This is a genomic window from Paenibacillus wenxiniae, from assembly GCF_039822605.1.
Lineage (GTDB): Bacteria > Bacillota > Bacilli > Paenibacillales > Paenibacillaceae > Saccharibacillus > Saccharibacillus wenxiniae.
This window is the reverse complement of the sequence record NZ_JBCGUH010000006.1, coordinates 57,672-115,342: the sequence shown is the minus strand read 5'-3', so window position 1 is coordinate 115,342 and position 57,671 is coordinate 57,672. Positions and strand designations below refer to the sequence as shown.

Below are 57,671 nucleotides of genomic sequence, written 5' to 3'. Positions count from 1 at the left end.
GCTATGATTGGATAGGGTGTATATAGTAGTAGGTCACTGCTGCTAGAAATATACGGCGTATACTGCAATACAAGATACAAGATACAAGATACAAGGTATAAGGTATAAGGTATAAGGTGCAAGATACAAGATACAAGATACAAGATACAAGATACAAGATACAAGATACAAGATACAAGATACAAGATACAAGATACAAGATACAAGATACAAGATACAAGATACAAGGCGTATGATATATGGCAAAAAAGGAATGGTATACACATAATTTTGTAAGCATGTACTCGTATGGCAAGCAAATTTTATAAGTAAAAAAGCATCCTACCCCATTGGGCAGGATGCTTTTTCAATGCCAAGCGTATCACTTTAGCAGTTACGCGTGCTCATTCATCAAATACGTAGCGAAATTGCGCTAATTATATTCACGATTTACTGCCACACGTTATCACAATCACGCAGCCAACACTTAAAAGGCTGGGATGACAGCGCCTTTGTACTGCTCTTCGATGAATTTCTTCGTATCCGCCGAAGTCAGTGCTTTTGCCAGCTTCTGAATCGCTTCGGAATCTTTGTTGTCTTCACGAGTGACCAGATAGTTCGCATAAGGTGCGCTGCTATCTTCTACGATCAGTGCGGATTTTGGATCGATTTTGGCTTCCAGTACATAGTTCATGTTGATCATCGCCATGTCGACTTGATCCAGTTGACGTGTCAGCATTGCTGCATCCATCTCTTTGAATTGCAGGTTTTTCGGATTGGATGTGATGTCTTTCGTTGTCGACGTGATGTTTGTTTTGTCTTTCAGCTCGATCAAGCCGTTGTTCGCGAGCAAGATCAATGCGCGTGCGCCGTTGGATACTTCGTTCGGAATTGCGATTGTTGCGCCTTCAGGCAGCTGGTCAATCGACGTGTACTTTTTGGAATAACCGCCAAATGGCTCGATGTGTACGGCTTGAACCGTAACCAGATTCATGCCACGAGATTTATTTTGCTCATCCAGGTAAGGCTTTGTTTGGAAATAGTTAGCATCCAGCTTTTTGTCATTCAATTGAACGTTAGGTTGGATATAATCTGTGAACTCGACAACGTCCAGGTTTACGCCTTCTTTGGCAAGCTCAGGCTTCAGGTGGTTTAAGATTTCAGCATGAGGTACAGCTGTAGCGCCAACGCGCAGTGTGACGGCTCCGTTACTGTCTGTACCGGAAGCAGCATTGGAGTTATCCGCTTTGTTTCCGCAAGCAGCAACAACCGCTACGAGCATAATGCTAACGAGTGCAAGCAACCATTTTTTCATTGTAAGTTCCCCTTTTCGTTTCTATATTGTATATGGTTATAATGCCATAAACGCATTATTCCTACCTGATAACTATATTATCGGCGTGAAAAATGAATGACGAGACGATCGCCTAGCATTTGCAGCGCCTGCACGATGATGACCATCAGCACAACGGCAACGAGCATCACGCCCATATCATAACGATAGTAGCCATAGTTGATCGCGAGCGTACCCAGTCCGCCTGCACCGATCATTCCTGCCATCGCGGTATTGGATACAAGTGCAACAACGGTTACGGTTAGCCCTGCCAGCAAGCCTGGCATCGCTTCACGTAACAATACGCGACCAATCACCTGTCCGGTTGACGCTCCCATCGCATAAGCGGCTTCGATCACACCACGATCCACTTCGCGCAATGCGGTCTCGACCAGTCGTGCAAAAAATGGCGCAGCCGCGATCACAAGCGGCGGAATCGTTCCCAATACACCGATTGTTGTACCGACGAGCAAATCTGTCAGCGGTAGCAAAGCGACGATCAGAATAATAAACGGTACCGAACGTAAAATATTCACGATGACCGAAATGACCGAGTACAGCCCTTTTAACAGCGGCGAAGTGGAGCGAGATGTCATAAATAGCATCACGCCCAGTGGCAATCCGATCAGCAACGTAAACAGTCCGGATGCACCGATCATTTGCAGCGTCTCAATCGTTGCCGTACCAAATTCATTCCAATCAATCTGTGAAAAATCCAGTTCACCAAAATTACTCACGATTCCATCACCTCCACATTCAAGCCTTTTGCGGTCAGCTTGTCCAGCGTCTGCTGGATCGCCTCTGGCGTTCCGTCAAAACGGACGATCAATTGACCGTATGGCACACTTTTGAGTGTGGATATCGTTCCCTGCAAGATGGCAAAATCAACGCCAGTCTCACGTACGGTACGCGACATGATAGATTCATACGTTTTGTCGCCGAGGAAGGAAATTTTCACAGCCAGCGACGATTCACTATGTGGCACAGCGAGTACCGCACCGAGCAATTCACTTTGACTGGACTCACGCGTAATAAAATCACGGGTGATCGGATGCTGCGGCTTCAAGAACACTTCAGCTACAGGTCCCTGCTCTACAATTCCTCCCTGATGAATGACAGCCACACGATCGCAAATGCTTTGAATGACATTCATCTCGTGTGTGATCAGTACAATCGTCAGGTTGAAGCGCTGGTTAATATCCAGTAGCAACTTCAAAATCGAATCCGTCGTCTGCGGATCAAGCGCAGATGTCGCTTCATCACAGAGCAGCACATCCGGGTCGCTCGCCAGTGCACGGGCGATGCCCACACGCTGTTTCTGTCCGCCGGACAGTTGAGCTGGATATTTCTGAGCATGTACTTCCAGTCCGACTAGCTTTAGTAGCTCTTCCACTCTAGTACGGATGTTTTTCTCCGGCGTTTTGGCGAGACGTAATGGGAAAGCAATGTTATCGTAAACGGTCGCCGATGACAGCAGATTAAAATGCTGAAAGATCATGCCGATCTTGCGGCGGCGTGCTTGCAATGCTCCTTTACCCAGCCCGGTCAAATCTACACCATCGATCCAAATATGCCCTGATGTTGGACGTTCTAGCAGATTAATACAGCGAATGAGTGTACTTTTACCTGCTCCAGAGTGTCCAATCACCCCGAAAATCTCACCTTTTTCAATCGACAGATTCAGTTCACTAAGCGCTGATGTTGTATGTTTACCTTTGCCATATACTTTGGTTACATTTTCAAGACGAATCAAGCTTGAGGTCCTCCTCCCGGTTGTCGGTCCGTATGCGATTTCGTTCTAGCTATTTTCAACCGGTTCTTTTTTTATAGACAAAAAGAGCCCATTTTCTGCAGAAAGGGCTCTCTATCCGTAAGATATTGCCTTCTCATCTGCCAAAACCACAGACTGTTCCATTGCTGTACAGCCGTCATTTTGTAGGATTTAGCACCATGTCATTTTGAAAACAGGCAATCTGCCATATTTCAAAATCGGTTGCCGGGCTTCATCGGGCCAGTCCCTCCACCACTCTCGATAAGAAAATATGAAAACATCGAATGAAAATCTTTACTCAGTATATTGAACTTCACAATCTTTGTAAAGTGGAAAATTGGGATTTTTTCATTAATTTCAGCAAATATTCATTTTGGGATTAAGTTGGGATTGGACAGATGGAAGGGGAATATGTGCGGTGGGCAGCAACCACTTCAGGAAGGACTAGGGGGATGGACTCTAGTATCGCACAGGAATCTACATAGTACGAGTGTATTGTAGATTCGCGTGTTCGGAAGAGGAAAAATATTTGCTCTACAAAAATCACTTTCTTATGGAACCTCGTGTTAGGAAACCATTAACACTGTAAGTCGTCCTTTCCCCTTATTTTCTTCCCTACGTTCTGTGCGGTTTGCAACATATTTCGTATAATGCACGCAAAAATACGAACTTATTTTAGTTGGTAGGGTAAGCATGTAATTAATAAAAAAAGATGTACGCAGGCGCTACTTGGACGTCTGCGTACATCTTTCTCATATTTTAAGTTTGATTTGATTCATTGGACTCGTAACTTTTTGAATTAACGAGTTACAGGTATGCCAGGTTGATCTGATTGTTGCTTGTGTACGTTGGAGGCTACGTAGGATTCGCGGCTTAGTTGCCATGTACGTAGGCTCATGTAGCATAGGATACCGAATAAGAACTGAATCAATAATGTATGTGCCATCGTTGCGAAGAAGTATACTTCGGGTACATACATCGTGAAAATATTAACGGCACCACTTACAAATTGCAATACGATAAATAGGACGGCGATCATACCCATTTTACGAATGCTCGGATTGTTCGGGTGGTGACGATAGGCGTAGTGACCGAGAATAGCGATCACGATCACAAGTGCGAGCGCTGCTACACGGTGTAGGAATGCTACACCAACGCCGCCGGACAATTCAGGAATCACGGCACCGTTACAGAGCGGGAAGCCGGAACAGCCACCGCGGGAATCGGTATGTGTTACGAATGCACCTGTATATACGACAAGATAAGTAAAAATGGTTGAGAACCACGTCAGGTTACGGAAACGTTTGCTGACTGGTGGTTGATTCTCATACGTATGTGTACGCTGATATTTGTGCAATCTGCGTGCGGTGAACGCCATTAGCATCGAGCTGGAAAAGGCGATCATCGAGAAACCGAAGTGCAATGCCATAATTGGCGCAGACTGAGAAAATACTACGGCGAGTGCACCCATAATTGCTTGCAACACAACAAAGATCAGAGTCAATATTGCATACAAACGTAGTTCTTTATTTTTATTAAAAAAGATAAAGCCGATGAATGAAAACAATGCGGTCAAACCTGCAAAACCGCTGACCATTCGATGCGTATACTCGATTAAGGATGAAATGGTATATGCAGGGATGAATTGACCATGACAAAGCGGCCATTCTCGCCCACAGCCAAGTCCTGATCCGGTCTTGGTTACGACCAAGCCACCCATCGTTGCTAAAAACATAGCCAAACAGGTTATATAACTTAACCATTTCAAATGCTGAATCGTTATCCGTGGCATACGTGCCATAATTAAGATCACCCGCTATTAAATTAGTAGTGACGTTCATGTGAAGTCACTATTCATTATAGCGAATCCAGCGCCATTGCTACCATCTGGTTTGTGACAAATCGTTGATCTCTTTGTAATGGTTCAAGAAAGACGAATGTCGTCTGTATGTATGGATTGGCAAGTTGAAATATTCGCATTCGAGTAACAGTGCACATACTTATTGATTATAGCTAAATATACTCATCTTGAACGGGAATAAAGTTCAAAGTTCAAAGTTCAAAGTTCAAAGTTCAAAGTTCAAAGTTCAAAGTTCAAAGTTCAAAGTTCAAAGTTCAAAGTTCAAAGTTCAAAGTTCAAAGTTCAAATAAATTTTAAAGCAGATACATGCCCATGAAAAATAAATATTAAAAATAAACATAAAAAATGATCTCTGCGTTAATCAGAGATCATTTTTTATCTATATAATGTTGCGTTTTATTATTAGTACATCTTACTGATGCTGAGCATTACTAATATTACGCCTTACTGTATAATGTTGCGTTTTACTTTAAGATGTTACATCTGATTGTTGTCCTACTTTTCACTCTGCCGCTTGCGCGTTCAGCGCCCCATAAACCTCAACCGCACGATCCAGAAACTGTTCGATCTCCTGGCGCGATTTACGGGCTTTATTTACAAAACGGATCAGTTCCTTGCCATTTGCATATGCGACAAAGCTGGGAATGCCCATAATGTTCTGTTGTTGGCTCACATCGCCGACACCTTCCACATCGACTTCAACAAGACGCAGACGGTCGCTGTATTGCTGTTCTACTTCCGGCATAAAAGGATCGATAAATTTACAATCGACACACCAGTCGGCTTTAAAAACGGCAATCGTCAGTTCTGCGGATGCAATGGCTGCATGGAAGCTTTCACTTGTATTAATCGTTTGCATATCTGTTCCTCCTTAATAAGGGATATTAATCTTGAGTTGATCTTTATAGGATTGTTAATCTTTACAGAATAGGAATGTTACTGACACATATCGCTGTCCTATTTCAAACGTGCTATCTGCTAAGCGCGCTATTCTGCTCTATATCTATATTCAGATCGATATCAACAGAAATTCAAGCCATCCGATCAGGACGCTCTACCGCGTTGCAAGCGCATCAAAGGACCGAGCACTTTACGCAGTGGGCCTGGATAAGAGGACAGTTCTTCCGAACGCACGACACGTAACAGCACGAGCAAGACCGGATAGATCACCAGTGTTGCTAGTCCTACCATACAACAACCGATGAAAAATGCAACCCTGTGGTTCATCCACGCCGTAAGTGCAATACCTGCCTGATTACATAGCAGGCCAGCTACAGTCAGCACGACAATCGTAATCAGGAAACCGATCCAGCGGTTACCTAGTACGGAGAACGAAACGACCTGTCGCAGTGAACGCAGATTGAGCACAGTAATCAGTACGAAACATAGACCTGTCGCCGCAATAATACCATAAATGCCAAGCATGGGTGCCAGCAATACGCTGAGCAACAGCTTTACCGCAATCCCGCACAATACATGTACCATCGACAGATTGACTTTATTAATACCGATTAGCATCGAGTTAGTCGTCATCATCGTAATTTGGAAAATGGTGCCGAGCGTTAGCAGTGCAATGATGCCTGCCCCTTCGGTATTACTGAACAACAGACCATTGATCGAATAAGCAGCTGTCGTTAACATTAGCACAATTGGAATACCGGTCAACACCGAAATGCGCAGCGCAAGTGAGATCTGGCGTTTCAGATTGTCTTCTTCCTTACGCGCATAGGCTGCTGAGATGACCGGGATCAGCGAAGTGCTAAGTGCAATCGCCAGAATAGGCGGAATGCCTGCAATACTTTGCGCACGCGTACCGAGAATACCGAGTGCAGCGGTCGCTGCCGCATCGCCTACATTGTCGATGAGCAGTGGCTTGATCAGCGTTCCGTCGATAAAATTGACCGCTGGAATCGTCAGGGACGAGATGACGATCGGAATCGATAATTTGAAAATATCGCTGTAAATTTGACGCAGCGGAATGACGATTTCCGAGCCAGTACGCTCGATTTGAATCCGATTCGCCGCATCCTTTTTACGTAATTTGAGCGTATAATAGACCATCACCAGAAACGCACCGATACTCCCAAGCACACTACCAAACGATGCGCCTGCCGCTACTTCTGTATCACCGTATCCGATACGCAGCAGCACATACGCCAGCACAATCGCAGTGAATACACGGGCAAATTGCTCGATAATTTGCGAAATTCCGCCAGCTGACATCATATTGCGTCCCTGGAAATATCCGCGCATCATCGCAATCGCCGGGAACAGCAGCAAGGATGGGGCAATCGCCTGTAGTGACAATGCCGCAGCAGGTTCTTTTGCCAGTGCTGCATAATAAGGTGCCCCGATGTACATTAACAGCGTCATCACGATTCCTGCACCACCGGCAAACAATAGCGCTGCATAGTAAATACGCTGCGCTTCATGCGGACGTCCCAGCGCATAGCGCTCCGACACCATTTTGCTCAGTGTGCTTGGAATACCTGCGGTTGCTACCGCCAGCAGCATCAAATAAACATTGTTCGCCAGCGTAAATGACGCGTCGCCGGAAAAGCCGAGCATATGCTCCAGCGGCACCCGCTGGACAAGGCCAAGCACGCGCGCAACGAGCGCAGCGGCTGCCAGAATAATTGTACCTTTAATGAATGATTCGCCTTTGGACAAAATAGTTCCCCTTCTCTCACACATCATAGATCATCAAACGATAATCATCCTAATATTCGCATCGTACAGCCGGATCATGCCGTATGTACATTCCCCATTGTAAGCGGATCATGCCAAAAAACCGGAAGGCTGATTGGCCTTCCGGTCGTGTTTTTACGTCAGCATTTCTATTATAGACATGGATCGGCACGCTTCGCAATGCGGCATGTGAAATGGGCTATTTTACATCCTTAATGAACGCCAACCCATACGATCCAGATAATCCAGATTCCGATCATCGCAAGCTGTAAAATGATTTTAACGACTGCACTTGCAAACAAGCCCAGTACCGTTCCCCAGCCTACACGCAGCGCGCTGTTCACATCACGTCCTTGAATCAGCTCAGCGGCTACCGCACCGATCAATGGACCTAGAATCAGACCAAATGCTGGAATGACGAACGGCCCTACAATCAAACCGACCACCGATAAAATAACGGCTAAACGCGAGCCGCCAAACTTTTTCGTTCCATAGGCGCCGACCAGATAGTCGGCAACGACGAGCACGATCGCAATTAGCGTTTGAATGATCCAGAACCACACATCGTAGCGCTCAAACGAGAAAAACCATCCATATACGAAAAAGGCAAAATAGATCGCTACCACCGATGGTAGCACCGGATACACGGTGCCGATCATCCCGATAATAAACAGGGCAATGACCAGCGTCCAACCTACAATTTCAAGCGTCATTGATTGTCTCTCCTTGTATAGGTGCACACAGACATACACCCGACGAATGTTCATCTTAGAAGCAAGATGTAATCTTTGTATACCTATATACTGCTCAGGTGACACATTCGTTTCAAAAACATGGCCTGTCCGAACTAGATACTTTAGTGATGTTGTCTGTGTCTGCTCGTTTCGTTTAGCCAGCCTGCGATGACGATCATCGATGTGATCTGTAGGAATTATGATCGTTAATGGATGTTATTGGTGGTAACTGGATCGTACTCGTCTATTTCCCATTTGTGGTCACTTTCGATTAAACGAGAATATGGTCGCGGATCACTTCAACGATGCCATCGTCATTGTTGCTTGCGACTACAAGATCAGCTTCCTGCTTAACCGCATCCTGTGCATTGCCCATCGCTACGCCCAGACCTACCGCTTGAATGACTGCCAGATCGTTCAGGCTATCGCCAACAGCAACGACTTCGGACATATCGATATCAAGCAGCTTGCACACTTCAGCGATCCCGGTCGCTTTGTTAATGCCGAGCGGATTGATTTCCAGATTGTCAGGTGAAGAGTTCGAGATTTCAAGCCCACCCATCTGCTGTAGCTCCATCAGAATAGCATGACGCAGTTCCTGGTCTTTCGTATTATAGCCAAATTTCAGCCATTCCACCTCTTCAAATGCCTGACCTTCCTGTAGCCATTGGTCGCGATTGTACAGACGCTCGACTGAATATGCCCAGAACCAGACTTCCTTTTCCAGCGCCAGTTCATGCATGCGGCGCACCGCAGCGGGATCAAGCAATGTACGACGATATAGTTCGCGCGGCGATTTCCACACTTCGCTGCCATTGACCGTCACCATTGGCGTTTCCAATCCAAGCTCCTGTCCATAGGGCAAAGCGCTGCTGGCAGCGCGTCCAGTGGATAGACAAACATGAATTCCTTCATCCATCGCTTTATGAATCCATTTGCTCGTCTCTAACGAAATTTCGTGATCATCATTAAGTAGCGTTCCATCCATATCCAGTGCAAGTAGCTTGTATTTACGTGCTGTCATTGTATTTCGTCTCCTCCATCCATTCGGGTCGATCGCGCCCGATGCTTTGTCTCTACCTTTGCTGCTCCATCGCTCGGATCATGATATTCGCACGCTTCTGTAACCCGTTCCAGATGATAAGGATACAGACAAACGGTTCCGCTGCCATCGTTTAGAATGACGATACGCAACACGCAACGAAACCAGCAGCGCGAATCAGGCGAGCGATGCGTCATATGAGCATAAGTGTAGCATACTATTCTTTAGCCTCTCAAAAGTTTTTGTAAACTGTAGATGAAGTTTTGTTGCCTCAGCTATCGTTACATATCGCTGCTGTGATGATCAAAAAAGGACTGGAGCGCAGTCGCTTCAGTCCTTTTTCCAGTTCATTTTTCAGTTCTTTTTGCAATTCTTTTTGCAATCCTTTTGGAGATCACGATATGGAATGGGCACGATTGAATATAACGCTGTTACATACAGCAATAGTGGATCGGATCAGAGCCGATAAAAGCAGCTGTTGTCCTATGCCACCAAACGACGCTGACGCCATTTGCGCAGTAACCAACCATGACGTGGCGACAGCAGGAAAGTCAGCACGAACAGTGCACCCGCTACCGTAACGATGCTGCCACCAATCGAGGCATTGAGTAAATAAGCAGCGCCATAGCCTAGTACAGAGCTGGCGATCCCCACAACGACGCTATACAGAAGCATCCTACCCAGACGATCTGTCAGCAAGTACGCCGTTGCAGCCGGAATGATCAGCATCCCTACGACTAGAATAGCACCTACACTTTCAAACGATGCGACCGACGTCATCGATACAAGCCCCATCAGCATATAATGGAATAACATGACCGGAATACCGCATGCTGCCGCCAGTGCCGGATCGAACGCCGTAAGCTTGAATTGCTTGTAAAATAACATCAGCAGCGTAACGACAGACAGCAGTGCAAATCCAAGCATCCACACCGAGCGAGGTCCCATATCCAGCCCGTTCCATGTCCATGTATCCCATTGCACATATGCAATTTCTCCGAATAACACACAGTCCAGATCCAGATCGATATTACGCGCATTCAAGCTGACAATGATCACACCAACCGCAAACAACGCTGTGAAAATAATTCCGATCGACGCATCCGATTGTACACCAGAGCTACGCAACCATTGAATAAGAAATACAGACAGTAGACCAAGCAGTGTTGCGCCAATCATCATCGCAACCGAATCACGTCCACCGCTGAACAAAAAGGCAATCGCAATGCCGGGCAGTACCGCATGACTGATCGCATCACCAATCAGCGCCATTTTACGCAGGATCAAAAAGCAGCCCAGCAGACCGCAGCTAGCAGACATCAAAATCGCCGTCAGTACAATCCAAAAGTCACTGTTCATGTGGCACCTCCTTGCTTCCATTGCTGCCGTGCACGACGCTGGCGCAAAATTTTACCGAGCCAGCCCCGTCCTGGTGCGAATAATGCAGATACTGCGAACAACAATGTAGCCGACAATACAGTCACCGGTCCGGTTGGTAAACCTGTCACCATACTGCTCCAAAAAGTGCCACTGAATCCGCTCATAGCACCAAATACACCCGCGAGCACTAACATTGTAGATAGCTTATCTGTCCAGTATCTTGCCGCCACCGCTGGGGTGATGAGCAAAGCAGACATGAGTACGACACCCACCGCCTGAATACCTGCCACCACAACGAGCACAGCCAGTAGTAGCATCAATTGCTCCAGCCGAGCTACAGGCCAGCCCAATCCGCGCGCAAAGCCCGGATCGAAGCTAATGAGCTTAAACGGTTTGTATAACAATGTGCATAACACAAGTAGCACCATACTGATGCCGGCGAGCATATACACATCCTGGCGCATCATCGATGCAGCCTGACCGAATAGAAACTTGTCCAGCCCACTTTGTCCGCCCTCACCGCTATGTTGAATACGTGTCAGCAACATCACGCCAATCCCGAAAAATAACGATAATACGATGCCCATCGCTGCGTCCTGCTTAATACGGGAATGGACGGTAATCCAGCGAATACCAAAGGTGGCGATGGCGCCAGCGATCAGTGCTCCCAGTATGAATCCAACTGTCGATTTAACGCCAGTGAGCATAAAAGCAATACAAATACCCGGTAATGCCGCATGAGCAAGCGCATCACCGATCAAACTGCGCTTTTGCAAAAACATATAGCTGCCGATCAAGCCACTGCTTAAACCGAGCAGCATACAGCCAGCAACGATCCAGCGCATATTCGGGTCTGTCCATATGATCCAGAGTGCTTCCATCACCTGTCCTCCTTTTCGGTCTGCGATTGTACAGTTTTACTTTCCAGCTAGCAATAAGCCCTGTTGATCTGCTCCTTGCAAAAACGCCATTTTGCCGCCGTATGTTTGCTGCAATAGCTCTGCTGTAAATGTGTGCTCGACCGGACCTGCCGCAATCAGCTGACGATTGAGTAGCAGCACATCGTCAAAGTACGCCTGTACGGTCGACAGATCATGATGCACGACGAGCACGGTTTTCCCCTGCTGCTTCATTTGCTCCAGCAGTGTGATAATCGCTTTCTCTGTCATCGCATCCACGCCTGCAAACGGCTCATCCATCAAATACAAATCCGCCTGCTGTGCAAGTGCTCGTGCCAGAAATATCCGCTGCTGCTGGCCGCCGGATAACTGGCTAATTTGCCGTTCCGCATAATCGGCCATACCTACCTGATCGAGACAGTGCAGCGCGGTTTGCCGTTCCGCTTTACCTGGACGACGGAACAGACCGAGTCGTCCATACGTACCCATCAGCACGACGTCCAATGCACTGGTTGGAAAATCCCAATCAACCGATTCGCGCTGCGGCACATAACCGATCCGGCGGCGATGACTGGCATAGGGCTTGCCGAATACGTTGACCTGCCCGGATAACGATGGAATTAAGCCTAGCATCGCTTTCAGCAAAGTCGATTTGCCTGCCCCATTTGGGCCAAGCAAGCCGATCAATCGCCCTGCTGCCAGTGAAAATGATACTTGCTGAACGACCGGCTGATGATGATAGGTGACAGTCAGTCCTTGTACATGCAGAGGGCTATTTTCCTGTTTCGTAAATAGAGTATGGGACTGCTGTTGCCCATTATCTGACTGCTGATGCGGTTCTATCGTTGGTTGGGCAGACTTTGATCCGGTTGAGTTCGTGGCGGTAAATGGTTTCATGAACAATTCCTCCTTTGATCGTTTTGCAAGTGGTATCGCGTTTGGGATTGGTGTTTTTTGATTAGCATTTTGAGACTGGCTTTGTTGCTTAACATTGTGGACTAGCATTTTTTATTAATGGGTATGCCGTCTAGTTTGAAATCGTATCGCTTTTATACATGCCAATAATGATAGGGTGTGTCAGGATGGTCTGTACTATTTGCTTCGCGAATCTAAATCGTGAATAGAGTGCAACTAGCACGTTAAGCGAGATTGATTTTAACTTTACATCTGCTTTAAATCTCTATTTATAAAAATGCCAGCACACGCTCAAATATAATAGTTAACCTGGTCAAGGTACTAGAAGCGATCACTTGGTCATTTTAAGTATGTGCTCTAATAAAGAATAGCGCTTAGATATTTTAGATATTTTAGATATTTTAGATATTTTAGATATTTTAGATATTTTGAAAATTAGAGGTTTTAGGTTTTAGGTTTTAGGTTTTAGGTTTTAGGTTTTAGGTTTTAGGTTTTAGAAAAGTCACATCAACGCAGCGCTTCTACAATCGTATGCGTGTTGTGTCTGACCATATCGATATAATTTCCTGCTTCTCCATCTGGCGCCCCCAGTGCATCCGAGTATAATTCGCCGCCGAGTTTGACCATATGACCCTGCCCAGCAGCTCCAGCAATAACAGCTTCCATCGCCCGTGCCGGAATGCTACTTTCCGCAAATACAGCTTTGATCTGCCGCTCGACCAGCATGTTACGCAACTCGGCAACGTCACGTGAACCATATTCGGAAGCGGTGCTTAGCCCCTGCAATCCACGAACTTCCAAACCATACGCATCGCCGTAATAACCAAAGGCATCATGCGCTGTGATCAGCACCCGACTCTGCTGCGGGATCGTATCAATCTGCTCTTGTACTTCGCGATGCAGCTGCTGGAGCTGCCCTATATAAGCATCTGCATTACTGCGATATGTCGCTTCATGCTGTGGATCTGCCTCGATTATCGCATCACGGATACGCTCTACTGCCTGACTCCACAAACTCACATCAAACCAGATATGAGGATCATGCTCATTCGCGTACTCGTCACTTTGTCGTAGCCATACTGGATCAATACGTTCTGTCACGGCGACGACATGTCTGGAACGACTCATTTTATCTAATATTTTGGTCATGCTTCCTTCCAGATGCAGACCGTTGTACAGAACTAGATCCGCATCATCCAGCTTGCGAATATCGCCCTGCGAAGCTTTATACATATGCGGGTCCACACCTGGTCCCATTAGCCCGATCACCTGCACATTGGAACCGCCAATCTGCTGTGCTGCATCAGCGATCATGCCTGTTGTAGCTGTAATGTATAATCGTTCATCGCTAGATTCGCCGGCTGCTCGCTCGCCGCTACAACCAGATAGAATTAGTACGATAAGCAGAATACTGGAGATCACCGCATAGCTATGAAAATGGCGAACCATACCGATTTTCGGATAATAATCACGACATGTATGACTCCTATGTCGTATATATAACGAACTCCATTTCATTCTCATTGCTAGATTCATCCTCCTTTGATCGTAAAATGAATAGATCGAACAATATTTCAGTCTTTCTCTAATGACGTTTTTTTAGTATGGGCTATATTTGTTTCCTTAGTGCAAATTTTAAGGTGCAGGGAAAGAAAACACAAGAATGTAATTTTCAACATAGCGTATGCTTGTCTTTATCTTTGTGACTGTGACTGTGACTGTGACTGTGACTGTGACTGTGCTTAATTGTTATGCTTGTTAAAGCAGGAGGTTGTAGATCAAGTATGTAGATAGAGGTTGTAAGCACATGGTTGTACATTGGAGCTGCAAACAACAGGGGAAAGGAACGAAGTAGAGGGATTCCTGTCTCCCACAGCACAAAAAAGCCTTCCGCTTGCGATAGGTGAAGCAGTTAGCTCCCTATCATCAAGCGAAAGGCATCGGTTATTTCGTTAACTCTGAATCGTTCGGGTCATGCCATGTCCGTTATTGTGCTGTTTCCGCATCTGCTGTATCGGTTGGTGCTTGTTGTTTTTTCGGTACACCGTCCAGACCATATTGCTGATCATACGCATCCAAAATTTTGATCGCAACCGGTGCCGCACTCCGGGAACCAAAGCCGCCTTCTGGAATAACAACAGCAACTGCCAACTTAGGATTTTGACGTGGTGCAAAGGCGATAAATACGCCGTTATCGACGATTTTACCGTATACGGATTGCTGGGATGTACCTGTTTTGCGAGCGACATCATAACGGTATCCTTCCAGTACAGCTACTTTACTGCGCATACCGTTAATGACAACATTCCAGTCTTCCGCCGGGAAATCGATCGTGTTGATGACTTCGCGCTTGAATGTTTTGACCGTATTGCCCTGAGCATCTGTAATTTTACTTATAAATTGCGGTTTCAGTCGTTCGCCGCGATTGGCAATCGTCGTTACATACTGAGCAAGCTGTAGCGTTGTATAACGCCCCTGCTGTCCGAATGAAGCGTATGCCATCGCTGCCTGCGCACTACCTGCTGCTTTAATATTCGTATACTCGCCGCGACCTTCATTTTCATACGGCAAACCACTTTTCGTCGATACGCCCAGTCCGAATTCTTTCATATATCGATCCCACACATTGACCGCTTCATTGCCGTATTTGCTGTATAATGGCTTGCCGATTCTATCGATCATAAAGGCGTTGGACGACTTTTGAATCGCTGTGGATGGAGTGAGTGAACCAAGCACTTCTCCAAGTGCATTCCGTACTTTGGTCTCATAACCGGCACGTCCAAACTCAGCATAACCGCGGTCATAATAACCTGCATATGGACCAAAAAATCCTTCTTTCATCCCGATCAGTACCGTAAGCGGCTTAATAACCGAGCCCATCAGTACGAGTGAGGAAGCGCGTTTGCCATTATAAATTTCACGGATCGTACCGTTTGGATAATACGGTTCGATCGCCTTGAGCTGTTCGCTTGTTGGCGATTGTGACCAGATATTCGGATCATAATTCGGCATACTTGCCATCGCTACCACATTGCCTGTATCAACTTCCATCGCTACCGCATAACCGGTCAATGCATTACGTGCCTGTGCACTACCACTACGATACGAACGCAGAAAAGCAATCTGATCCGTAATCGCCTGCTGTGCGGCAAGCTGTACATTTTTGTCGATCGTCATCCACAAATTGTAACCTTTTTGCGGTGGCGTAAGCTCGGAACGACCATCTACCCGATTGAGCGCATTAACCGGTGTGCTGCGCACGCCATTTTTGCCGCGTAGCTCATCCTGGAATGTATACTCCAAACCGTCAACGCCAACCAGTTCGTTATCGATATACCGTTCACCTGCACCTGTCAGACGTGCACGGTTTTTGTATTTGTTCATCGTGGTGCTGACGCCGGAGAAGCCTTTGAGATAGCCGACTGCCTGCACTGCCACATGATCTGGACTGTATTCACGCACACTTTCCTCGCGCACTTCAATGCCTTTGTACTGATCCTTATGCTCCAAAAAATAAGCGATCTCCTTATTACCCAGGTCGCGTTTAATACGGCGAGGGGTGTAGCCGTAATTCTTTTTATATTCGATATCCATCGCTTCAATAATCTGATCCGCAGTCATCTTGTTATTCGGATCACCATACGTATTGAACACCTGCTTCAAGTCGCCGACAATTTTCAGAAATTCCGCCTGATTTTCCGGGCGACGATAATCTTTATTCAGCGTAAAATAGAGCGATTGTGTGGAGAGCGAGTACGCGACTTTACTGCCAGATGCATCGAAGATTGTGCCCCGACTCGGTAAAATCGGCGTTTCGTTATTCACTATGCTAGATTCGGCTTCTGTTAATGTCGGCCCTTCCACAAACTGCAAAATCGCCAACCGTACTACCAGCACACTAAAGATCAAAAATGTAGAAAAGAAAAAAATATTCAACCGGATCGAAAACTGACGTCGGTTACTCTCTTCAAACTCCTCCGCTTCGGTCGAATTCCATTTTTTCATTGACTGGACAACCCCCCTGAATGTTGTTATGCTCTTGCTGCAAGTCCAGCGCAGCCGTTTAGGAATGCATCATTCGTCCCTTGTATGAACGATATCCATTCCAAAATATGTAGTCGTTTCTTCATTTTAGCATATAGATGAAGTGGAACAAAACAGGACTGCTGACCCTGATTCCATATTACCCTCCATACCTGTACGCGCTATCTATTAAATGTGAAAGATTAAAGAAAAGTAGAAAAAAGAAGCAGGCCATTGAGCCTGCTTCTTTTAAGTTTAATGCTATGCTAATGCAGAGTTGAAGCTATGACAGCACAGATGCTTTGTTACTGATTCGTCGAGGTGCTGTCTGTTCCTTCAGCATTCGCACTCGAATCGGCTTGCTTCTTCGGTACGCCATCCAAACCAAACTCTTGATCATACGCATCGAAAATTTTACGCGCGACTGGCGCTGCACTCTGCGCACCAAAGCCACCTTCTGGAATAACGACCGCAACTGCCAGTTTGGGATTATCGCGTGGCGCAAAGGCGATGAATACCCCGTTATCTACAGTATGTCCGTAGATCGATTGCTCGGATGTACCTGTTTTACGAGCAATTGGGTACGGGAAATCCTTAAATGCTGGTACATCGGTTCTCATACCGCCAATGACGGTATCCCAGTATTGCTCTGGGAAGTTGATTGTATTCACGACCTGTGGCTTAAATTGCTTCACCACATTACCTTCCGAATCGGTAATCTTGCTTACAAGCTGTGGCTTGAGGCGTTTACCTTTATTGGCAAGTGTAGTTACGTATTGAGCGAGCTGCAAGGTTGAATATTTCCCCTGCTGACCGAACGATGCAAATGCCATCGCTGCCTGTGTACTACCTGCTGCTTTCGTATCCAGATATTCACCGGAACCTGCACTTTCACCAGGCAGTCCACTCTTCGTAGACACACCCAGACCAAATTCCTTCATGTATTTATCCCATACGTTAACTGAATCGGCTCCGTATTTACGATAAAGCGGTAAGCCGACTTCATCAATCATGAACGTATTCGAGGAATGGTGAATCGCCTCGGCAGGTGTCAGATTACCATATGCATGACTACCCGAGTTACGAATTTTGGTCTCGTGCCCTTCTTTACCAAACTCAGCATAACCGATATCTTGATAATGCGTATACGGCGTAATGACGCCCTCATTCAAGCCAATCAGCACAGTGAGCGGCTTAATAACCGAACCCATCAGTACCATCGAAGACGCATGACCTTGACGATATACTTCCTTGATCGTACCGTTAGCAATACGATCCTGAATTTCTTTATATTTATCAGACGTCATCGTTTCCCAGACGTTTGTATCGTAGTCTGGCATACTCGCCATCGCGATCACGCCACCGGTTTGTACATCCATAGCGACTGCATAACCGGTCTGTGCATTTGGCGCATACGCACTACCACTACGGTATGAGTGCAGATAAGAAAGCTGATCGGTAATCGCTTTTTGCGTAGCCATCTGGATGTTTTTATCGATCGTCAGCCAGACGTTATTGCCTTTTTTCGGCGCGGTTAATTCCGAACGACCAATCGGACGGTTTAGCGCGTTGACCGGCGTCGTTTTCAGACCGTTTTTCCCACGCAGATCATCCTGATACGCATACTCGATTCCATCTACACCGACATACTCGGTTGACAAGTATTTCTCGCCTGCTTCCGTTACGCGCGACTTGTTAATATAATGATCCATCGTCGTGCTCACACCACTAAATTGACGCAAATAGCCGACCGTCTGCGTTGCGACTTGATCAGGATCATAGTGACGAACACTTTCTTCAACGACCTCAATGCCTTTAAACTGATCTTTATGCTCCAAAAAGTGAGCGATCTCGGCATTGGTCAGATTCTTTTTAATTCGGCGTGGCGTATAACCGAACTGCACCTTCGATTCGATATCCATTGCTTTAATGATCTCATCGGCAGTCATTTTCTCGTTCGGATCGCCATACTTGTTAAATACATTTTTAAGCTTGCCGACGATGTCGTACAGTTCTGCCTTGTTTTGTGGCAACGCATAGTTTTTTGTCATCGTAAAATAGAGCGACTGTGAGGATGTAGAGTAAGCAAGACGCGCTTTACCCGAAGCATCCAAAATATTCCCGCGAATAGGCGGGATCGGCGTGCTTTTCGTGGAGATGCTTGCTTCCTTTTCCCGTAATGTGGGACCCTCGACAAACTGCAAAATCGCCAGCCGGACAATCAATACGGTAAATACCATAAACGTAGCGAAAAAGAAGACATTCAGACGGATAGAGAATTGACGCTGATTTTTGAGTTCGCGCTTAGACGACTCATCAATACCCGATTTTTTCATTGCTTGACCTATTCCCTTCTCTTGCGGCATTGCTTGATGATGCCTGAATCGTTCGATATGTGTGTACTTGTGGCAGACCAGCATGATCCGCCTTTGCTTTTGGACAGGACAACGCCAACAGAACTATATTATCACACCATGAAGTGTGTTGAGAAATTTCACAAAAAAGTCCGGTGTAACTCGTCACCGGACTTTTAGCTGGATGAACGGATAAAACAACAGAAATCGTTATATTGCTTACAGTACACTTTGCTCGATATGCGTCTCGGCGAATTTGGGCGGATTAAACCAGTTGCCTGCTGAAGCCCATGTTGGATCAAGTGGAATCCATTTTTTCGCTTCCGGTAAATACACCTGATTCCATGCATGCGCACCATAACCACCCTGCCCATTGTAACCAAGACCGGTCACGACGCGCACATCGATCCCTTGTGAACGTGCCATGACCGCATACAGACGAGCATAATCGATACATACGCCTAATCGGGTTTTAAATGTATCCTCTGGCGTCTGCTCATGCCATACGCCGCGCTGCTCATAATCATCTACTTTGCCATAATCATAACTGATTCGAGAGCCAACCCAGTCATAGAGCAAACGGGCTTTCTCTTCCGTATTGGTCGTTTTACCGACAATCTCGGCAGCTGCCTGTTCGATATTCGCCGGAATGCTACGATCGACCACATCATATTTACGCTGGAAAATACCGGTTAGCTCCTGTAAAGCCGCACTCGTAAATACAGGCAAGCGATCTTTAATAAACGAACCGGTTAATGGCTGCACAACGGATTTGACGGCACCGTTGTACAGAGAAGAGGCTTCAACATAGGAAGAAAGCTTATTGTTCGGATACAGGCTAACGACGATGAATAATACGAGAACGATCACTGCACTACGTAACAAGCCATTAAGCAGCCCTACGAGACCACCTACCAATCGGCTCACCCATGAGGAACGCTTTTCCTCTGCGGGTATATAACCGGCACGCCAGCGTTCCGGCACTAACAATGCGGCTAGCAACGAAAACGCCATACTCGCGACCACATAACTGAGCATAAACACAACGGCAAAACGCAGCAACGAAAATTCGGAAATCAGATACACCGCCGAATAATACATTTCCTTCCACCATTGCAAATCGCCATCCGGTACAGAAGTGGATACCTTTTCCGCCCATGATTTGACATAGGGAGAAGCAAACATCGCAAACGGTCCTGCCAGCGCCAATGCGAGAATGGTCAGCAACGTGCGACCTGCCCACGAAAATAAACGACCTGCCGAACGACTGGCACCGCTTCGCACTCCTTGCAATACCGAAATCAATACAATTACATATAACAAACAGGACACCAGACTACTGTCAAACCAGGCTGCGATATCCTTAACTTCCATTCCTATCCTCCTTCGTATCCACACCAGCTCTTACGTCGTTCAAGAACCGGAACTTCCTGTAGCCGTGTTGTGCTTCGCCTGTGTAATGACAGATTGAATCGTATTATTGATATCCCATTCGCCTAGAGGAACGCCGCGGAACGTCACACTAACTTTGCCAGCACCTGGCTTTCCGTTCAGCTCAATATTGTCGGACTTGATCGTATAGGTTCCATCCCCATTTTGAATAAAACGGGCATCTTTCGCCTCATTTTTCATCACCTGAAGCGCTTGATCGCGCATCGCCCCTACCGTCTGATCGGTCACATTCGTAACCGTTTGTTTAATCTGATCAAGCGAAATGCCACTATAAATAAACACGGCGATAATAATCACGATCACAATCAGCCAGCGGATGACCGTTTTTATCAGATTGATCACGAGAAATAATATAATCAGGGCGACCAGAATGATTAGCCAGTTTTGCCTGAAAAATTCACTCCATACCTGCCAATCCATCTGCTCCACCTCCATACTTTAATCGATGACTATTTCGAATGTGACCATCGCTGCGGATGTCTGAATAGTAAGCGATATCAACCATTATTCATTGTAATCACACACTTTTATTACTAGTCACTTTTATTACTAGTATTAGCGGTTTTCTAACGAGAAATTCAATCACGAGTGGCTTTTACAAAGCAAACAATCGGACTAGTCATCGTTCGGCTATAGGATACCCAACGATTAGCTCTATTGTTTCTATTTATGCAACCTATACGCCTACTCTGTTTCAACTCTGGTTATTGTGTTCAATAAAGCGATATAGACCATAGCTTTCACAGGGAGCTACACAGGCTTTATATAGGCTTGTTATAGCAAGCCAGTCTATATTATAACCGAATTATACTCGAAGTATAGCGGTTATGTCAGCATCCACTCAGCTAGCATCTTTTGCATGGACGATGCCTTTCCATTACAATACACATACAGAGGTGATGACCTTGCTTCATATTATCGTAGAAGGTAAAAACGATCGTAGTAAACTGCGTCGTCTGCTACAATCCGAAGTCGAAATTCTGTGCACATTTGGCACGCTTAATTCGCAAAAATTGGAGAAACTACGCAAACAGGTTGGACGCGATGAGGTCTATCTGTTTTTGGATAATGACTCTTCCGGTCGTAAAATACGCGCAGTGCTCAGCGATGCTTTTCCCGATGCGACACATATGTACACGCGTCGTGGCTATGCCGGCGTAGAAGGTACACCGGATGAGTATGTAACGCAGCAGCTGGAAAAGGCAGGGCTGGATGAGTATATTATTTATCCGCCTGCGGGGTTTGAATAATGAATGGGGCGGACGAATGTTTGCGTCAACCACTCCGGGAAGTGGTTGACGCAAACATTCGTCCGCTTTAGAGAGTGAGCAGGAAAAGCACAGAATCGTAATGACTTTATACCTCTATACCTTTTATAGCTTTTTTAGCTTTTTTAATCTTAAATATGGTTAGAATCGAAGTTACTCTTAAGAAACAAATTGAATGTGAATATTGGTATGAGGATTAATAGGAGTAGCTTGGTATTTGGATATAATGGGTATGATTTTTCGTTGGATATGCTTTGTAGATAAAGGATATTTTATTGTTTTAATTTTTAATTGTAACTAAAAACTTTGTACGATACTTGTAAGACACTGTGTATGTAATTTGTACATACATGCTTTTACCTTTTCATAATTTAAAGGCTTTGCCAAAAGTTCGGGATTAGATGTATGTTTAATTAGATAGCAAACGGTAGGGTTGGCTACTGTGGATAGGTTATAGTTGTACACCAACTGCCGCAGTGACAATTCCTGCGGCAGTTGGTCGGCTGTATGATCGTTTAATTTAACGATGAACAGTGTCGATGATCATCAGGATGAAGCTGAGTGTTAAGTAGTTGATGGAGAAAATGAACGCGGTTTTTGCCCATTTGTCGGTGTCTGGCTTTTGGAAGCCGGCGATGGCCATACCGAGCCAGACGACGGATAGCAGGACGGATGTGATCGTGTAGATCAGTCCGGTGTAGCCGTACATGTACATGAGAATAGGTACAGGAATAAGTAAAGCGATGTATGGGAGCATTTGATATTTGGTGCGTTTAATACCTTTAACAACGGGAAGAAGCGGGTAACCAGCTGCGCGATATTCCTCAACACGGCGAATGCCGAGTGCCCAGAAATGTGGCGGTTGCCACAGGAATAGCATAGCGAACAGTAGCCAGGCGCCAAGATCGATCTGCTGGCTGACAGCGACATAACCGATAACTGGAGGCATTGCGCCGGAAATGCCACCGATCGATGTGCTCCAGGTGGAATGGCGTTTGAGCCATAATGTGTAGATGATGACGTACACGAACATGCCCAGTGCGCCGAGTGCAGCGGCAAGCATGCCGGAAAAGACCGCAAGTACGCCAAGACCAAGTACGCCCAGTGCAATCGCATACCATAGCACTACATTGGGCGACAAGCGGCGCGTCGCCAGCACTCGCTCACGAGTACGAATCATTTTCGTATCCAGCTCACGATCAAAGTAATTGTTAAACACACAGGAAGATGCCATTACCAGCATCGTACCGAGCAATGTCCATACCATCAGCATCCAGCCGATATGCCAGCCTGAAGCGAGCCAGAATCCACCAAAGGTTGCAATCAGATTGGATCTTAAAATGCCAGGCTTCGTGAGGGCGACAAAATCTTTCCAGGTCACTCCGCTCTCCTGTGGGGAAGGGCCTGCATAAGTTGAAGCGTCCGCCGAAGCCGGATAACCAAGTTGTTTATCCACGTTAACAACGTTCCTCCTTCATAATTAGCAACAGAAAACCGATGAGTACATCAAGGAGTCTCATCATAAAAAAATTCACTTTCTGCCAGCTGTCCGAGTAGGCTGGACAGACTGTAAAAGTGAAAAATACCGTAACACGAAACAAAATCGCTCTATAAACTTTATCATAACTGTATCGAAAAGTCTTTGTGATTCGGTTAGTCAAGCGTGGCGATTATGACAATTTATTGACAAGCTACAAATTTAATATCCGTTTCACGTTTCAGTTAGCTGGTTATGGTAAACTACATGCAATAGTTTACAATCATTGATAGTGTCTATGTCGTATATCATGTTTATACGATTAGATGTACATCTACAATGAATACAGGTGGTTTTCCAATACATGCTGGATCACTGCTGCATTTCATGGATACCGTTTACTGGATAGGTATTCAAGTACTTTTGATAAACTGCATGCTTATTTTGGAATGAAGTAAGGAGAGAATAGTCAATGGATACTGCTACCCATTTTGCTATGGGGTTTGGACTCGCTGGACTTGCATACGTCGATCCGGTGGTTGCTTCTGACCCCGGGCTAGCGATCGCCGTTATGGTCGCAACGATTATTGGATCGCAGGCACCGGATTTTGATACCGTTTTACGTTTAAAAGATAATGCGACTTATGTACGGAATCACCGTGGTATCACGCACTCCCTGCCATTTATGGCACTCTGGATTGCCTTGATTGGCGGCGGCACCTCACTGCTGCTCCATCATGAAGGCTTCTGGCATATTTTATTATGGACAGCGATTGCGGTGGTGCTGCATGTGTTTACCGATTTGTTTAACACCTATGGTACGCAGGCGGTACGCCCATTTAGTGAAAAATGGATTTCGTGGAACATTATTAACATTTTTGACCCGTTTATTTTTGGGACGCATATTGCCGCGTTGCTGTTGTGGATGACGGGTCTGGTGCCCACCGCGCCGATCTTTGTCACGCTGTACAGTATGATCGGTGTCTACTATATATGGCGCGTGCTGACACACTGGTATTTAACACGCAAGGTCGAGCGTATGGATATCGAAGACGGACGCTCACCGGAACCGGATGGTCATTATATATTAATCCCGACGATCTCGCTGCGTCGCTGGCACGTCGTGCATGCCAAAAAAGATGGCAGCTATCGTATCGGCTGGTATAGCCCGGATAAGCTGATCTGGATTGATTCGGTTCATTCGATGGAGCATCCAGCTATTGAAGCTTCACGCAAGCATCGTGATATTCGTGCATTGCTGTACTTTTCATCGTATACGATCTCCGAGGTTGAGCAGACATCCAACGGCTATATTGTACGCTGGGCCGATGTGCGTTATCGCCATCGCCGCCAGTATCCATTCGTTGCGGTTGTCGTCATGGATCGTCAGTTTAACACGATCGATTCCTATGTCGGCTGGCTAAGCCCGGATAAAATGAATGAACGGATTAGCCTGCATATGAGTTAAATTCGTTATCGTGCTAACGTGTAGCTGCATCTATTGCTACAGATTTCAGTTACAGCTTATAGCTACCAATCAAACATGAATCAAAAAAGACTGACTTTCCGCTGCTTGAAGCAGGTCGGAAGTCAGTCTTTTTTAGTTCAATATCGTTGCTGCTTACAGTTTGAAATTACGATTTTGAGCCGACGATGGACTGATCATTACTTACTATACTCATGATCCATGTCGTAATGGATATTGCGATCTACATAACAAACGTTTATTTGGAAAACAATTGCTGCGCATCATCCAGTGCCATGCTGTGACCGAGAGAGGAGTAATCCAGCCATTTCTGACCATCCAGCACATACACATGATTCGCTTTAACTGCCTTCAAATTTTGCCAGACTGGATTTTGTTCTAACTCGTCGAATGTTGCTTTTGCCTGCTTGCCTTTACTAATAATGACGAAGATCGCGTCGGCATCGTAATCCGGTAGCACTTCTTTGGAGATAACTGCGAACGGTTCGGTTGCCGGGATTTGCTTCACACCTTCCGGCGCTTGCAGCTTCAGATCATTGTACAGAATTGGGCCGACGGGCCGACCTGTACTCATCACACGCAGTTCTTTGGCTGTGGCGCGAATCGCCATGACTTTGGCATTGTCGCCCAATTTCTTGTGGATCAACGCGCTGACTTCGTCTGCTTTCGCCGTGTATTGTTTAATAAATTCATCGGCTTTATCGGTCAGACCGACATGGCTGGCCACCTGCTTGAGCTGGTCTTGCCATGTGCCTTGATCCATATCGATCACAATCGTTGGGGCAATCGCTTCGAACTTGGCCAGGTCTTTACCGGACTGCGATTTATCGATATAGATCACATCCGGTTGCAGGGCAAGCAGTGCTTCCATATCAGGATCAGTAACGGCGCCCAGCTTTGTCGTTCCTTGCAAACGATCTGCTACATGTGGCAAAAAGTCTTTCACATCGCCACCAATGACCGAACCTGCGGGCTGAATACCGAGTGCCAGCAAGTTGTTCGTAATATGAATCGACATGGAGGCGATACGAGCATCTGCTGTGTGCGTAATTGTACCATTTTCAACTTTAACTTTATCGCTAGTTGAACCTTCCGCGGATGTCGTACCCGCTCCCCCTGACTGACCGCAGGCTGCCAGCAGCATGACTAGCAAGCTCAATATAATGACCGTATTCCATCGTTTTAACATGTTTCTACTCCTTTACAAGCTCACCTATCCGTGTGGCTTCTGTATAGTCTGTTCGTTACCATTTTGTTTGCTTTCATACAATCGTCATCCCTGATAGATTCCGTCATGCATCGGATGGATGCTTTGCTTCATCTATCATGGATACTTGAGAATGCAGCTCTTTTAAAAGCGGCTTTTCAGCAGCAAATATAAAAAGTACGGCCCACCAAGCGCTGACACGACTACTCCTGCCGGAATAAAGTTCGGCTGAAAAATAGAACGTCCAATCGTATCTGCCCCGAGTAAAATAACGAGTCCAAGCAGCGCTGCTGCCGGCAAAAAGTATTGATGCTTCGCTCCAGTTAAGCGACGAGCGATATGTGGTGCCGCCAGTCCAATAAATCCAATCGAGCCGACCATCGCCACACTGGCACACGACAACGCCACTGCCAGCAGCATCAATTCAATCCGGCTGCGATTCACATATCCACCAACACCAAGCGCCAGCTCATCACCAAGCGCGAACAAATCAAGCTTGGGCGAGCGCCAGTGCACCCACGGCACAAGCAGCACGATCCACGGTAGTAGTGCCCACACATGCATCCAATCCCTTGCCCAGACACTGCCGGCAAGCCAGGTCGCTGTAAAAGTGTACGTATCCTCATCCAATCGTAGTGACAGCAGCAACGTGATCGCGCTCATCCCTGCCGCGATCGCGATCCCAACGAGAATAAGCCGAATGGGCAGCAGTCCTCGTCTACGATCATACGCCAGCAGGAAAATGATCGTCGCAGTCACCACACCACCGATAAACGTAAACACCGGAATCCAGATTGCGGACGAACCTTCCAGCGTCCGAAAAAAGGAAACGTACACGATCAGCCCCAGTCCGGCACCTGCATGAATACCGAGTACACCGGGATCAGCAAGCGAATTGCGCGAAGTGCCCTGCAATACCGCTCCTGCGAACCCGATGCCGATCCCTGCCAGCATCGTAATCACAATGCGCGGCAATCGGTAATCGAACAAAATCAGCTGCTCCTGACGTGTGCCCATACCAAACAATGTATATAACACTCGCAAGGGCGACAATCGAATCGTTCCTGTATTGAGACTGATCAACATCACTACGATCGCGACGATCAGCAGCAATAGACTGACCGTCCAGGCACGGCGTATTTTAGCAGTCTGCACACGATGAATATCGATCATAGCTCCCTCCCTTCACGACGAGCGAGCATGAGGAAAAAGGGCACGCCCACAATCGCAACCATCGCACCGATCGCAAATTCACGCGGTGGTTGCACCATCCGCGAAGCCAGATCCGCCCATACGAGCAATATCGCACCAAGCAGCGCGGAAAAGGGAATCAAAGCGCGATAATCGACGCCGATCAGACGCCGGGCGATATGCGGTACAACCAGACCGATAAAGCTAATTGCGCCGGCTGCTGATACGGATACACCAGCCAAAATGACGACAGCTGTCAACGCCAGCATTTTAACAACTCGCACCCGAACGCCCAGATTCACCGCCGATTCCTCACCTAACGATAAAAAAGTAATCGGTCTGCCCAGCGTAATCGTCCACAGGATCGTAAGTACGATGATCGGCGCCAGCCACTGGAGCTGCTGCCAGCCAATGCCGCCCACACCACCTGCGTACCAAAACGCTAGATCCTGACTCAAATCATAATATAGCGCCACTCCCGTACTGAGTGAATGCAGCATCGCTGCAATAATCGCGCCTGCTACAGTCAACTTCATCGAGCTTAAGCCTCCCGGCGTAGCTGCACCGAGCAACACAATGAGCAGCGTCGCCAGCGCGGCGCCGACAAACGATAACGCCATCAGCCCGGTATATGACAAGGCTGGCAAAAAGGCAAAGCTCAGTGCAACGACGAGCGATGAACCTGCATTGATGCCAAGAATGCCCGTATCCGCCATCGGATTGCGTGTAACCCCCTGCATGATCGCTCCTGCTACCGCAAACGCCATACCGGTAAGCACCGCTCCAAGCACGCGCGGCAAACGCAGATTATAAATGATCTGATCCGCTGTTGCGGCTGCATCATAATGAAATACCGCCGACCAGACTACCGGCAATGTCAATTCCTTCGCTCCATACGAAACAGCAAAAAAGACAGACAGCAGCAGTCCGGCAGTCGCGGCGACAAACCAGCCTGTTAACTTTAGTGTTCGATTGTATCTATGCACCAAATGCTGCCGCTTCCTTTCTGCACATGATTGATAATCATTATCATTGCGATGTAGTCATTATACTGCATTTGATGATTTTGTATATAGTTTGATCGAACGTGGGATTTGGAGGTTGCTGGGGGGCAGACACCACTCCGGCAAGGAATAAGGAGACGGACTCCGGTCTCGCACAGGAATCTACGGAGTAGGAGGAAATTGTAGATTCCCGTGCTCAAAAGTCGTCCTTTCTCCTTATTTCCTTGCCTCCGTTCCTTGCTGCTTGCAGCAAAAGGTAAATACACACGTCGCAAATGAGGGGGCAGGCGCATACCTTAGCTATACATAACCTGAAATCTAACCAAACATAGTCGCCCACATCTACAATCTCGCTTGACCGTCTAAACGATGTCGGGCACAATAGAAATAGGAGCGATGCTTTACGCTTACATCGCTCCTGTAGTGGATCTTTGTAGTATAGAAGAAAATCATTTTGCATCGTTATCATCGTGCATGTTGATAAATTTCTACTGACACCCATACCTATTATTCTAAACGATACCAATCGCGCGCAGGGCCATCATGGTCTGCCCTACGTGCTGTTTGGATTCAGGAGGCCTGGATTTCAATGAGTAAAGTGCTTTCCGCCTGGTTTGCTTTTTCATCTATTGTATTGCTCTTACTGTGCGCGATTGCGATCTCGCATTCGGCCTGGCTCGCTGTATTGTTAGGCGTGCTCGGTGTAGCGAATATCGGTTGGGGCTTTGTGATTAAAGCTCGGCAAAATCGTCGTCAGGGCAATACAGTCTAAATGCTGCTTGTTCACTACTAGGCCTGCTTGCTTCTATGTCTATAGCTTTACTTAAAATGAAGCAGGCAGGAAACCCATCCGTTGTTTCACGTCCGCTAGTGTTTTCTCCGCTTTGGCCCCTGCATTGTGTGCACCCTGGCGGAGAATGTCGCGGACTTCGCCGGATTTGCGAATATCGTGGTAGCGTTGCTGCATCGGCTCCAAGCCAGCGACAACGACTTCGGCTAGATCCTTTTTAAATGCCCCGTACATTTGTCCTTCGAATTTGTCTGCCACTTCGGCAAGCGTCATTCCCGAAAATTGTGAATAGATCGTCATCAGATTGCTCACTTCCGGTTTGTTTGCCGGATCATATTGTACTTCACGACCGGAATCGGTCGTTGCACGACTTAACTTTTTGCGGATCACATCGGGTGGATCAAGCAGTGCGATATAGCTGCCTGTATTCGGATTGCTCTTGCTCATTTTTTTCGTGCCGTCATCCAGCGACATAATCCGTGCGCCCACTTCTGGAATAAATGGATCAGGCTGTGTAAAATAGTCGCCAAAACGGTGATTGAAACGTGCGGCCAAATCGCGTGTCAGCTCCAGATGCTGTTTCTGATCGTCGCCTACCGGCACCAGATCGGCATTATAGAGCAAAATATCGGCTGCCATAAGCGCCGGATATACGAACAGACCTGCGCCGACATTTTCCTTGCCTGACGACTTGTCTTTAAACTGTGTCATACGCTCCAGCTCGCCCATCGATGCGAGTGTTGTCATAATCCATCCCAGCTCGGCGTGCTGTGGCACATGGGATTGCATGAAAATGCTCGCCTTACTTGGATCAAGACCGGCAGCCAAATATAAGGCAGCGACCGATTCGGATGCTTCACGTAATGCTTCTGGCTCTTGCGCGACTGTGATCGCATGCAGATCGACCACCATAAAGTAGCAGTTGTATTCGTTTTGCAATTGGACAAAGTTTTTGATCGCGCCGATGTAGTTGCCGATCGTCAGCAAACCACTCGGCTGAATGCCGGATAGTACAGTTTTCATCATGTATTCCTCCCGATTCATTAATAAAATGGAACGCAAAAAAGGCCACACCCCAAAAGGGACGTGTGACCGTGGTACCACCCTTATTCATCAGACGATGGGCGCTTGCGCTCCCTATCCTTTCTTCCGTATAGCTATCGTCAGTACGATGTAAAACGGCTGCATACCCAACCAGCCCGTTCGATCTCTAACCAAGCGATATCTATCGGTCGAAATGCTGTTACTGACGGTATGCAACAAACCAAACTTCGGCTATAGCGCATCATCACAGCAACCTATCGGACGATTCGTCTAATCTCTGGTTCCCGTTAACGGCGGGTTGCCGGCCTGCATACTATGGATGTCTCTCAGGGAACATTCCGTTTCTGCGTAGCACTCCAGAGTCCATTCAGCACAGCGTCTTCACCGGTTCGCATCAACCACCGGCTTTCTGTAAAAGGCTGTCCATGCCTACTACTCTCTGTCATCGTGTTTACCTATATAGTCGCTTCAAACTTGAGCCTATCTTAAAGCCAAACGGAATGAATGTCAAATGCTAAATCGCCATTTTCAGTGAATATCTGTTATGATAAATATTAATATATTGTACTGCATTTGTGCTGGATAATCAGGAAGGAGCAACGCCATGACTGTAAGTAAAGGAAGCTGGAATGGATATGAAACGTATATTTTAAAAAGCAAGCAACTGGAAGTCACACTGTTGCCGAAGCTGGGCAATAACGTGATCGGTATTCGCGATTTACAAGAAAATCGTGATATTTTGCGCCGCCCTGAAGAGAGCGACAAGGACTTTTATATGCAAAAGCCGTACCACTTCGGTATGCCAATGCTGATGCCGCCAGGACGTATCCGGCGTGGTCATTTTGAATATGATGGTGTGGAATACCAGTTTGATCAAAACACAGCGAACGACAATCATATTCATGGCTTGCATCGCAACCAGTCATGGCGCGTAGCCGATATCGATGAAAATGAAATCGGCTGCCAGATCGTAACCGAACTGTTGACTGCGAATGATCCGAACTGGATTCGACAGTATCCAACACCACTCAAGCTGGAAATGAGCCTGCAACTGCAAGGCACTTCACTGATGCAGCGACTCAAAATTACGAATCTGGGCGAACATGCTGCACCGTTCGGCTTTGGCCTACATACATGGTTCCTGCTGGATGGCGAGCCGTCCCGCTGGACATTGAAAGTTCCGGTCAGCGATCAGCTCGTACAGGATGAAGAACAAATTCCGACAGGCGAGGTTATTCCTTTACACGAATGGGAAGAGCTAAACACAGGTATGAATATGGCTCATCGCGATTGGGATAATCTGCTGCGTATTGGCGATAAACGTCCGGTCAGTGCGGAACTGCGACGTGATGATGGCTATGGTCTACGCTATTCGGCAGATCCGGATTATTTTAAATACTGGGTATTGTATACGAAAGGTGAAAGCGATCAGTTTCTATGTATCGAACCGTATACATGCTTGCCCGACGCGCCTAACTCTACGCATCCACGCGAATTTACTGGTTTAATCGAGCTGGAGCCGGGTGTTCCCGTTGAGCTGAGCTTACAGCTTGATGTGATTGAAAAATCGACGATGCTGTAACAACTGCTGCTGATAAAGGCTCGGTCGATGCGTTCAAAACGGTAGTACGTCCGCTCCTACATACACCGACCTGGATCGTTCATACGCCGAAAATGAACAGATCACCGATAGCCGTACAAGCCAATTGGCGTATCAGGCACTGACGGAGCTAGGATCGACACAGGTCAAGGAAACGCTCTATAGCGATGCGTTTATGGACAGTCAGCGTTTTTATGGAGCGATGAAACACTGGTCATAGGTTCCTGCCTTTAAGGATCAGAACATGATCGACTGACTGTTTGCGCAGTACAAGCAGGGCGAAGCGGCAACTGAACCCCATTTAACCGAACCGCCTGCGGATCATACCGCATCCGATATAGCTATAACTAGAGCAGAATTAGCCGCTCTGCTTAGCACAGCGTTCCATTACACTGCATCAGCAGATGCAGCATCGCGTTACACGGATATTTCCAATCTACCGCAATTGGAAGCGATTGAAGCTGTGACAGCTGCCGGTTGGATACGCGGTATAGGCAACAATCAATTTGACCCGGAGACCCCCGTTACACGAGTAGCACTTGCTGTTATTATGGGAACATGGCTCAAGCAGGCTTATCCGTACTCGTCTTCTGCCCCCAGTCCAACGGGTTATAGCGATGTATCCGCGCAGCACTGGGCTTACAATGCTATCGTTTCTGTACAACCGCTAAATACACTTCCAGTCAGCACAGATAAATTCACGACTTCTTTTCACAACATAGATTAAACTACAGCATAGTAGTACGCATCACACCAGAGCGCATTAAAAAAGCGACTACCTTATAGGTAGTCGCTTTTTTCTCCATGTTTCCGTTTCAGTACATCGGGTATGTGGCTTGATTACAAGCCGAAATAGTTAATAAAATATAAAAGAATACAATATAATAGCATGAAACAAGATGCCTGTTCGGATGGAGTCGTACACAGCGTATCGCTTTCAAAATGCTAGTTTGGCTATCCAATCAGATGCTTTAACTAGCTGGTGTTCCTCTTGATTCCCTTGCTCGATTTCTCTTTCACTTACTTCTTCATTTTTGCTTCTTCCTTGCCTTCTTCAAGCCTGACAATTATTCTACATTCGCTTCGCTGTATGTAGCTCTTGGATACCGAATCATATGATTAGCCATGTTGTAATTGGATTCAATAACCGTGTCGACCATGAGCAAGCCTTTGCGAATAGCAAATTCGTAGCTAATCTCACCGTGTGTCCAATGGTTTTTGAATTTTAGCGATTCAATTGCCATTTGGCGGAACGATTTGATCTGCATGGCAGTCAACCCTTCCTCTACCCCTGACCATTCTCCATTACGTCCGCTGATCGGGTTATGACGAATACCGAATTTCCCAATCATGTTATTGCGTATTTGTACAAACACATTACCTGAATCGAGATGAGCCATCTCCTTTTCCAATTCCTTAAAGACGATATCAATCTGCCTGGATAAAGAGAGTAGATCATTTTTAGGCATTTGTTCCCCTTCCTTTCTTTGTAAATCATGTAAAATCAGGACTTACGACTCATTATATGGTGCCCATAAACATCTAGCAATACGCTTATTTATAAATAGGTAAAAATACCTATTATTCGACAATATTCTTTACTGCTATCCGTTGTTATGTCTCGTTTTACTGCCAAAAATGAAGTTAAATTAACATATTTTAACTTGCGTAAATACGCAAAATTTTTCATCACCTCCATCGAGTGAAAGTCATTTTTACTGTTACATGTATATGAATTAAACGGATCAAATCGTTTCTACTTTTCTTCATTTCCTTCTCCATACTCCTCCGTTTCGTAATAAGAAGAGGTTTAAAATATCTTTTTTAAGTCATTATTCATCCAAAAAAGGAAGACGCTTAAGCGCCTTCCTTTTCGCAACACTATACAAAATATATAGACGATATACGATACACAGTTATGCCTGGACATGCACGACAAATTTATTCAGGAACGAGCATGCTCTTCCGTCATTTCCAGGAACAGCTTCACATCGGCAATACTCACATCGATCGCTCCCTGCCAGAACTCCGGCTGCGTCAGATCAACGCCCAGATGCTTGTGTGCCAGTTGTTCCACAGTCATACGGCCTGTGTCCTGTAGCAATGCATCGTAACGTGCCGCAAAGCCAGCGCCTTCCTGCTGAGCCAGCGCATAAATACCTGTGCTAAACAGATAGCCGAATGTATACGGGAAATTGTAAAACGGTACACCTGTTTTATAAAAATGCAGCTTCGATGCCCAGAAATGTGGATGGTACGACGACAGCGTATCACAGAATGCTTCTCGCTGTGCCTCCTCCATCAGTTCATTCAGTTGCTCACTGCCGACCATGCTGGAACGGCGCTGCTCATAGAAGCGTGTCTCGAACAGGAAGCGCGCATGAATATTCATAAAGAAAGCGATGCTGCGCTGAATTTTATCTTCCAGTAAGGACAGCTTCTCCTCCGCATTGGAAGCCCCTTTGACAAGCGAATCCGCTACGATCATCTCTGCAAATGTCGAAGCTGTCTCGGCAACGTTCATCGCATATTGCTGGCTAAACGCAGGCAGATCGTTCATCACATGCTGATGGTAGCCGTGTCCAAGCTCATGCGCGAGTGTGGATACATTGGATGCCGTGCCACTATACGTCATGAAAATACGTGTTTCTTTACTGCGTGGCAGCGACGTACAGAAACCACCCGGACGTTTACCGGCGCGATCTTCCGCTTCAATCCAGCGTTGTTCAAAAGCTTTGACAGCAAAGTCCGCCATCTCTGGATTGAACTTACGGAACTGCTCCACGATCAGATCCGCCGCATCGTCATAGCTGACCCGGCTATCTACCGTACCGAGCGGAGCATCAACATCGTTCCAGCTCAAACGGTCTACGCCAAGTACCTGTGCTTTACGTTCCAGATAGGCGACGAATATCGGCTTGTTCTTCACAATCACATCCCACATCGTTTGCAGCGTTTGTTCAGACATCCGATTAATGGCAAGGGGTTCCTTGAGTACGCTATCCCAGCCGCGATTGTCATATAACTTCAAACGGAAGCCTGCAATATGGTTCAATGTATCCGCACAGAAATCCTCTACACCTGTCCATGCTTCTTCCCATTTGCGGAACATATCCTCGCGTAGTTCGCGATTCGTATCGCTCATCTTATTGGCAGCCTGTCCAGCGGACAGCATTACCGTTTGTCCGTCTTGCTCAAATGGAATACGCACATGGCTAACAATCGTATCATAGAAGTCGCTCCAGCCATGATAGCCATCGACAGCGAGTCCAAGCGCCAGACTTTCCAGCTCTGGGGACATTTTCTCTCCTGCCAATGCGCGAATTTCACTCAGGTAAAAAGATACCGGCGCTACCTGTGGACGCTGCATCCAGCTTTGAAATACATCGTTATTCGTATGCAGCAACAAGCTTTGAAATTGCACAAACAAACCTTGCAGTTTCGCGGACAGATCAGATAGTGACGCAGATAGACGTAGTGCCTGTTTATCACTCTGATCCTGTGCGGTCAAACATCCGGCAAAAGCACCTGCTTCACGCAGACGAATACGCACATCTTGCAAGCTGTCCAGCAGCTCGTCAAAGTCAGCCGTTTGTTCTACCGTGGTTGGTGCGGACAAATGCCCCAATCGTTCAACCAAAGTCGCAATGTCTTTCGTTACCTGTTGCAAATACGTATGTAGCTCTTCCGAAGTAGAGCCACCTGTAAAGATCGGTTCCAGATTCCATGTTTGGTTCAGCGGGTGATTCATCATAATCAACAACACCTTTCCGGGTACATGTACAGGACTGTCTATTATGCAGCCCTGTCCGTGCTATAACCTATGTAACTATAAAATAAAGCTAGACCGAAGGATAAACGATCCTTCACGCCAGAAAAATAGCCGGCGAAGATCGTGCATCGCCAAGCGTTTATAACTATAGTATACTCTAATTCAAGACTATTTTGGTAATAAGGAGGGAGTCTGACATGCGCCCACTGCAAATCTCGGCCGATACAGCTCTCAAGCTGGCCGAAAAATTAAATGTTCCGCTGGAGCAGCTGATGCATATGCCCCAGCACATTTTGATGCAAAAGCTCGCTGAACTGGCCAAAGAAGAATCGAAGGACGGCGCGTCCGAATGATTCCGTTTAACCAGGCTTGGCCTTACGATATTGTGATGAACGATGTGTATGTACAGGAATGTCCGTTTTGCGGGACAGGCAATGTGTTACTTCCGCTTCGTCCGAAAGAGCTGGCGACAATCCACAGCGGGAAAAAGAAGCTGCTCGTCTTCCCATGTTGCAGCAATCGGGTCACGCTGCTGGATAGTGATAGTGACTATCTGCTTACAGATGCGGTGCTGCGCTAAGTGAAGTTAGCACGGTGCAATACGGCAGTATGCCGGAACAGCTTGATCGGTCACGCTGTTCGCTGTGTGAACAGCATTCCGTTTGCTGTATAAACAGTATTCCGCTTGCTGCATGCAGTTGTCCCATTCATTATTCTTTTTACGTGGCAAACTAAAGCTTATACGCAAATTCGTCTGCATGCCAGCAGCACTTCCCAGAGTGATGTCTGCTTCACTAGCAAAGCAATTTGCGGACATACCTGAAAACAGGCTTGGACACGTTAAGTACGTGCGCCAGGCCTGTTTTCGTTTACTGATTATTTGGTTTATTCATTATTTCGGTTACTCATTATTTCGGTTACTCATTATTTCGGTTACTCATTATTTCGTTTATTCGTTATTTCGTTTATTCGTTATTTGCTTGCTTCATGATGAGTTCATTGTTGAGAGAGGGGTACACTTTACGTACAGTAATGCGCAACAGGTTGCGTATAATTATTTACTTTCTTTCATCTCATCCGGCAACTCCTGATTTTTGGCAAGCATTTGCTCACGTAATACAACCCATTGTTCACGCGATGCGCGAATCATGGCAGAGTCCGTAATGCGCTGATCGTTGATCACACGCGAGAACCATTTGACTGCATTGTTAAATTCACCAAGACGACGATGCAATTCACCGATCAGGAACATCAGACGTGCATCGCTGCCGCCTACACTTTCAATTTCAAATACACGAATGTATGATTCAAGACAATAGCGTAGAAAACGCTGTTCCTGCTCCGCTTCGCCACTGTAGCGATACAGCCAGGCAATATGATGCAGGAAACTAGCTATGATGCGTTCACGGTCACCGATCGTCTGCGCACACATCAGAGCAAGCTTATACGTCTCTAATGCCTGCTCCCGGCTGCGGTGTCCGCCCATATCGCGCTTGGCTACACGGCGACCAATCTCACTCATATATTTCTGTTTATGTGCGCTACTGAGTTTGGCCATCGAATTTTCGGTCGATGCAAATCCACAATGCGGACATACACGAACGACATAAAAGTCCGGATTCTCATGCTGATAATACGCACAAAAGTCCGAATCTCTGCGAGATACACGTTTGAGACTTTGCCGCACACGGCTAGTCTGAAAATCCTCTTCGCATTGCGGACAGTTTACTTTAATCTGATACAGCGGCTCTAACTGTATGGAATCTTCCATCTGACATTCTTCCCCCACTATAAATTTATCCTAGCCGGACGAGCCGGCATTTAATCCGTATTAACAAAGTGATGAGCCGGACCAGACAAACGCTCAATAACAAACAAACGGAGTTCATCTTCTACGCCCACTTCAATCAATGCCTCATTCATACAGGCAAGCCACGCATCTGCCTTCTCATGCGTGATCGGAAACGGCATATGTCTTGCACGCATCATCGGATGACCATGCTGATCAGAAAATAACGATGGACCGCCAAAAAATTGCGACAAAAACATATATTGCTTTTCTTTGACCGGATCAATATTTTCCGGAAATAGAGGCCCGATTAACGGGTCTTTTTGCACTTTAGGGTAAAAAGCGTCTACTAAACGACGAACACCTTCGTCACCGCCGAGCAATTCATACAGGGATGCACGATAATTCAACTAAAATCGCCAACCTTCCTTACGTCATTGCCCAAAGTATACCATAGTTGTATCGGTTATGCCTCGCTAGTTGCTGAATTTTGGATAGCTGTATCGCTTGGCGTAACAGTATAAAGGAGTCAACAAAAAAGACTATTTCTATTGTCCCTATGCGGACGACAGAAACAGCCTCTCCTACGATTGGTCTTATGCTACATAGCAAATATGACGTATTCGTTCTATAAGTTCAACTTCGTATCTACGTAAGAAAATGCGACTAGTTCAATTCGACTTGATGCTTCGATTGCAACATTACGGACATTCGTCCGTATCAGCATATGTGGCGCTTAGTACATGCTGCCGTCTTCTTCCCCCGGTTGTGCAAAAGAGGATCGGATGACATATACAAAACCACACACAAGAAGTCCGGAAATAATGCTAACGCCCATCATGATCACTCCAATTCTCAAATGTGTTATTGACTTTGTCTTTTGACTCCCGACGATTGCTTCTGTCTTTATTTTATCATATTATATCGGAAATAGGAGCATTTTTGTAAGCGTTTACTTTAACAATTAGATTACAGGCTCTTTACAAAACCTCTTATTGTTGCGTTTATATTTCGTAGACATAACTCCAGACGTTTCTTAGCTATCATCCTGTGTCAGACGTCATGCAAGCAGCAATTACAGCCAAAAAGATTGTGTTCCCTCACAGAATTGATTATCATCAAAAGGGAGCAGGTTAACGATTCTGGATAAAGGAGCTTTCCTAACTTGAGATACTATGTGCTGGATCGCGGAGATCAATTATCGATCGAACTGAGTGAACGGTTTCATAAGCTGGCCGCCGGTTATGGCTTCGAGCTGGATGCACAATCACCGGAGATCGTCGTATCTATCGGTGGGGACGGCACGATGCTGCACGCTTTTCATACGTTTATCGACCATATTCCTGATCTTGCCTTTGTCGGTATTCATACCGGTCATCTGGGCTTTTATGCAGACTGGAAAGCAGACGAGCTGGAGGAACTGGTGAAATTCATGGCAGGCGAGATTGATGAGAGCGATGAGAACAATCCGAAAATTGTCAAATATCCGCTGGTCGATCTGGAAATTCAAGCGAAAAGCGGTGTGTCCCGTTATACCGCATTGAACGAATTTACACTAAAAGGTCTGGATGGCACGACGATTGTCGCGCAGGTGGACATCAATGATGAGATTTTCGAGATGTTCCGTGGGGACGGGATTTGTATCTCTACCCCGTCAGGCAGTACCGCCTATAACAAAGCGCTTGGTGGCGCGATGGTACACCCTACGATTGAAGCGCTGCAAATTGCTGAAATTGCTTCGATCAACAACCGGGTATACCGGACACTCGGTTCATCGCTGATGCTGCCCAAGCATCATCATTGTGATATTCATTCACGTAAGCAGCAGCGTCTGCAATTAACGATCGATCATCTGAACATTCCGATTGACGATCTCATTTCGATTCGCTGTCAGGTGTCCAATGTACGTGTAAGCTTTGCACGTTATCGCCCGTATCCGTTTTGGAATCGCGTGCGGCAGTCCTTTCTTGGCTGATTGAATATCTTTGAGCAGCCTTTGAGTAGATCGATAGCGACAGTAAAGAACAGGAACTGTGTCAGCTGACCTCTATGTATGTAGCTACGCTATAAGCGATAACAAAAAGCCCTCATCGTATGCCAAACAGGCGGATGAGGGCTTTTTGTTATCGTATTATGATGCCCTTATTGCTTTATGAATGCGACGAATCTTTTGTTCCGTCCGCTTCGTTTGCAGGAGCATTCCCTTTAGGTGTCTCCACCTGTGGAGGGGCTTCCGGTTTAGGGGCTTGTTCCTTCATCGTTTCCACTTTAGGCATCGTATCGACTTTTGGTGCTTCAGCTACAGGAGCAGGAGCTGCCTGCTGTGGAGCGATCTCAGCTGTTGGAGCTTGCGCTTTAACGGCGTTCACCTGCGGAGCTGTCTCTGCTTTAGAAGTTTGAGCTTTGACGTTTTCCGCCTGCGGAGCTGGATCTGCTTTAGAAGCTTGAGCTTTGACGTTTTCCGCCTGTGGAGCTGGATCTGCTTTTGGCTTTTCCACTGTGGGAGCGGAAGCCGTCTGCTGTTGCGATGATTTGGAACGAGTCGGTGCAGCGGACTCTGTAGCACCAGCGGATGCGTTGCCATTTGCCTGCGTAGTAGCGTTAGCGTGTTGCTTGCCCTGCTGCTTGCCGCCTCCGTTGCCCTTGTCCTGGCGATCACGTTTATTGTGATTACGGCTGGAGCGCTGCGATTTTTCGCGAGGTTCACGTGGTTCGCGCTGCTCGCCCGCTTCGCTGTTTTTCGGTTCAGCCGGGCCATCCTTCGTCTTTTGCAAAACAAAGTAGGCACAGCCGAAATTACAATATTCATTAATATATTCGGTCATGCTGGACAGGGAGCTGTCCTTCGCCGCTTTTGGATGACCGTCCCGGTAAAAGCCTTTGAGACGAAGCTGATTGTAGCCCCAATCTCCAAGAATATAATCATACCGATCCAGTACCTCGCTATAGCGTTCACGGAAAATTTCCTGATTCCAGCCATTCCGGTGTTCTTTGATCAGTTCATAAGTTTTGCCGCCAATATGAATCAAGGTCTTCCCGCCTTTCAGCAATTAAACAGTCGAAGTCTCCTTCGACTTGGATGCGGATTTCACCTGTTCATGCGCATGGTAAGAGCTGCGAACGAGCGGGCCGGATTCGACATGGCTGAATCCACGCTTCAATCCTTCTTCCTTCAGAATTGCAAACTCTTCCGGTGTGTAATATTTAGCTACGTTCAGATGCTTCGGACTTGGCTGCAAATATTGCCCCAATGTCAAAATGTCGCAATCCACGGCACGCAGGTCATCCATTGCATGTAAAATTTCATCCCATTCTTCGCCTACACCGAGCATGATGCTAGATTTGGTTGGAATGTTTGGTTGCAGCGTTTTGGAATTGCGCAGCAGTTCCATCGAACGCGGATACTTCGCTCTCGCTCTAACGCGATCAGACATCCGTTCAACGGTTTCAATATTATGGTTTAAAATATCCGGCTTGGCATCCATGACGATTTTAAGCGATTCGATATCCCCCATAAAATCAGGAATGAGCACTTCCACACTGCACAATGGCAGGCGGCGGCGCATCGCGCGGATCGTCTCGGCAAAGATTGTGGCTCCGCCGTCTTTCAAATCGTCACGTGCTACACTCGTAATAACACAATGATTCAGGCCCATCTGTTCAGCTGCTTCCGCTACCCGTTCTGGTTCCTGCAAATCAAGTTCCGTTGGCATCCCCGTATTGACCGCACAGAAACGACATGCACGGGTGCAGATGTCGCCCAGGATCATAAAGGTTGCAGTACGGTTCGCCCAGCACTCATAGATGTTCGGGCAGCGCGCTTCCTCACATACGGTATGCAATGTTTTGGAGCGCATCATGCTTTTGATTTCCTGATAGTTTTCGTTGTTGGTCATCTTGATTTTGATCCATTCGGGCTTCGGTTGCTTTGCTTTTGTAGACAAGATGCTTGACCTACCTTCCTCAATAGATAGTATAGATATTTTGCTGTGCAAAAATCCTTTTTCATTGAACCTCGTGTTAGGCAATCGCTAACACTTGGATATATAAATCATTGGGATTTATTATAGCATGAAATGTATAACGCTGAAATCTTTGCTTTATCGGTTCTGTATAATCGTTTACACTAGACCATGTGTAAAAATGAACTGTGTTGCTCTATAGCACCGCAGGATAACGGAAAGGAAATGGCTCGCTATGTCCAACAAGATTTTATCCAAAGGTACGCTGTCCGCGTCATCGATGACGCGTTCGCGCCGCCTCGGCATTGCGCTTATTCTCGGCTCACTCTCAGCTTTTGCGCCGCTATCCATTGATATGTACTTGCCCGCGCTGCCTACGCTCGCTGATCATCTGCATACGAATGCCTCACTCGCTCAGCTCAGTCTGACCGCCTGTCTGCTCGGCTTAGCGTTTGGACAGCTTGTCGTTGGGCCGCTCAGCGATGTGAAAGGACGCCGGATGCCGCTGTTGATTTCGCTTGTACTATATGCCATTGCTTCATTATTATGTGCGCTGACAGGCAATATCTGGGTGCTGATCCTGCTTCGTTTTATTCAGGGCGTGACCGGAGCTGCTGGAATCGTGATCTCGCGCGCGATTGTGCGTGATCTGTATTCCGGCACCGAGTTAACTCGATTTTTCTCATTGTTAATGCTTATTAACGGAGTTGCTCCAATCGCTGCGCCGGTAATCGGCGGTTTATTGCTTAAAGTTGTACCGTGGCAGGGCGTATTCGTCGTGCTGGCTGCGATTGGAGCGATTATGGTATTCTCCGTTCTATTCGGATTACCGGAGACATTGCCAGCTGATCGTAAGGCGGCAGGCGGACTCGGAACGACGCTACGTACCTTTGCACGACTGATTCGAGATCGTAGCTTTATCGGCTTTGCCCTATCGCAAGCGTTTGTGATGGCAGCGATGTTTGCGTACATTGCCGGTTCGCCGTTTGTGATTCAGAACATTTTCGGTGTGTCGGCACAGGGATTTAGTATCTTTTTCGCGATCAATGGATTGGGCATTATTATTTTCTCGCAGTTAGCTGGACGGTTGTCCGGGCGCTTTGGTGAATATCGCTTGCTCAAGCTTAGTCTGGGTATTGCGTTTACAGCCTCGCTACTATTGCTCATTATCGCGATCGCTGGTGGTGGATTGTTCGCGGTTGCAAGTATGCTATTCCTGATCGTCGCCTGTGTCGGCTCGGTTGGTGCAACCTCTGTCTCACTTGCGATGCAAAGTCAGGGCAATTCAGCGGGTAGTGCCTCTGCGCTACTCGGTCTGCTGCCACTGACGCTGGGCGCACTTGCTTCACCGCTCGTTGGTCTAGGAAACGGCACAACGGTAGCTTCGATGAGTATTGTTATTTTCGGCGCTGAGGTGCTGGCTGTGGTATTCTTCCTGTTGCTTGTGCGCGCACAACAGCAGAAAGTTGCTGGCATTCAAAAATAAAGTATAGTTCATGGAAAAAGAACATTCTTTCCTTATGTAAGAATGTTCTTTTTCTGTGCAACACTTCATCTTTCATTCGTTCATCCGATATTAATATAAAGATACCACATTCAGCTTCAAATATAAGACAGGCATGAGCAAGCCATGTTTAACCTAAACGACTATATTAAATAACAAGGTGGATGAATAAATGATTCAATGGATAGACCGTCACTATAACCGACTGGTCGGCATCGTCATGTTTATGATGATTGTGAATTTCCTCTGTTTGCATACAGGCTGGAATCTACTGCTTGGTGCACTATATCTGTCGCTCGCTATCGTACATTACCGCTCCCGTCTCTGGAAAAAGCAGGCTGACTCCGCGGTATGACCGTATACGCATTTCTACCTCTATCCCAATTTTGTCTCTACTCCCTCTGCTATTTGCCCCTAGAGATTTATTACCGCCCATTTCAGCTCCGCTACTTCCGTTTCTCCTACTGGCTATTGATCCCACACTCGGTTTAGTTGATTAACCTTTAACGATACGACCTCTATATTACCGCCTTCGGTATACAAGCTCATCTGACGACTATTCGCATCAGGGAAGACAATGCTGCTAAATACGGTCTGTCCGTTATCGGCAAACACTTCCACAGTCGAGCGATCTACCAGAATCCGCAAGCGGATCGTACCACCTGGTTGCTGCAACGTCGTTTGCTGACGTGTGCGGAATAGCGGTGAGAAGTCGGTGATGCCAGATTGCGAACGATCGATAAACAGCTGATGATCTGCCGCCATATAGCCGATGTCGGTAAACTGCGTGCCGATATCATTTTCAAGCACTCGGAAGCCAAATGAGGATGCAGATTGCTGCTGTGGCAACCGTAGCTCCGCTTCAATCTCATAACTGGCTGCTGATAGCCCGGCTAGCAGATTGGTACTGTCCGGCTTTAGCTCTACCGCTTGCGTATTCAGCATCGGACTTCGCAGCGTAGTTAATTGCTGCACCGGTTGCTGGGATAAACGCCACCCGTCTGATGTCGATACTAACGACAATTGGCGCGGAATGGTAAGTACACCTTTCCAATTACCGGTCGGCTGGTCAAAGGCATAATCCCAGTTGGTCATCCATGCCATCACGATCCGCTGTTGTTGTGGCAGTCCGGCAAATGACATCGAAGCATAAAACTCTTTACCCCAGTCCATTTTCAGCACCTTGCCTGCGGGGTTATCGTTCATGAATTTGCCTTCCGGACTAAGCTGTCCGATAAAATATTCCGCATCCGACCCTTCTGTATTCGGATTGGCACCTGTGCTGATCATGAGCACCCATTTGACCGTACCATCCGCCGACTGCAATGGAAACAGATCAGGGCATTCCCAAACGCCGCCACGAATATAATTGGCATAGCCGAAATTGTCGGTCAATGTCCAATCTAGCAGATTGGTCGATACGAATAAGCGTACATGATCGCCGCCGGATACGACCATCACCCAACGATTGTTGACTTCATCACGAACGATCTTCGGATCGCGGAAGTCCCATCCACCTGGATCAGTGGCGCTTTTGCCTGGATTATCAATAACGACCGGACGATCCGTCGGATAATGCCATGTGCGGCCACGATCAGAACTGTAAGCGATTCCAATTTTCTGATTACCATTGTGGGCGGTCGGTGTATACGACGTATAATAAGCGATCAAACCGCCATCGGTATTGTCAAACAAACCGGATACATTATGCTCATCAGCGATGGCAGAACCCGACCAGATATGTCCAAGTCCGTTCCATTCCAGCGCAAAGGGCAGGTTTTTCCAATGCAGCAGATCGGTGCTGACCGCATGTGCCCACCGTCCACCGTCCTGATGAAACAAATGATATTCGCCCTTATAATAGATTAAGCCATTCGGATCGCTTGCCCATCCGCGCAAGGCGGAATAATGATAAGCCGGACGATACTTCTCGCCGTAAAATTGCGCATTCGTCATTCTGTACGTATCTTGAAATGAAGCGGCACCACTCAACACCACAATGCCTGCCATCCCTGCATCCGCACCATCGGTTAGCTGCTCGGTAGCCAGCGCTGGCTGTGCATACCCATCCACATACAATTGCAAATGGTTACCCTGCACATGCAGTTCCAGGCGATGCTTCACGCCGGCTTCGCTCGGATAGCTCTGCTGCGATTGCTGAACGATCGTGCCATCTGGCTGCTGCAAACGGGCGGTGATGCGGTTATGGTTACGGATTAGAATCACTCCATAGCCCTGCTGTCCTTGCTCATCGGTACGAAGCATAAATCCCGCCTGCATGGGCGCCGGATCGTCGACAGGTATTAGATCGGTCATTAGCACCATATCCTGTCCAGTCGGCTCAGCGTATATTTTCATACCGCCCTCGCCTGCTGCGGCTGCCGTGCCCCGTATGCCGCGCCGATCCAGCATCCACGATGCATCGCCAACCGTATATTCACCGGTTAAATTGTAATTCCATGTCGCCGTTTCTCCTTCCGGGGCAATCGCAGCTGCCAATGTCGATGGAGGGATATTATTCATGGTGCTCGCTCCTGACTGTGGGATATCCGCCGCTTGTGCTATAGCCGTAGTGACAGTCATGCCGCTGCACAGGCAAAGGGTGAGCAGCAACATCCCTAGCCTGCGTAGGGAAGTGCTGCGGTTCTGTAGGGGAACGATGATCGTATGCTTATATTGTCGTTCAACGCTGTTTCCATCACGTATGCTGCTAGTTTCAGCATTAAAAGTGGTCTCCTGCTCGCTATTCAAACTTTCGCCTCCTTGAAACGTCATATACGTTCATGTACTTGCATGTGGTGCTACGTAATCGCATAGGAGATTACGTAATACAAGGGAGATGACGCACTTCATGATTACACCATTCATAGGATAGTACACAATGGATGCCATGCTACATATTTGCATGTGGTGCTACATCATCACATAGGATGCTACTCATGCCACGCAATCGCATGCGACAATACGTAACTACATATGATTATGCATACTTGCATGCGATGGTACATAATTGCAGAGATTAATACCTGATCATCGCAGTTCATCCTTGCTGTTCATATTATCCATGCTGCCCTACCGACAAATCATAGATTGCTACCGACATCCATGCAGACTGATGGTGTTTATTCATCCCGTTTATCAAGCCCAATCGGTCTGCGCCAGCTGGAGGGAATATCAGATCAGTCAGTACGGTACGTCCTCCGTCAACGAACACCTCCACCGATCCACGATCTACGAAAATGCGCAGCTCACGCACAGCACCTACTGTCGATAACGCCGCTTCATGCCGTCCGGCAAAATGTTCATGAAAGGTCTGATCGCCAGACTGAGTACGGTCGATGCCTATTGTGCCTGTAACCCCATCCACATCAATCACGGTACGGTACTGTCCATCTGATAACACTTCCCACTGTGCTGAGCTTATAGCTGGCATAACGATATGCAGCTCATAACTGCGCAGCCGCAGCGCATCCAGTGCCGCTGCTATCTGTTCCGGCTTTGCCTGTTCCAATTGTAGTAAGGAATGACGACAAGACTCCAACTCGATCACCGGACGCTGAAGCAGCTGTAATTGTCCATCTTCCACTTGTTCCAGCAGCAATTCACGCGCAATCGTCATCGCTCCGCGCCAATCGCCAGTCGGTGTCGTATTGGCGTAACGCCAGTTGCTCATCCAACCGATGTATAGCCGCCGTCCGTCTTCCGCTGGAATATCGGACCAGCTCACCCCTGCATAATTGTCACGCCCATAATCGAGCCAGCGAACGTCCTGCGATGCTTCATCCGGTATAAATGATGTACCATCAAAATGTCCGGTAAAATATTGTGTGCGTGAGCCTTCTGTATCAACTCCTCCATCGCCGATGCTAACGAGCATCACCCAGCGGTCTGCATCGTCTGCACCATTTTGTACCGGCAATGGAAACAGATCCGGGCATTCCCACACTCCGTCATGACAGCCGATTCCATCGCCAAATTCACTGATTTCTGTCCATTGCAGCAAATTCGACGAACGATACAGCGATACCATCTGTCCGCAAGCTACGATCATCATCCAGCTATTGTCCGGCTCGTACCAAAATACTTTAGGATCGCGAAAATCAGGTCGATGCTCATTCGTCAGCACCGGATTGCCCGCATACTTTTGCCATGTGCGTCCGCGATCATGACTGTAAGCGAGACTCTGACTTTGCTGGATCGGTTGTCCAGGCAATTCGTTATGATGGGTGAAGATCGCTACCAGACCTGGCTGTTCTGGAAAGAAGCCGGTCGTATTATGCCAATCTACAACCGCACTACCGGAGAAAATCGTACCTAGCTCATCCGGTTCCAGCGCTAACGGAAGCTCCTGCCAGTGCACCAGATTGCGCGATACTGCATGTCCCCAGTGCATCGGTCCCCATGTTTGGCCAAACGGATGATATTGAAAAAACAGATGATACTCTCCCTCCCAGTACACCATGCCATTCGGATCGTTCATCCAGCCATTGGCAGGTGAAAAATGATACGCGCCTCGATAATCATGTTGGATTTGCAAAGACATATGATCATTCCCCCGTCTGTTGCAGGCTACGGTTATAACCGTCCTGCCTAATTTGTAGCCATTCCTGTAACCCTAATCGATCCAGTTCCGCTATATACTCGTTCCATTCCTGATCTGCCTTGCCGTTCTGATACCATTCGGTTCGCTTGCGCAACATATACGGAAACAGATCGGCTTCAATCGTGGACAGACGATCCAACTCATCGATACTGAAAAAGACATTCGGATACGTGTTATCTGCCTTCATATGCGGTACGAGCACTTTTTTCATCAGATCCATACGCCATTTGGCATCATCCGGCATCGTTGTATATTTTCCAAAATAATCGCTTAATATAGCCAGTGGCCCACCGATACTTGTCTTCTGACGTATTTCCACCGGTGCTGAGCCTTCCAGCGGCAAATGCTTGAGCATCTGCTTTTGCTCATCTAATTTGAAAATGTTTTGCTGGGTCGTATCGCCGTATGTCCCCCAATTATCCTGCACTGATTGCAATGGCTCATACAGCTGATCGACCCATTTGGCGGTTTGCTCCAGCTGCTGATTGCTGCTCGTCACAACCATGCTGCCACGGAAAAAGCCGAGCGCATTGTTGCGCGTCACATTCACGTTACCATCTGGTCCTGCGAGTGGCGGCATCAGATCGTATGTGTCATTCATGCCGGTGATATTCGCTTTGTCCCATGTAAAATACAATCCATACCGATCATCTTTACCTTTGGCTAAATACGTATTCCAATCTTGCTGGAATGACTCGATATCGATTAATCCATTGCTGTACAGATCATGAATATAATTGACTGCCTGCCGATAACCATCCTGGTTGCCTGTGAACAATACGTTGTCGTCATTCGTTACGACCGTATGATCGGGATTGTCGCCCAGTCCGAATGAAGCGAACAGAAAAGTCAGATTCTCACCGCCCGGCTTGTCGATAAACGAAAGTGGAATTTCGTCCGCTTTGCCGTTGCCGTTCGGGTCCTGCGTTTTGAAGGCAGTCAATACTTGCTTCAGTTCATCAGTCGTCGTCGGCATTTTCAAATTTAGCTTGTCCAGCCACTGCTTATTGATCCACGGCATATCATCGACCGATTGGATACGCTCCTTGTCGGTGCCCAGCTCCTCGATCCACGGGAAGGAATAAATATGACCATCCGGCGCCGTAATCATCGTCCGATATTCCGGTCGCTCTGCCAGCACCTTTTTAAAATTAGGCATATGCTGGTCAATCAAATCTTCCAATGGCACAATCGCGCCATCTTTAGCCAGCTTGAGCAGATCATAATCGCTATATTCCGCCGCGAAGATCGCATCCGGCAGATCGCCGCTTGCTACCATCAGATTGCGCTTTTCCGCGAATACATCGGTCGTATAGCTTGTCCACTCCACATGCACACCGGTTTTCTTTTCCAATCGCTGTACGATTAATTTGTCGTTCGGATTGGCAGGTGCCAGTGGAGAACTGGAAGTAACGATATGCAAAATCGGTTTGCCATCCGCCGTCTTTTGCGGTTGAGCCGCTTCCCCTCCGCAGCCCGTCACGAGTAATGCCAGTACAAGGGCAGGAATACCTACAGCGCTATATATTCGTTTGCTCGATTTGACTTTGTTCATCGATCGTAACCTCCTCCGGGTATACCGGATTATTGTGATGTATCTTGACTGCCTTGCATTTTTGCCTATTGCACAGGTAAACTGTGATGCATATGTGAAGCTTCGTCTACGAGTCAGACTCCTATCTCCCCAAAACCATGTCCGTTCTTCTATAAAATAATGCCTATTCGAACACAGTAAGGCTTATTTCAGCTCCAACACAGTAATACTTATTTGAGCGAGCCGACCATCACGCCTTTTTCAAAATACTTCTGGAAAAATGGATACATGACTAATAGCGGCAGACTGGAGATCACAATCGATGAATATTTGATCATTTCCGACAGTCGTTTCAGCTCTGCCATCGCCTGTTGGTCACCGATCATGCCCGGTGCCGCCTGATTCTGGATCAAAATGGAACGCAGTACGAGTTGCAGTGGGAACAGCTTGGAATTTTCCAGATAGATCATCGCATCAAAGTACGAATTCCATTGTCCAACAAAGGCATACAGCGCTAGCACGAACATAATCGGCTTGGACAGCGGCAATACGATTTTGGTGAAAATGATTCGGTCAGACGCACCATCCACATTCGCCGCTTCCTTCAACTCACGTGAAATTCCTTTAAAAAAAGTACGTGCCAGAATGATATTCCACACATTGACTGCGCCCGGAATAATTAGCGCCCACGGCGTGTTGAGCATACCTAGCTCGCGAATGAGCAGGTACGTAGGAATGAGTCCACCCCCGAAAAAGAGCGTAATGAGCAGCAGCGTCATTACCGTGCGTCGTCCGATGAGCGAATCGTCTGCGAGCGCATAACCTGCCCCAATCGATACCAGTACCGTAATGATCGAAAACGCCGCCGCATACCAGACGGAGTTGAAAAACCCACGAATCATCGCTTCATTGCTTAAAATTTTGCGATACCCTTCCAGACTCCAATCGCTCGGATGAAACGACAATCCGCGATTAAGTAGCACAGTCGGGTCCATAAACGAAGCGATGATAATATAACCAAATGGAATGACTACCACCAGCACCGCCAGTATGAGAAACAACTTCATACCGACCAGCATGAACCGATCAAATGGCGAATTTTGAATTAGCATACGTATTTCATCCTTTCCTGAATACATGCAGCGATCGCATCAGCATAAGGGCAAGTAAGATTGCGTTTCCCTAATAGGAGCGCTCTTCGCTGCTTTTGTGCCATAAAGTCATTCCATAACGTCCTTCAAGCTACTCCAGCCAGCTTTTAAAAAATGGATTTAATACAGCCCTTGATTGTCGTTCAGTTTCTTCACTATCAGATTCACGCCGATCAGCAGCACTACATTAATGAGTGAGTTGAACAGTCCAACGGCGGCGGAATACGCATAATCGCCGGATTGCAGACCGATCTTGTACACATAAGTCGCAATAATCTCGGAGGCTGGCAGATTCATCGACGTTTGTAACAAATACGCCTTTTCAAAGCCGATCGACATGATACCGCCTGCTGCCAGGATGAACACGATGGCCATAATCGGTTTGATCGTCGGCAGATCGATATGCCAGATACGTCGTAGCAAGCTGGCTCCGTCCAGACTGGCAGCATTGTGCAGCTCTGGATCAACATTGGCAAGAGCTGCTACATAGATGATCGATGCCCAACCTGCCGTTGCCCAAATGTCCGATAAAATGTACACCCAGCGGAAATATTCGGGATCGGTCATAAACATAAGCGGCGCTCCGGTGATCCAGCTCACGATCTGGTTGATCGGTCCGGTCGGCGACAGGAAAATAAACAACATCCCAGCAATAACGATCACCGATACAAAATTAGGCGCGTACAGAAACAGTTGAATATTTTTCTTGATGCCGCGGCGGCGAATTTGATTGAGCATCAGTGCCAGTAAAATTGGAATGGGAAAGCCGCAGATCAATCCATACGCACTTAATTTAAGCGTATTCATAAAAATCGTTTCAAAATTCGGTGAAGTTAGAAATTTCTCAAAATGTTTCAATCCGACCCAATCGCTATTCCAAATGCCGCGAATCGGGCTAAAATCTTTGAATGCGATAATCGCCCCGTACATCGGGCCATACTTGAATATCAGTGTCAGCAGGAGCGCGGGTGTAAGCAGCAAATACAGAAATCGATTTTTCTTCAGCTGTGCCCATCGTCCTTCGCTGGTACGACGCTCATGCAGCAGCGTTCGTCCGGTATGCCGTTTGCCTGCTTTGGCGGAGCTTTCCATTCAGGTTCCCCCATTTCATTGTGATTGGTAATGATCTGGCTACAAATGTCTGTTGAAAAAGCAGCGATTGCATGTATAAGTAATCGCTTACATAATTGCTTTGAAAATAAATTGGACTGCCCTGTGCACCTGCTTTGTCCATCGATCCTATTCATTTGTCGCTTTTTTCATTTACAATTTAACAAATCTATTGTTCATATGTCAATATAAAATGTAAAAATAAAGATGCAAAAACGATTTTCATTACTGTTCATTTGCACAATTTATATTTACATTTGTACATCAATAATTGCTTTTGTCTGTAAACTGCTTTATATTCAAACTATGCAATGGGATGAGCGATCGAGTATGATCCCTGCTTTCTTATCCCAACAATACAAAGGTGGATACGGACATGACCCGAGAAAAAATAACGATTCAACATATTGCCGATGCACTGGGCATTTCACGCAACACCGCCTCCAAAGCGCTTAATGACCATCCTTCGATTCCGGCTGAAACCCGGCAAAAAGTCATTCAAAAAGCCATTGAGCTTAAATACAAGCAATTCGCTTATATGGAAACCGACAGTCTGTTATCACGGCAAACCGGCAATATCGCGCTGCTGACGACCAATATGCCGAATACGTCGCATTTTGGCTCTGCCCTGATCAGCGGGTTGGAGAAACGGATCAGCTCTGAAGGCTATAATCTATCGATCCATATCGTGCGTGACGATGAACGGGATGCGGGTAAATTGCCCAACAATTTTGACAGTGCTGCTGTGGATGGCATTGTTTGTATCGAGCTTTTTGATGCCGCTTACAGTGAAATGATTACCCGTATGGGCATTCCGGCGATCTTTATTGATTGTGCAGCGACTACCGATTATTCCAGCTTTCAAGCGGACGTATTATTGATGGAAAATGAACACAGCATTTACCGGCTGACGACACAACTGCTGGATAGCGGTTACGAAAAAATCGGCTTTGTCGGTGATCGCCATCATTGTAAAAGTTTTCATGAACGCTGGCTCGGCTACCGCCGTGCACTGTTGGAACAGGAGATCGAATTTGATCCGGCGCTATGTATTATGGACGATGATCGGTACTTTATTTTTGAATCCGATTGGATGGAACGACGGCTGGAGCAGTTAGATCGATGGCCGCAGGCGTTTGTATGTGCCAATGATTTTATCGCTGTCCGGCTCATGAAGGCACTAAAAACACGTGGATTGTCGCTACCGCGCGATATCGGCATCACTGGCTTTGACGATGCTAATGAATCGCGCATTGTGGAGCCGCATCTGACGACCGTGCACATTTTCAGTAGCGATATGGGTGTGCGTGCAGCGGAAATGCTACTTTCCCGCATTCGTCATCCACAGCAGCCATATTATACGGCTCATATGCAAACTCATGTGCTCGTTCGCGATTCCGCTCCAGCACTGAACGAATCGGCAGGACTAGTATCGCCATCGTAGGGCGTCGCAGCCTGGTTTTGCTAGGCATTAATCACTCTAGGAAGAAATAAGGGGGCGGATTCCGGTCTCGCACAGGAATCTACGGAGTGGGAGGAAGTTGTAAATTCCCGCGCTCAAAGGTTGTCCTTACCCTTATTTCCTTCCCTACGTTCCGTGCAGCTTACATCCATACGATTCTGCCTCAATGCCCTAATTTAGTATCTATTATTTAATTATCTTCAATAGATTGTTATAAGCTTTTTGATTGTTGATTTTCGCTGTACATGTGTATAGCAAACTAGTTCTATGACCTTTCATACAAACTTGTATCATGAGCGTGTATATAAATTGCTACTATAAACTCACGAAAGTCATGCTACAACATGGCATTACGAATTGCACTGCGGACTTGCATTGCGATCTTATATTACGGATGTATACGATGAATCTATATGTAAAAACTCAATCGATAAACGTACTTACATTCTGAGCTAAAGTAAACTACGATATGCACACACCAAACTAAGCCAACCGCCCCACTGCTCCGAATCAGATGTAATCAATCTGCCGGAATACGAAGCGTTTGGCTTATTACTGTACAATCGCCTCATGACTCCGTGGTCACTTTCATGGAAATAACTTCAAAAAAAGCAGGTCATTTCCGATCATTTGCGTTTACTTTCATTATATGGTAAGTTCTGCTACACACCCCGTATTGATTACTAATTCCATCCAATTTTTATTGGATTTACGCTGTTCTTTGCTTGATTGAAGAATTGAATAGTTAAAACTGTACTATTACCTAGCTCGGTTAGCATGATAAAATAGACTATGGCTCTTTTTGTCATTGTTATTGCAAATGCTCGCATCACTCTACTGCAAACGAAGTGCGTAGATGTCGATTTGCCGATATGTTTACGATACCCTAACGATTAGTGGAAAATGCTGAACGGAAAAGAAAACGATTCCTTATGCAAACAGGCGCTTTTCGATCTTCTTCCAACCGTTTATTATGAACGTAACCACCTTGATCAGTAAAGGATGATTGACGATGAGTACCGAAATTTTAGAACGCCTACGTGTAGATACCGCTGATGCCCACCAACAGATTGAAAATAATGTATACGCTCGTTCTATGATGGACAAGAGCATGACTTTAGCTCAGTATACGAATTATTTACAGCTGTTTTATGGCTTTTTAAAGCCGCTTGAGCAACAAGCGATTCATTCTGGCTTACCTGTGGCGCTTGGACTCAATATGGATATTCGCGGTAAAACAGCGCTACTCGAACGCGATCTGCTTCATCTCGGATTAACGCAGGAACAGCTGTCACAGCTTCCGCTGTGCACCGATCTGCCTAATATTTCGACGGCAGAGCGTTTGATTGGCTGCTTTTATGTGATCGAAGGCTCGACACTGGGCGGTCAGATCATTACGAAGCAATTAATGAAATTTCTGCCAGTAGAACCGGAAGCGGGCATTTCTTATTTTAATGGATATGGTCCGCATACACGTGATCAATGGCTCAGCTTCCGCGAACTTATTTTACAACACGGTCAGTCTGATGAAAGTCGACATGAGATCGTTCAATCTGCACGCGACACCTTCACTTTGCTCCAACGATGGATTAATGCATAATGTAACGCACAACATGAGAATGGAGGCCCATCTTATATGGCTGAGGCAAATAACAATCAGCAGCTCAATCGTACGCTGCTGACAGATGGAAACTTCATTACAAGCGAACCGATCGATTTGACCAATTGCGATAAAGAACCGATCCATATTCCGGGACGGATTCAGCCGCATGGTGTGTTGCTTGCCGTCACTCGTGATAGCGAGCACAAAATCGTGCAATGCAGTACCAATACCGATGAATTATTAGGTCGTTCTTCCAATGAACTGCTCGGTCAACCACTGGAATCTGTCATTGGCGAAGAGCAATTATTTTCGCTAATTAGTGGTGACCTGACGGCGGAAGCCACATCCGATCTGCAATATATCGTGATCCATGTGAATGTACGTGGCGAGATGATCGAGTTCTATGCTGTTCTCCATGAAAGTGAAGGCTTGATTATTATTGAAATGGAATGCCCTGCTGAAGACGAGTCCATGATCAGCAATGAATTTGAATGGATTCAGACGTTTTTTGGTCGTGTGAAGCAAACGAGCAGTCGTGCGGAGGCGAGTCAAGCTGCTGCCGATCAGATTCGGGAAATGCTTGGTTATGATCGTGTTATGGTGTACGAATTCGATAGTCAATGGAATGGGAAAGTAATCGCCGAGGCGAAACAGGCAGGGTTGGAGCCTTTTCTAGGACATCATTATCCAGCGTCTGACATTCCGAAGCAAGCGCGCGAGCTATACTTACGTAACTGGCTTCGTCTGATCGTCGATGTGAACTACACTCCTGTAGAGATTGTTCCAACAACCCAGCCTGTTACCGGTCGACCGCTTAACTTGAGCCTGTCGGTATTACGCAGTGTATCTCCACTGCATATTGAGTACCTGCACAATATGGGCGTGGGCGCTACGATGACGATCTCGCTCATTCATAACAATCAGCTATGGGGATTGATTACCTGTCATCATTATTCACCTAAATATGTTTCTCATCGTAAACGCAATTTATGTAATTTTCTCGGTGCGTTTTTCTCAAACGAGCTGTATCAAAGACAACAACTGGACGATTACGAATCCGAGCGGCAGCTGCGCAAAACCGCTTTGCGAATTGCCAGCATCTTCACTGGCAGTATGAACTCGATTCGTGTCGCTGAACAGCTGCATGATGAGGAACATAACTTACTTGCACTTATGAGTGCATCCGGTGTAGCTGTCAGCTATCAGGATAAATTGCTGTTGTATGGTACGACACCAGAGCCTGGACAGGTGCGTGAACTGGCAGGCTGGATGGGTAGTCGCTCGCGCGATTACATCTACTCTTCATCCCGACTCAGTCTGGAATACGAGCCAGCCAGGGCGTATAAAGCCAAAGCATCCGGTGCATTGTATCTGGCGATTTCGCCAGGTTTGCAAAACTATATTATCTGGTTCCGTCCCGAAGTGCTGCAAATTGTAGAATGGGCTGGCGATCCAGCGAAGGCAGTCATTCAAGAAAATGACGGCTTCCGCCTGTCTCCACGGAAATCATTTGAAAAATGGCGTCAGGTGGTGCAATCGACTTCCTTCCCGTGGCAACCGAAAGAATTGAATATTTTGCCTGAGCTGAAAGCGATCGTACACCGCCAAACGGAAAATCAATTGCGTGAGATGGAGGAGCAAGCCTTGCAGGATGCTCGCACATTACGACGTAATGAACAGCGTTATATTCAATTGATGGAAATGTCACCGGTGGCATTTTTCACGCTGACTCATCGCAATATTATTTATTGCAATCATGAGGCGGCGGTATTGCTCGGCAAAGAAACAAGTGAAGAATTGAACGGACTCGACTTCCTACAATTTGTGCAGGATGAGTTTAAAGATGATATGACATATTATTTGAGCCAGCTGGAGCAAAATCTAATTCATATGATCTCTAACAACTCCTGCTTCAAAAATACATCCGGCGATTCGCTCAAGTTGGAAATTACGCTCGCAGCGATCAGCTATGCAGGTCAACCTTCTGTGATGATCATTGCGCGTGAATCGACGCAGGATATGGGAATCTCAGAAGCGTATAGCATTATGAGCGACCAGCTGCAAAACTATATGGCAACAGACCCACTCACCGACATGCCCAACCGAATGGCGTTTGAGAAAAAGCTGATGGATAACTGGTATATGGCGATTCAGGAAAATCAACTGATGTCCCTGCTGTTGATCGATATTGACGATCTGCGTGAATACAATGCGATTCACGGACTGAACGGCGGTGATCTGTGCGTACAATGGGTAGCTGACGTATTAAATGTGACCAGTTCACGCTATGATGCCGAGATTGCACGCTTCAGTGGTGGTACATTTATGTTACAAATTCGTGGCAAAGATAAAGATAGCGTCGTTCAACTGGCTGAGGATATTCGTAGCAGTGTAGTAGCGCTACAAATTCCTACTGGCACCTCATCAGATAGCGATTTTATTACGGTGAGTGTCGGTGGCGTGATGATGATGCCTGATCCGCTCGTGCATCCAACTGACCTGATTTTGCGCGGCGAAGAAGCGCTGATGCAAGCGAAAGAACTCGGTAAAAACCAGGTCGCTTTTTTATAAGTAGCGTGCTTTTTTTATAACTTTTTATTATCTGTATGTAGGATTGTATGATAGAGTGCTTTTTGTATGTGTGGGATAGCATGAAATTGTAGTCGTGCCTATGTTTATGACGATGCCTATACATCTGATAGATCAAAGTAAATGAAAAGGTGCACCGGAGATAGCCTATTGGGCTGTTCGGTGCATCTTTTTGTTGGATGGTGTACGTACATTGTTTTGGCTGGAGCAGACATCATGCTAGCAAGGAATAAGGGGACGGACTCTGGTCTCGTATAGGAATTTGTAGAGTGGAAGCTTATTGTGGTTTGTCGTGTTAGGAGATCGCTAACACTAGAACAGTACGATATTTTGCTTCGCAAAAATCCTTTTTTATTGTACCTCGTGTTAGAAGATCGCTAACACTAGAGCAGTGCGATATTTTGCTTCGCAAAAATCCTTTTTTATTGTACCTCGTGTTAGGAAATCGCTAACACTAGAACCCATCCTTATTTTCTTCCCTGGCGAAGTGCTGGTTACACCTATACGAGTTTGCGGACATGCCCTGGCATGAGCGTCTATTCTTCTTTTCTGCTATTCGCGATAGTAGCTACCTACCATATGGAGCTGCTTCGATTTGACGATGCGAAATGGATACAGATAGCCGTGCCGCAACTTACGCTTTCCCTTGCCCCATATATCGATACCGGATGTGAATCGATACGCTTGATCGATAAATTTGGAGCAATAATTATGCTCGATATCGTCCATTCTCGTATACAGCCGATATGATTTTACCTCATGCACATGCTTTTCCGCCCATACGGCTGCTTGCATTCCAGCTTCCTCATGACGAGCGCGAAAGACGATAAACCGATCGCCCTTGTAAAATCGCTTCACATACCATTCTACCGTATCGGAAAATACCGGCCCAAATGGATGCACATGATACACTCTACCATCGCTTCCAATAATGCCCATATGACCAGCATAATACGTCGATTCTGAGCTTGGCGTATACACAATATCACCAGGCACTAAAGGAATCTCGCGCATGCGTGACACAGGCAAATCCTCCTCCTGTCGCCGGACAGCAGCACGTCTACGCGGTGCCTCCACCAGTGCACGGTGAAATA

46 protein-coding genes, 1 riboswitch and 1 other annotated feature (1 of these 48 only partly in view) are annotated in these 57,671 nt (G+C 46.7%); of the genes, 13 read left to right on the top strand and 33 right to left on the bottom strand.

Features of this window, described 5'->3' with window-relative positions; all coding sequences use genetic code 11:
* Positions 1–466: 466 nt before the first annotated feature.
* The 16 genes from AAHF22_RS12870 to AAHF22_RS12795 form a co-directional block, all read right to left on the bottom strand.
* Complete coding sequence (locus AAHF22_RS12870; RefSeq protein ID WP_347325422.1) at positions 467–1,294, bottom strand: MetQ/NlpA family ABC transporter substrate-binding protein; 828 nt, start codon at positions 1,292–1,294, stop codon at positions 467–469.
* Positions 1,295–1,371: 77 nt separating this feature from the next.
* Positions 1,372–2,049: a methionine ABC transporter permease gene (locus AAHF22_RS12865; protein ID WP_347325421.1), complete on the bottom strand. Its 678-nt coding sequence runs from the start codon at positions 2,047–2,049 to the stop codon at positions 1,372–1,374.
* Positions 2,046–3,065, bottom strand: coding sequence for a methionine ABC transporter ATP-binding protein (locus AAHF22_RS12860; RefSeq protein WP_347325420.1), 1,020 nt, complete (start codon positions 3,063–3,065; stop codon positions 2,046–2,048). Before AAHF22_RS12860 ends, AAHF22_RS12865 begins: the two co-directional genes overlap by 4 nt.
* 130 nt (positions 3,066–3,195) lie before the next feature.
* Positions 3,196–3,351, bottom strand: a riboswitch (SAM riboswitch).
* Positions 3,352–3,882: 531 nt separating this feature from the next.
* Positions 3,883–4,884, bottom strand: coding sequence for a COX15/CtaA family protein (locus AAHF22_RS12855; protein WP_347325419.1), 1,002 nt, complete (start codon positions 4,882–4,884; stop codon positions 3,883–3,885).
* A gap of 562 nt (positions 4,885–5,446) precedes the next feature.
* The gene (locus AAHF22_RS12850) at positions 5,447–5,803 is read right to left on the bottom strand and encodes a thioredoxin family protein (RefSeq protein ID WP_347325418.1); all 357 of its coding nucleotides are present in this window, start codon (positions 5,801–5,803) and stop codon (positions 5,447–5,449) included.
* A 185-nt stretch (positions 5,804–5,988) separates the two neighbouring features.
* On the bottom strand, positions 5,989–7,614 hold the full coding sequence (locus tag AAHF22_RS12845; RefSeq protein WP_347325417.1) for a putative polysaccharide biosynthesis protein: 1,626 nt from the start codon (positions 7,612–7,614) through the stop codon (positions 5,989–5,991).
* A 230-nt stretch (positions 7,615–7,844) separates the two neighbouring features.
* Positions 7,845–8,345 carry a DUF456 domain-containing protein gene (locus tag AAHF22_RS12840; RefSeq protein ID WP_347325416.1) on the bottom strand — a complete coding sequence of 167 codons (501 nt, stop codon included), beginning with the start codon at positions 8,343–8,345 and terminating at the stop codon, positions 7,845–7,847.
* Positions 8,346–8,637: 292 nt separating this feature from the next.
* Positions 8,638–9,390: a Cof-type HAD-IIB family hydrolase gene (locus tag AAHF22_RS12835; protein WP_347325415.1), complete on the bottom strand. Its 753-nt coding sequence runs from the start codon at positions 9,388–9,390 to the stop codon at positions 8,638–8,640.
* A gap of 501 nt (positions 9,391–9,891) precedes the next feature.
* Positions 9,892–10,767: a metal ABC transporter permease gene (locus AAHF22_RS12830; RefSeq protein ID WP_347325413.1), complete on the bottom strand. Its 876-nt coding sequence runs from the start codon at positions 10,765–10,767 to the stop codon at positions 9,892–9,894.
* Positions 10,764–11,669 carry a metal ABC transporter permease gene (locus tag AAHF22_RS12825; protein WP_347325412.1) on the bottom strand — a complete coding sequence of 302 codons (906 nt, stop codon included), beginning with the start codon at positions 11,667–11,669 and terminating at the stop codon, positions 10,764–10,766. The genes AAHF22_RS12830 and AAHF22_RS12825 overlap by 4 nt, the downstream gene beginning before the upstream one ends.
* A 36-nt stretch (positions 11,670–11,705) precedes the next feature.
* A complete protein-coding gene (locus tag AAHF22_RS12820; protein WP_347325411.1) occupies positions 11,706–12,584 on the bottom strand; it encodes a metal ABC transporter ATP-binding protein in 879 nt (292 codons plus the stop codon).
* Between the two features lie 525 nt (positions 12,585–13,109).
* Positions 13,110–14,126, bottom strand: a complete 1,017-nt coding sequence (locus tag AAHF22_RS12815; protein WP_347325410.1) for a metal ABC transporter solute-binding protein, Zn/Mn family — start codon at positions 14,124–14,126, stop codon at positions 13,110–13,112.
* A gap of 462 nt (positions 14,127–14,588) precedes the next feature.
* Positions 14,589–16,607 (bottom strand): peptidoglycan D,D-transpeptidase FtsI family protein, encoded by a 2,019-nt coding sequence (locus tag AAHF22_RS12810; RefSeq protein ID WP_347325409.1) that lies wholly within the window; start codon positions 16,605–16,607, stop codon positions 14,589–14,591.
* Between the two features lie 323 nt (positions 16,608–16,930).
* Positions 16,931–18,961, bottom strand: a complete 2,031-nt coding sequence (locus AAHF22_RS12805; RefSeq protein ID WP_347325408.1) for a peptidoglycan D,D-transpeptidase FtsI family protein — start codon at positions 18,959–18,961, stop codon at positions 16,931–16,933.
* A 237-nt stretch (positions 18,962–19,198) separates the two neighbouring features.
* The gene (locus AAHF22_RS12800) at positions 19,199–20,353 is read right to left on the bottom strand and encodes a transglutaminase-like domain-containing protein (protein WP_347325407.1); all 1,155 of its coding nucleotides are present in this window, start codon (positions 20,351–20,353) and stop codon (positions 19,199–19,201) included.
* A 39-nt stretch (positions 20,354–20,392) separates the two neighbouring features.
* On the bottom strand, positions 20,393–20,851 hold the full coding sequence (locus AAHF22_RS12795) for an ATPase (protein ID WP_347325406.1): 459 nt from the start codon (positions 20,849–20,851) through the stop codon (positions 20,393–20,395).
* A gap of 479 nt (positions 20,852–21,330) precedes the next feature.
* Here AAHF22_RS12795 and AAHF22_RS12790 point away from each other — a divergent pair, with 479 nt between their 5' ends.
* Entirely contained in the window at positions 21,331–21,681 is a 351-nt protein-coding gene (locus tag AAHF22_RS12790) for a toprim domain-containing protein (RefSeq protein WP_347325605.1), read from the top strand.
* 538 nt (positions 21,682–22,219) lie between these two features.
* On the opposite strand, the gene cyoE is transcribed toward AAHF22_RS12790, so the two are convergent.
* On the bottom strand, positions 22,220–23,155 hold the full coding sequence (cyoE, locus tag AAHF22_RS12785; RefSeq protein ID WP_347325405.1) for a heme o synthase: 936 nt from the start codon (positions 23,153–23,155) through the stop codon (positions 22,220–22,222).
* Positions 23,156–23,648: 493 nt separating this feature from the next.
* On the opposite strand from cyoE, the gene AAHF22_RS12780 reads away from it, so the two are divergent.
* On the top strand, positions 23,649–24,644 hold the full coding sequence (locus AAHF22_RS12780; RefSeq protein WP_347325404.1) for a metal-dependent hydrolase: 996 nt from the start codon (positions 23,649–23,651) through the stop codon (positions 24,642–24,644).
* 256 nt (positions 24,645–24,900) lie between these two features.
* On the opposite strand, the gene AAHF22_RS12775 is transcribed toward AAHF22_RS12780, so the two are convergent.
* The 3 genes from AAHF22_RS12775 to AAHF22_RS12765 form a co-directional block, all read right to left on the bottom strand.
* A complete protein-coding gene (locus AAHF22_RS12775) occupies positions 24,901–25,851 on the bottom strand; it encodes an ABC transporter substrate-binding protein (protein WP_347325403.1) in 951 nt (316 codons plus the stop codon).
* A gap of 162 nt (positions 25,852–26,013) precedes the next feature.
* Positions 26,014–27,042: a FecCD family ABC transporter permease gene (locus AAHF22_RS12770; RefSeq protein WP_347325402.1), complete on the bottom strand. Its 1,029-nt coding sequence runs from the start codon at positions 27,040–27,042 to the stop codon at positions 26,014–26,016.
* Positions 27,039–28,049 (bottom strand): FecCD family ABC transporter permease, encoded by a 1,011-nt coding sequence (locus AAHF22_RS12765; protein ID WP_371834063.1) that lies wholly within the window; start codon positions 28,047–28,049, stop codon positions 27,039–27,041. Before AAHF22_RS12765 ends, AAHF22_RS12770 begins: the two co-directional genes overlap by 4 nt.
* A gap of 604 nt (positions 28,050–28,653) precedes the next feature.
* On the opposite strand from AAHF22_RS12765, the gene AAHF22_RS12760 reads away from it, so the two are divergent.
* Entirely contained in the window at positions 28,654–28,836 is a 183-nt protein-coding gene (locus AAHF22_RS12760) for a hypothetical protein (RefSeq protein ID WP_347325401.1), read from the top strand.
* 51 nt (positions 28,837–28,887) lie between these two features.
* Here AAHF22_RS12760 and trpS read toward each other — a convergent pair whose 3' ends face one another.
* Positions 28,888–29,877 (bottom strand): tryptophan--tRNA ligase, encoded by a 990-nt coding sequence (trpS, locus tag AAHF22_RS12755; protein WP_347325400.1) that lies wholly within the window; start codon positions 29,875–29,877, stop codon positions 28,888–28,890.
* Between the two features lie 54 nt (positions 29,878–29,931).
* Positions 29,932–30,353: a binding site (T-box leader), on the bottom strand.
* 149 nt (positions 30,354–30,502) lie between these two features.
* On the opposite strand from trpS, the gene AAHF22_RS12750 reads away from it, so the two are divergent.
* Entirely contained in the window at positions 30,503–31,480 is a 978-nt protein-coding gene (locus AAHF22_RS12750; RefSeq protein ID WP_347325399.1) for an aldose 1-epimerase, read from the top strand.
* A gap of 274 nt (positions 31,481–31,754) precedes the next feature.
* Positions 31,755–32,225, top strand: a complete 471-nt coding sequence (locus AAHF22_RS12745) for an S-layer homology domain-containing protein (RefSeq protein WP_347325603.1) — start codon at positions 31,755–31,757, stop codon at positions 32,223–32,225.
* 340 nt (positions 32,226–32,565) lie between these two features.
* Here the strand turns inward: AAHF22_RS12745 and AAHF22_RS12740 are convergent, their stop codons facing one another.
* Positions 32,566–32,967, bottom strand: coding sequence for an O-methyltransferase (locus AAHF22_RS12740; RefSeq protein ID WP_347325398.1), 402 nt, complete (start codon positions 32,965–32,967; stop codon positions 32,566–32,568).
* A gap of 476 nt (positions 32,968–33,443) precedes the next feature.
* A complete protein-coding gene (locus AAHF22_RS12735) occupies positions 33,444–35,249 on the bottom strand; it encodes a M3 family oligoendopeptidase (RefSeq protein ID WP_347325602.1) in 1,806 nt (601 codons plus the stop codon).
* 218 nt (positions 35,250–35,467) lie between these two features.
* Here AAHF22_RS12735 and AAHF22_RS12730 point away from each other — a divergent pair, with 218 nt between their 5' ends.
* Positions 35,468–35,623 (top strand): YycC family protein, encoded by a 156-nt coding sequence (locus AAHF22_RS12730; RefSeq protein WP_250344070.1) that lies wholly within the window; start codon positions 35,468–35,470, stop codon positions 35,621–35,623.
* Positions 35,620–35,850 carry a hypothetical protein gene (locus AAHF22_RS12725; RefSeq protein ID WP_347325397.1) on the top strand — a complete coding sequence of 77 codons (231 nt, stop codon included), beginning with the start codon at positions 35,620–35,622 and terminating at the stop codon, positions 35,848–35,850. Before AAHF22_RS12730 ends, AAHF22_RS12725 begins: the two co-directional genes overlap by 4 nt.
* Positions 35,851–36,324: 474 nt before the next feature.
* Here the strand turns inward: AAHF22_RS12725 and AAHF22_RS12720 are convergent, their stop codons facing one another.
* Together AAHF22_RS12720 and AAHF22_RS12715 are read right to left on the bottom strand one after the other, a co-directional pair.
* A complete protein-coding gene (locus AAHF22_RS12720) occupies positions 36,325–37,041 on the bottom strand; it encodes a DUF2225 domain-containing protein (protein WP_347325396.1) in 717 nt (238 codons plus the stop codon).
* Positions 37,042–37,091: 50 nt separating this feature from the next.
* The gene (locus AAHF22_RS12715; protein ID WP_347325395.1) at positions 37,092–37,469 is read right to left on the bottom strand and encodes a globin domain-containing protein; all 378 of its coding nucleotides are present in this window, start codon (positions 37,467–37,469) and stop codon (positions 37,092–37,094) included.
* A gap of 755 nt (positions 37,470–38,224) precedes the next feature.
* Here AAHF22_RS12715 and AAHF22_RS12710 point away from each other — a divergent pair.
* Positions 38,225–39,034 carry an NAD kinase gene (locus tag AAHF22_RS12710; RefSeq protein WP_347325394.1) on the top strand — a complete coding sequence of 270 codons (810 nt, stop codon included), beginning with the start codon at positions 38,225–38,227 and terminating at the stop codon, positions 39,032–39,034.
* Positions 39,035–39,209: 175 nt separating this feature from the next.
* On the opposite strand, the gene AAHF22_RS12705 is transcribed toward AAHF22_RS12710, so the two are convergent.
* Positions 39,210–40,088, bottom strand: coding sequence for a YutD-like domain-containing protein (locus AAHF22_RS12705; protein WP_347325393.1), 879 nt, complete (start codon positions 40,086–40,088; stop codon positions 39,210–39,212).
* A gap of 21 nt (positions 40,089–40,109) precedes the next feature.
* A complete protein-coding gene (gene lipA / locus AAHF22_RS12700) occupies positions 40,110–41,003 on the bottom strand; it encodes a lipoyl synthase (protein ID WP_347325392.1) in 894 nt (297 codons plus the stop codon).
* 253 nt (positions 41,004–41,256) lie between these two features.
* On the opposite strand from lipA, the gene AAHF22_RS12695 reads away from it, so the two are divergent.
* Together AAHF22_RS12695 and AAHF22_RS12690 are read left to right on the top strand one after the other, a co-directional pair.
* Positions 41,257–42,507 carry a multidrug effflux MFS transporter gene (locus AAHF22_RS12695; RefSeq protein ID WP_347325391.1) on the top strand — a complete coding sequence of 417 codons (1,251 nt, stop codon included), beginning with the start codon at positions 41,257–41,259 and terminating at the stop codon, positions 42,505–42,507.
* Positions 42,508–42,697: 190 nt separating this feature from the next.
* Positions 42,698–42,880, top strand: a complete 183-nt coding sequence (locus AAHF22_RS12690) for a hypothetical protein (protein ID WP_347325390.1) — start codon at positions 42,698–42,700, stop codon at positions 42,878–42,880.
* Between the two features lie 113 nt (positions 42,881–42,993).
* Here AAHF22_RS12690 and AAHF22_RS12685 read toward each other — a convergent pair whose 3' ends face one another.
* The 5 genes from AAHF22_RS12685 to AAHF22_RS12665 form a co-directional block, all read right to left on the bottom strand.
* A complete protein-coding gene (locus AAHF22_RS12685; protein WP_347325389.1) occupies positions 42,994–45,276 on the bottom strand; it encodes a glycoside hydrolase family 32 protein in 2,283 nt (760 codons plus the stop codon).
* A gap of 307 nt (positions 45,277–45,583) precedes the next feature.
* Positions 45,584–47,068, bottom strand: a complete 1,485-nt coding sequence (locus tag AAHF22_RS12680) for a glycoside hydrolase family 32 protein (protein ID WP_347325388.1) — start codon at positions 47,066–47,068, stop codon at positions 45,584–45,586.
* Between the two features lie 4 nt (positions 47,069–47,072).
* Positions 47,073–48,683, bottom strand: a complete 1,611-nt coding sequence (locus AAHF22_RS12675) for an ABC transporter substrate-binding protein (RefSeq protein WP_347325387.1) — start codon at positions 48,681–48,683, stop codon at positions 47,073–47,075.
* 209 nt (positions 48,684–48,892) lie between these two features.
* Positions 48,893–49,774, bottom strand: coding sequence for a carbohydrate ABC transporter permease (locus tag AAHF22_RS12670; protein WP_347325386.1), 882 nt, complete (start codon positions 49,772–49,774; stop codon positions 48,893–48,895).
* Between the two features lie 159 nt (positions 49,775–49,933).
* On the bottom strand, positions 49,934–50,905 hold the full coding sequence (locus AAHF22_RS12665; protein WP_347325385.1) for an ABC transporter permease: 972 nt from the start codon (positions 50,903–50,905) through the stop codon (positions 49,934–49,936).
* Between the two features lie 394 nt (positions 50,906–51,299).
* Here AAHF22_RS12665 and AAHF22_RS12660 point away from each other — a divergent pair, with 394 nt between their 5' ends.
* From AAHF22_RS12660 to AAHF22_RS12650, 3 genes are all read left to right on the top strand, one after another.
* Positions 51,300–52,367, top strand: a complete 1,068-nt coding sequence (locus AAHF22_RS12660; RefSeq protein ID WP_347325384.1) for a LacI family DNA-binding transcriptional regulator — start codon at positions 51,300–51,302, stop codon at positions 52,365–52,367.
* Between the two features lie 1,030 nt (positions 52,368–53,397).
* Entirely contained in the window at positions 53,398–53,985 is a 588-nt protein-coding gene (locus tag AAHF22_RS12655) for a biliverdin-producing heme oxygenase (RefSeq protein ID WP_347325383.1), read from the top strand.
* Positions 53,986–54,021: 36 nt separating this feature from the next.
* On the top strand, positions 54,022–56,559 hold the full coding sequence (locus AAHF22_RS12650; RefSeq protein WP_347325382.1) for a diguanylate cyclase domain-containing protein: 2,538 nt from the start codon (positions 54,022–54,024) through the stop codon (positions 56,557–56,559).
* 570 nt (positions 56,560–57,129) lie between these two features.
* Here AAHF22_RS12650 and AAHF22_RS12645 read toward each other — a convergent pair.
* Positions 57,130–57,671: the 3' portion of a hypothetical protein gene (locus tag AAHF22_RS12645; RefSeq protein ID WP_347325381.1), read on the bottom strand. Its footprint extends 106 nt past the window's final position; 542 of the gene's 648 nt are visible here — the last part of the coding sequence; its start codon lies off the right edge, out of view; its stop codon occupies positions 57,130–57,132.

Coding starts and splice junctions, on each gene's coding strand:
- AAHF22_RS12825 (WP_347325412.1), bottom strand. CDS start 11,669: ATGGAAGCACTCTGGATCATATGGACAGACCCGAATATGCGCTGGATC.
- AAHF22_RS12750 (WP_347325399.1), top strand. CDS start 30,503: ATGACTGTAAGTAAAGGAAGCTGGAATGGATATGAAACGTATATTTTA.
- AAHF22_RS12735 (WP_347325602.1), bottom strand. CDS start 35,249: ATGAATCACCCGCTGAACCAAACATGGAATCTGGAACCGATCTTTACA.
- AAHF22_RS12650 (WP_347325382.1), top strand. CDS start 54,022: ATGGCTGAGGCAAATAACAATCAGCAGCTCAATCGTACGCTGCTGACA.
- AAHF22_RS12760 (WP_347325401.1), top strand. CDS start 28,654: ATGAGTAAAGTGCTTTCCGCCTGGTTTGCTTTTTCATCTATTGTATTG.
- AAHF22_RS12660 (WP_347325384.1), top strand. CDS start 51,300: ATGACCCGAGAAAAAATAACGATTCAACATATTGCCGATGCACTGGGC.
- AAHF22_RS12855 (WP_347325419.1), bottom strand. CDS start 4,884: ATGGCACGTATGCCACGGATAACGATTCAGCATTTGAAATGGTTAAGT.
- AAHF22_RS12740 (WP_347325398.1), bottom strand. CDS start 32,967: ATGCCTAAAAATGATCTACTCTCTTTATCCAGGCAGATTGATATCGTC.
- AAHF22_RS12655 (WP_347325383.1), top strand. CDS start 53,398: ATGAGTACCGAAATTTTAGAACGCCTACGTGTAGATACCGCTGATGCC.
- AAHF22_RS12805 (WP_347325408.1), bottom strand. CDS start 18,961: ATGAAAAAATCGGGTATTGATGAGTCGTCTAAGCGCGAACTCAAAAAT.
- AAHF22_RS12820 (WP_347325411.1), bottom strand. CDS start 12,584: ATGAAACCATTTACCGCCACGAACTCAACCGGATCAAAGTCTGCCCAA.
- AAHF22_RS12690 (WP_347325390.1), top strand. CDS start 42,698: ATGATTCAATGGATAGACCGTCACTATAACCGACTGGTCGGCATCGTC.
- AAHF22_RS12830 (WP_347325413.1), bottom strand. CDS start 10,767: ATGAACAGTGACTTTTGGATTGTACTGACGGCGATTTTGATGTCTGCT.
- AAHF22_RS12770 (WP_347325402.1), bottom strand. CDS start 27,042: ATGATCGATATTCATCGTGTGCAGACTGCTAAAATACGCCGTGCCTGG.
- AAHF22_RS12790 (WP_347325605.1), top strand. CDS start 21,331: ATGACCTTGCTTCATATTATCGTAGAAGGTAAAAACGATCGTAGTAAA.
- AAHF22_RS12850 (WP_347325418.1), bottom strand. CDS start 5,803: ATGCAAACGATTAATACAAGTGAAAGCTTCCATGCAGCCATTGCATCC.
- AAHF22_RS12800 (WP_347325407.1), bottom strand. CDS start 20,353: ATGGAAGTTAAGGATATCGCAGCCTGGTTTGACAGTAGTCTGGTGTCC.
- AAHF22_RS12815 (WP_347325410.1), bottom strand. CDS start 14,126: ATGAGAATGAAATGGAGTTCGTTATATATACGACATAGGAGTCATACA.
- AAHF22_RS12840 (WP_347325416.1), bottom strand. CDS start 8,345: ATGACGCTTGAAATTGTAGGTTGGACGCTGGTCATTGCCCTGTTTATT.
- AAHF22_RS12680 (WP_347325388.1), bottom strand. CDS start 47,068: ATGTCTTTGCAAATCCAACATGATTATCGAGGCGCGTATCATTTTTCA.
- AAHF22_RS12725 (WP_347325397.1), top strand. CDS start 35,620: ATGATTCCGTTTAACCAGGCTTGGCCTTACGATATTGTGATGAACGAT.
- AAHF22_RS12795 (WP_347325406.1), bottom strand. CDS start 20,851: ATGGATTGGCAGGTATGGAGTGAATTTTTCAGGCAAAACTGGCTAATC.
- AAHF22_RS12675 (WP_347325387.1), bottom strand. CDS start 48,683: ATGAACAAAGTCAAATCGAGCAAACGAATATATAGCGCTGTAGGTATT.
- trpS (WP_347325400.1), bottom strand. CDS start 29,877: ATGAAAACTGTACTATCCGGCATTCAGCCGAGTGGTTTGCTGACGATC.
- AAHF22_RS12835 (WP_347325415.1), bottom strand. CDS start 9,390: ATGACAGCACGTAAATACAAGCTACTTGCACTGGATATGGATGGAACG.
- AAHF22_RS12730 (WP_250344070.1), top strand. CDS start 35,468: ATGCGCCCACTGCAAATCTCGGCCGATACAGCTCTCAAGCTGGCCGAA.
- AAHF22_RS12775 (WP_347325403.1), bottom strand. CDS start 25,851: ATGTTAAAACGATGGAATACGGTCATTATATTGAGCTTGCTAGTCATG.
- AAHF22_RS12670 (WP_347325386.1), bottom strand. CDS start 49,774: ATGCTAATTCAAAATTCGCCATTTGATCGGTTCATGCTGGTCGGTATG.
- AAHF22_RS12720 (WP_347325396.1), bottom strand. CDS start 37,041: ATGGAAGATTCCATACAGTTAGAGCCGCTGTATCAGATTAAAGTAAAC.
- AAHF22_RS12810 (WP_347325409.1), bottom strand. CDS start 16,607: ATGAAAAAATGGAATTCGACCGAAGCGGAGGAGTTTGAAGAGAGTAAC.
- AAHF22_RS12780 (WP_347325404.1), top strand. CDS start 23,649: ATGGATACTGCTACCCATTTTGCTATGGGGTTTGGACTCGCTGGACTT.
- AAHF22_RS12870 (WP_347325422.1), bottom strand. CDS start 1,294: ATGAAAAAATGGTTGCTTGCACTCGTTAGCATTATGCTCGTAGCGGTT.
- AAHF22_RS12695 (WP_347325391.1), top strand. CDS start 41,257: ATGTCCAACAAGATTTTATCCAAAGGTACGCTGTCCGCGTCATCGATG.
- AAHF22_RS12665 (WP_347325385.1), bottom strand. CDS start 50,905: ATGGAAAGCTCCGCCAAAGCAGGCAAACGGCATACCGGACGAACGCTG.